The following is a 56,660-nucleotide window of genomic DNA, read 5'->3' as shown; positions in this document are numbered from 1 at the left end:
GGTGCACGAGACGATTTGCCCGTTGAACCGGCCAAATAATGGATAACCGTCTGGCCACGCTGTTAACGCGCGGGGCGTCACTGACCCGCGCGGAATATCGCGTGCTGGCCCACCTCACAGAGCATCCTCTGCTGGTGGGCAATATTACGGTGCGCGAACTGGCGCAGGCGACGTTCGTCTCAACCGCTACCATTATGCGTCTGTGTCAGAAATTAGGCTTCAGCGGTTTTAGCGAATTTATCTGGCACTGCAAACAGCTGTTAACCGAGACGCCGTATATCGCCGCGCAGGCACAACAGTGCCCGGAACTGCCGGCGCTTTTCAGTCAATTTATCGCGAACTATCAGCAAACCTTTCAGTGGGTAACGCGGGAGAAGCGCGCGCAATTTTCGACGTTACTGCGCCAGAAAGAGAGCTTCTTTCTTTATGGCGCCGGCTTCTCTTATCTCTTCGCCGAGTACCTTACCAAGAAATTGCAGGTGCTGGGCAAAACGGCGTTTATTTCCGGGCCGGGCGATAGCCGAAACATTTTCCTCAGCAACGCTGCGCGGTATCAGGTGTTTATCGCCGTCTCACGCAGCGGTGAAACCGAACAGGTGCTGGATAAAGCACGGATCGCTAAAAACGTGGGTATGACGGTCGTGGCTTTTACGCGCGCTTCGGCCAATACGCTGGCGGGAATGGCAGATTTACACTTTGCCTTATATGACGAGGCGGTACATTACGCCGCAGAAGCCGCTGGCGTGACGTCGTTTGAGTCGAATCTGGTCCTGCTGATGGATTTACTGCTGCTGGAAGCGACGGGGTGAAAAATCACCCCGCGTAATCAGATAATGCGGGTGGTTTTGAGATCGCGCAGGAATCCGCCCCAGCGACGCTCGTAAAACGGCGTGATGTGCTCGGTAATAAAGTGGCTGATGCCCTTCTCATCCTTCTTCACCTGACAGATATCGATCGGCTCATCACCCGGCAGCGTATCGGTGGCAACACTGCCCGCAGCCTGAATAATCTCCTCGATATCGCCGTCTGCTTCAATGCCAATCAGCAGCACCGGCTGTTCATCCGTGCTCTCTTTAACAGAGCAGAGGAACGCGCGCCTCACGGGTTTGAGGGTTTTGAACAGCGTGGTCAGCGAATCAATCATCTGCGCAGGGGGTTCGGCTACTTCAGACAACAGCAGCGTTTCGCCCCCTTCCAGCACTTCCTGCGTACTGAGCGGGTTGCCCTCCTCGCCAATCAGATGGTTGATTTCACGCGGGGTAAACTCTTTCCCGGTTGGCAGTTTGGCGTTGAGGAACAAGGTCTGGCCCAGCGTCATTTCGAACAGAGTGCGCACCGGCATCACCACGAACGCCTGCTCGTCTTCAACAGCCTGCTGCAGCGCTTCCAGCGAAGTGAAGAACGGGATCACCGACGTGCCGTCGTCTTTCTCCCAGTGGAGCAGGTCCAGCGCGCTGTCTTCAACAACCTGTTCGCCTTCCGCTGCGGTACCCGGAACCCAGACGGTGGACTCCAGCAACGTGCGGAAAAATGCCGGACGGTGGGCAGGTTCGGTCGCCGCCTGTTCCAGCAGAGTTTCTAATTCGTTTTTCGTTTCAGACATAGTTTGGCTACTTCAACATAATGTCGGCTGGCGCAAGGCTAACAGGCCTACAAAACCGTAGGCCCGGACAAGCACAGCGCCGCCGGACAAAGACAATTACTCGGCAGTCAACAGGTTCGCGATAGTACGCACGCCCAGTCCCGTTGCCCCTGCAGACCACTGCTCAACGGCCGCTTTACGGTAGGTTGCGGAGCAGTCGATGTGCAGCCAGCCTTCGTGATAGTTCTCAACGAAGTGAGACAGGAAGCCGGCCGCCGTGCTCGCACCCGCCGGATAGGCTGCGCTCGCGGTGTTGTTCAGTTCGGCGAAGTTAGACGGCAGCTGGCTGCGGTGGAATTCGGCCAGCGGCAGACGCCAGAACGGTTCGTTCTCCGCGGCCGCGCTTGCCAGCAGGCGAGCTGCCAGTTTGTCGTCAAAGCTGAACAGCGCATGGTAGTCGTTGCCCAGCGCGGTTTTCGCCGCACCGGTCAGGGTCGCCATGTCGATAATCAGCTCTGGCTTCTGCGCAGACGCGTCGATGAGACCATCGGCCAGCACCAGACGACCTTCCGCATCGGTGTTCATCACTTCCACGTTTTTACCGTTACGGTAGCGAATGATGTCGCCGAGCTTAAAGGCATTACCGCTCACCATGTTGTCCGCACAGCACAGGTAAAGCTTCACGCGCTTGTTCAGACCGCGCGTAATGGCAAACGCCAGCGCGCCGGTGATGGTTGCCGCGCCACCCATATCGGACTTCATGGAGTCCATGAACGCGCTCTGCTTCAGGCTGTAACCGCCGGTATCGAACGTGATGCCTTTCCCGACCAGGCAGGCAAATACCGGTGCTGCTTTATCACCGGTTGGGTTGTAATCCAGCGCCAGCAATACCGGAGGACGCTCGGAACCGCGACCCACGGTGTGGATCCCCATATAGTTCTGCTCGCGCAGGTCTTCACCTTTGGTGATGCGGTAAGACATTTTGTCGCCGGCCACGCCGCACAGCAGGTCAACGGCGCGCTGCGCAAGTTGTTCAGGACCCAGCTCTTCTGCCGGGGCGTTAATGGTATCGCGCACCCAGTCGATAATGGTCAGACGGCTTTCCAGCTCTTTCTGACCCGCTTCGTCGAGCGTCGCCCACTCGATTTTACGGCTGCCTTTCGGTCCTTTGTAACCCGCCCAGAATGCCCAGCTGCGGTCGATATCCCAGCCTTCGCCGTCCAGGGTGACATGTTTAATGCCCAGACCATCAATTTTGCGCGCCGCGCGCTGGATCAGACCCAAATCATCGTTGCCAGTCAGGTGCAGGGTAATACCGTCGTTGTTGATACTGTAGGTGGCTTTCTCGCCCCAGCGCGCGTCAGCAGGCTGATTCGAGATCGTAATCTTCATCGCTTCGGTCATTTTATTTATCCTTATTAGCAAACGGGCCGCCTGAAGGCAGCCCGTAAGGTGATTTATTCTGCTTCATCTAACCAGACTAACAGAATCGCCTCCAGAATTTTTTCATTGGATGCGTTTGGATCGTCGTCAAAATCGTCTAAATCGCAGATCCACTGATGCATATCGGTGAAGCGTACGGTTTTAGGATCGAGATCCGGGTTAGCGTCGTAGAGCGCTTCGCCGATTTCACGGCTGTCAGTCCACTTCAGTCCCATATCAGTGCTCGCGTGCGTGGTTGATGGTGTAGCGTGGGAATTCCACGACCAGATCTTCATCGGTCACCAGAGCCTGGCAGCTCAAACGGCTGTCTGGCTCCAGACCCCATGCTTTATCCAGCATGTCGTCTTCATCTTCGGTGCTCTCGGCCAGAGAGTCAAAACCTTCACGCACGATGCAGTGGCAGGTTGTGCAGGCACAGGATTTTTCACAGGCGTGTTCCACTTCGATACCGTTACGCAGGGCAACATCGAGAATGGTCTCACCGGTCTTCGCTTCCAGAACAGCACCATCCGGACAGAGGTCCGCATGAGGCAAAATAACAATCTTTGGCATATTAAACCTCGTCCACGGACTGGCCTTTCAGCGCGACGCGGACAGATTTGTCCATGCGGCGAGCAGCAAAGTCCTGGGTTTGTTTATCAACGTTTTTAATGGCTTCTTCTATTGCATCAGCATCATTGCCTTCGGCCACTGCGCTTAAGCGCGCGGCAGCCTCGTCAATCACCTGACGCTCAGCGGCGCTTAACAGCGCGGCGTCGGCAGCGAGCGCACCGTTTAGACTTTCCAGCACGCGTGCGGCTTCAACTTTCTGTTCTGCCAGCATACGCGCCTTCACATCCTGTTCGGCGTAGCTCATTGAATCCTGAATCATGGAGGCGATCTCACCATCGGTCAGGCCGTAGGACGGCTTCACCTGGATAGACGACTCAACGCCGGTGGATTTCTCCATCGCCGTGACGCTCAGCAGGCCGTCCGCATCCACCTGGAAGGTAACGCGAATATGCGCACCGCCCGCAGGCAGCGCAGGAATACCGCGCAGCGCAAAGCGCGCCAGTGAACGACAGTCCTGCACCAGCTCGCGCTCGCCCTGCATCACATGGATGGACATCGCGGTCTGGCCGTCTTTGAAGGTGGTGAATTCCTGCGCGCGCGCCACCGGAATGGTGGTGTTACGCGGAATGACTTTCTCCACCAGTCCCCCCATGGTTTCTAAACCCAGGGAGAGCGGAATAACATCCAGCAGCAACATCTCGCTGTCCGGCTTGTTGCCGACCAGAATATCCGCCTGGATAGCCGCGCCCACGGCAACCACTTTATCCGGGTCGATGGACGTCAGCGGCGTGCGGCCAAAGAATTCACCCACCCGTTCACGCACCAGTGGTACGCGCGTGGAGCCGCCAACCATGACCACTTCCAGCACCTCGTCAGCCTCAACGCCCGCATCTTTCAGTGCGCGACGGCAGGCCAGCAGAGTGCGTTTCACCAAAGGCGCGATCAGGTCGTTAAACTGTTCCCGGGTGATTTCCCCCTGCCAGCCCGCCACGTTGACGGTGACAGACTGCGCATCGCTCAGCGCGATTTTCGCGTCGATGGCCACGTCCAGCAGTTCACGCTGCACGCGTGCATCGCTGCGATCGGGAATACCCGCCTGCTCGCGAATGAAATCAGCCAGCAGATGGTCAAAGTCATCGCCACCCAGCGCAGAATCACCGCCGGTAGCCAGCACTTCAAACACCCCACGGCTTAAGCGCAGGATAGAGATATCAAAGGTCCCGCCACCCAGATCGTAAACCGCAATCACCCCTTCCTGACCGGAGTCCAGGCCGTAGGCAATGGCGGCCGCCGTCGGTTCGTTCAGCAGGCGCAGAACGTGCAGTCCCGCCAGACGCGCCGCGTCTTTGGTGCCCTGACGCTGTGCATCATCAAAGTAGGCCGGAACGGTAATGACCACGCCATCGAGATCGCCGCCGAGCGTTGCCGTAGCACGCGCCGCCAGCGCTTTGAGGATATCAGCAGAAACGCGGATCGGGTTCAGCAGCCCCGCTGTCGTGGCAATCATTGGCAGGCCGTTTTCACTGGCCTGCAGCTGATACGGCAGATGCGGATAACGGGTCTGAATATCGGCGAGGGAGCGGCCCATCATGCGTTTTACGGAACTGATGGTGTTCGCCGGATCGCGCGCGGCGTTCGCGCGTGCGTCGTAGCCAACCGCGTGGCCCTGCTGTTGGTAGTGGACCACGGAAGGCAGCAGATGACGGCCCTGCTCGTCAGCCAGCGTTTCCGCCTGGCCGCTTCGCACGGTCGCCACGAGAGAATTGGTGGTGCCCAGATCAATACCTACCGCCAGACGACGCTGGTGCGGTGCGGCACTTAAGCCAGGCTCACTAATTTGTAATAAGGCCATAATTGCTTCCGAAATTAAAAATCGAGCAGCTTTTCTTCGAGTTGTTCAGCACTGCTTCGCAGTTTATCGAGAAAACGGAGTTTGCGCACAGTGTCTGCCGCCACATCCCAGGTCTCGTTGTTCAGTTGCTCCACCATCAGTTGATGGCGGGTATCGAACATGCCTTTTACGCGCTTGATGAAGCTTTCCAGACGCGCTTCATCTTTGGCCTGTTCAATCTCATCCAGCTCTTCACGCAGTTCCAGCTGTTCCATCAAAAACGCCGTATCACGCACGGTGTGCTGTTCACTCGCCAGATCAAAGCCATGAAGCGAGAGCAGATACTCAGCGCGAGACAGTGGATGGCGCAGCGTCTGCCAGGCCTGATTGATGGTCGCAGATTGCGATACCGCAGCCAATTGCTCTGACTGAGTACCACTGGCGAATTTATCCGGATGATACTGACGCTGCAGATCCTGGAAGCGGATCGTCAGCGCCTGCAGATCAATCGGGTATTGAGCGGGTAGTCCGAAGAGAGTGAAGTAATCCATAACAATCTCAGGGGTAGCCTGTTAGAACAAACCCCACGCGCAGGAGTCCTGCGGTGGGGTTTCGGATGACGCGCGGTTAAACGTGGAAGCTTTCGCCGCAACCACACTCGTCTTTGACGTTCGGGTTCGTGAATTTGAACCCTTCGTTCAGGCCTTCTTTTACAAAGTCCAGCTGAGTGCCATTGAGGAATTGCAGGCTTTTGCCATCGACCACCACCTTCACGCCCTTGTCTTCAAACACGGTGTCATCAGACGCCGGTTCGTCAACAAACTCCAGTACGTAAGCCATACCAGAACAGCCGGAGGTACGTACGCCCAGTCGCAGGCCAAAGCCTTTACCACGGTTCGCCAGAAAAGAGCTTACTCGCGCGGCAGCGCTGTCGCTAAGGGTAATCGACATACTCAAACCTCAATTATTTTGCTTCACGTTTGCTTTTGTAATCCGCAATGGCGGCTTTGATCGCGTCTTCTGCCAGGATAGAACAGTGAATTTTCACGGGTGGCAGTTCGAGTTCTTCAGCAATATCCGTGTTCTTGATTGCCTGTGCTTCGTCCAGAGACTTGCCCTTCACCCATTCGGTGACCAGGGAGCTGGAGGCGATAGCAGAACCGCAGCCGTAGGTCTTGAAGCGCGCGTCTTCAATGATACCTTCATTGTTGACTTTAATCTGCAGCTTCATCACGTCGCCACACGCTGGCGCACCGACCATACCGCTACCTACGCTTTCGTCGCTGTTGTCAAAAGAGCCAACGTTGCGCGGGTTCTCGTAATGATCAATAACTTTTTCGCTGTATGCCATGTTGAATTCTCCTTATGTACCGATTAGTGATGTGACCATTCAATGCTGTTCAGATCCACGCCCTGCTTGAACATTTCCCACAGTGGAGAAAGGTCACGCAGACGACCGATGGAGTTGCGAACCAGCTTGATGGTATAGTCAATCTCTTCTTCGGTAGTGAAACGACCTAAAGAGAAACGGATAGAGCTGTGTGCCAGCTCGTCAGTCATGCCCAGTGCGCGCAGCACGTAGGATGGCTCCAGGCTTGCAGACGTACAGGCAGAACCGGAAGAAACCGCCAGGTCTTTCAGCGCCATAATCAGCGATTCACCTTCAACATAGTTGAAGCTGACGTTGAGAATGTTTGGTGCGCCCTGTTCGAGATCGCCGTTCAGATACACTTCTTCCATATCTTTCACGCCATCCCACAGACGGTTACGCAGCGTGCGCAGGCGCGCCATCTCGGTTTCCATCTCTTCTTTCGCAATACGGTAAGCTTCGCCCATACCCACGATCTGGTGAACAGGCAGCGTACCGGAACGCATACCGCGCTCGTGACCGCCACCGTGCATCTGTGCTTCGATGCGGATACGCGGTTTACGACGAACGTACAGTGCACCAATACCTTTCGGGCCATAGATTTTGTGGCCGGAGAAGGACATCAGGTCCACTTTCAGCTGGCTCAGATCGATAGGCAGTTTGCCCACGCTCTGGGTGGCGTCTACGTGGTAGATGATGCCGCGCGCACGGCACATTTCGCCGATGGTCGCGATATCTTGCACAACGCCAATTTCGTTGTTTACGTGCATGATGGAAACCAGAATGGTGTCATCACGCATGGCCGCTTCGAGCTCTTTCAGGTCGATGATACCGTTGCTCTGTGGTGCCAGGTAAGTCACGTCGAAACCTTCACGCTCGAGCTGACGGCAGGTGTCCAGCACGGCTTTGTGTTCGGTTTTGCTGGTGATGATGTGCTTGCCTTTTTTCTGATAAAAGTTGGCCGCACCTTTGATCGCCAGGTTATCGGATTCGGTCGCACCGGAGGTGAATACAATCTCACGCGGGTCGGCACCCACCAGGTCAGCAATCTGATTACGGGCGATATCTACCGCCTCTTCAGCATGCCAGCCAAAACGGTGTGAACGGGAAGCTGGGTTACCAAAGTTTCCGTCCAGGGTCAGACACTGCATCATTTTCTCGGCAACACGCGGGTCCACCGGCGTGGTTGCGGAGTAGTCGAGATAAATCGGTAATTTCATTGCTCTATAAACTCCGTACATCGCTTCAATGCAAGGAATCAGGCAACCGGCTGGATGTACGACCGAGTACACGGAGCGAGCGAACGCTCCGGCCTGATTCTGAAATACTTATCTTTTTATTACGCGCGTAATTTGACGTCGATCGCGTCCTGCCCGCGGGTGCTGCGTTGGGAGTCCTGGCTGTGCTGACGGCCAGAGACATCCAGAACTTCCTGGTTATTTACCAGCTCACCTAAGGTGATGTTGTTCAGGAAGCCGGTCAGACGATCGCTCAGGTCGCGCCACAGCGCGTGGGTCAGGCACTTATCGCCGCCCTGGCAGCCGCCTTTACCCTGGCAACGGGTCGCATCAACGGATTCGTCAACGGCACTGATCACTTCGCCAACTGCAATACTGCCCGCGTCTTTACCCAGCAGATAACCGCCTCCTGGGCCACGAACGCTGGAAACCAGTCCATTTTTACGCAGTCTGGAGAACAGCTGCTCCAGATAGGAGAGGGAGATCCCTTGTCGTTCAGAAATATCAGCCAACGGAACCGGGCCCGCTTCGGAGTTGAGCGCAACGTCCAGCATCGCGGTCACGGCATAACGCCCTTTAGATGTCAGTCTCATGTCTTACTTAACCTCAAACTCGCCCCTGCCCGGGGTTTTTTATAGTAAAATGGGGGTATTGCATAGCAGGGCCAAGTCTGACATTCCTGACTAAAATGGTCAACTATTTACTTGACTGTTTTAGTCAGGTATTTAACCTTCCGTGCCGTATCACCAGGATGGGCACTACTCTTTATTCTTTTGCTCAATCGACGCCAGAATCCCGCGCAGAATGTTCAGTTCCTGGCTTTCCGGACGCGCACGGGTAAACAGGCGACGCAGCTTGTTCATTACCTGCCCCGGGTGACCTTCACGGATGAAACCGGTAGAGAGCAGGGTCTGCTCCAGGTGACCATAGAAGCGCTCCAGATCGTCCACCAGCGGGTAGACGGCCTCTTCCTGCGGCTCTGCCGTTGCTTTTTCCTGCGTCGCCAGCCACGCCATACGCACTTCATAGGCAATCACCTGAACGGCCATTGCCAGGTTCAGGGAGCTGTATTCCGGGTTAGCAGCAATGGCCACGTGGTAATGGCACTTCTGCAGTTCATCGTTGGTCAGGCCCACGCGTTCACGGCCAAACACCAGCGCTACAGGAGCCTGTTCGGCTTCAGAGACGCTTTTCAGACCGCATTCACGCGGATCCAGCATCGGCCACGGCAGTGTACGGGAGCGGGCGCTGGTCCCGACCACCAGACTGCACCCTGCCAGGGCTTCGTCCAGGGTATCCACGATCTGCGCGTTACCAATGACATCGCTGGCGCCCGCAGCCAGAGCGATAGCCTGTGAGTCGGGTTTCACCAGTGGGTTAACCAGCCACAGGTTCGTTAAACCCATGGTTTTCATAGCGCGGGCTACGGAGCCCATATTGCCAGTGTGCGATGTTTCGACCAGCACGATTCGAATGTTTTGCAGCATAGTTTTAATGTCTGGATTCTGTGTCTGAAGAATATTCGGCCATATTATCATAAACGAGAGACATATTCCGATCTCGCTGCTATACTCTGCGCCGATTTTCCCGTTCTTTAACATCCAGTGAGAGAGACCGATGCATCCGATGCTGACCATCGCCGTGCGCGCAGCGCGCAAGGCGGGTAATGTAATTGCCAAACACTACGAAACGCCAGATTCTGTTGAAACCAGCCAGAAAGGCAGCAATGATTTCGTAACCAACGTCGATAAAGCCGCTGAAGCGATTATTATCGATACCATCCGCAAATCTTACCCGCAGCACACCATCATCACCGAAGAAAGCGGTGAACTTGAAGGTACCGATCAGGATGTTCAATGGGTTATCGATCCACTGGATGGCACCACCAACTTCGTCAAACGTCTGCCACACTTCTCCGTGTCTATCGCAGTACGCATTAAAGGCCGTACTGAAGTCGCCGTGGTTTACGATCCAATGCGTAACGAACTGTTCACCGCAACCCGCGGTCAGGGCGCGCAGCTGAACGGCTACCGTCTGCGCTGCAGCAATGCACGCGACCTCGACGGTACCATTCTGGCGACCGGCTTCCCGTTCAAGGCGAAGCAGCACGCAACCACTTACATGAATATTCTGGGCAAACTGTTCACCGAATGCGCGGACTTCCGTCGCACCGGTTCTGCCGCGCTGGACCTGGCCTATGTGGCTACCGGTCGCGTTGACGGTTACTTTGAGCTGTCACTGAAGCCGTGGGATTTTGCAGCGGGCGAGCTGATCGCGCGTGAATCAGGCGCCATTGTTTGCGATTTCACCGGCGGACACAACCATCTGACGACCGGCAACATCGTTGCAGGTAACCCACGTGTTGTTAAAGCCATGCTGGCAAACATGCGTGATGAGCTGAGCGACGCGCTGAAGCGTTAATCCAGCCTGCGGTGCCCTCTCCCGACGGGAAAGGGCACCATGCTGTACCTGACTAAAACGGCCTTAATCCCCTTCCCACCGGCACCGCGCTCATCCACATCGTTACCGCAGCCACCAGCAGAATCATCCCGCCCGCCAGCGCGAGCGTTGTCCATCCGACCTGCCGCCACAGCACCGGCGTTTTATTGCCGCTGAGTTTGACCGCCAGTTGACGGAAACTGTGCACCAGCAGTGCCAGTGACGAAATCGTGAGTGACGTCCCGGCCGCCATGGCCAATGCCGAGAGCATTCCCCAGCCAAATACACCCATCACCTTACTGAACAGCAGCACCATGATTGCCCCTGAACACGGACGCATGCCCATTGAGAGCACAACCATCAGCCGCGCTCGCCAGTCATCACCGTTCTGTAGCTGCGCCTGCGTCGGCAGATGCTGATGCCCACAGCCGCAGTTCGCAGTGTGTTCATGGTGCGGCGTAAAAGCCCTGAACTGGGGTTTGTGCAGTAAAGCCCGCAGTTTTTTCAGTGCCCGCCAGCACAGGAGCAAGCCCAGCACACCGACCAGCGCGTAACTGCCCTTCTCCAGCCAGAAACTGCTGATATGCAGCTGACGAGCAGGAAGGCGTAATAACGACAGGACGACCACCACCAGCGCAATCGCCACGCCGCCCTGAAGCAGCGAAGATGCGAGGGTCAACCCAATGCTTGATTTGAGCCTGGACGGATGGGTCGCAAGCCAGGTCGCGATCACGATTTTGCCGTGTCCCGGCCCCAGCGCATGCAGGACACCGTGGAGAAAACTGAAGGCCAGAAGAGAACCGCCTGCCTTCGTCGGGTTTTCCGCCACCGCCTTCAGTAAGCCACTCATCTGCGGGTTGACCTCGCGCTGCCAGACAATGCTTTTCATCATCACCTGCGGCCAGGCGTGCCATAGCCACAACGCGCCGCACACGGCCAGCAGCAAAAAGAGCGCCAGCGGCCAGAGATGAAGCCAGCGGCGTGATTTTCGTGCCGGAGACGCGATCACTGACATTGCAACGTCACCTGCTGTGCGAACTGTTTACCCAGCTCCATGTCTTCGGGTGGTGCATCTTCTTTATCGAGAGAGACCGCAAAATTGAGCGTCTCTTCGCTCGGTTTTGGCGTGTGCATTGCCATCGTGCAGGTTTTTTGCAGGGCTGCCGGTAGCGTCACATCACTCTCCTCTGCGTAATGCATATCGACATAGTAAGTGGGATCAAAGGTGGAAAACGTATAGGTCTGCCCAGCCAGCGGCTGCGGATGCGCCAGCGGCAGGACAAACGTCAGTACCGCCTGATGTCCGTCGCGGGTCATGCCATATTCCGTCGGCCGATTCATAAATTTCACTTTTTGTCCGTTGTGCCAGAACTCGGTGAAATAGTGCTGACCAAGCACGTTGGCCATCACTTCCGCCGCCAGCTTTTTCCAGATTTCATCCCCGGGTTTTGCATTCCCGGCATCGTACAGCAGGTCAGCCGAGGTGATTTCATCCATCGTCCAGCGCATTTTCAGGCCACTGAGCTGCGTTCCGTCCGTTACCAGCTCGGTTTTCAGGCTGATAAAACTGTGAGGATGCGCGACGACAGCAAAGGGGATCACCGTCAAAAATAACGCCATTGCGCTTTGTTTAACTGTTTGCATCAATTCCTCACGTCATAAATTCTGTGATGTTCGCCAGCAATCCTGAGTGAAAGGCCTGCCGGCGCGCTTTTCAGCGCCCATCCTTTAGCTATTCTTATCAAACATTCCCACTGGATACCCGACAGATGATGACGACGCTTGAAATTCCATCTGTGCTTTCCAGTTCGCAGCGCCGCTGCCAGGTGCTTTTAATGCTTTACCTGCCCGATGCTGCCGTTACCGCACAGAGCATTATCGCTGCCAATGGCGTGGACGACGCTATGGCACGGCAAGATATAGCCGAGACGCGCGATGAAATCCAGCGCTATCACCGGCTCGACATCGTCACGTACCATGACGGCAGCTACCGGATTGAAGGCTCAGCCCTGAATCAACGTTTATGCCTGTTGCACTGGCTGCGCAGGGCTATGCGGCTGTGTCCGGAATTCGTTTCGCATCAGTTTACCCCCGCGCTGAAAACCGCGCTTAAACAGCAGGGCATTGCCCGTCCTCTCTATGACGATACCAACCTGCGGGCGTTGATCAGCTTCTGCTCGCGCAAGCTTCAGCGCCCGTTTGATTGCCGGGACGTAAAGTTTTTGCAACTCTATCTGCAGTATTGCCTGATGCAGCATCATCTGGGGAATACCCCGCAGTTTTCATCGGTGCAGCGTAACTGGACGCAATCAAGAGGGGAATATTTCACCGCTCAGGAGATTGTTCGTCACTGGAAACGCCGTGTGCCACAAGGGACCCACAGCGATGAACAACTGTTTCTTGCACTGCTGTTTATGATGCTGCGCACCCCTGACCCTGTGCTTGATAAGCATCAGCAGGATCAGCGCCTGCGTCGGGCGATTGTGCGCATGGTCGCCCGTTTTCGGGCGCAAACCGGGATGAACTTCAGCGATGAACAGGGGCTGACCGATCAGCTTTATATTCATCTGGCCCAGGCGCTGGACCGTTCGCTGTTTGAGATAGGCATCGACAATAGCCTGCCGGAAGAGATCCATCGTCTCTACCCCCGCCTGTTACGCACCACCAAAGAGGCGTTGTTTGAGCTGGAAGCGGAATTCGGGCTGCGTTTTTCTGATGAAGAGATGAGCCTGGTGGCGGTCATTTTCGGCGCCTGGCTGATGCAGGAGACCGATCTGCATGAGAAGCAGGTGGTGTTATTGACGGGAGAGGATAAATCCTGTGAGGACGTGATAGAGCAGCAACTGCGCGAATTGACGTTGCTGCCGCTCAACATTCGATATCAGACGCTGCAGGCCTATCAGAAAGAGGGGGCACCGCGCGAAGCGGCGCTGGTCATCACCCCTTATCCGACCGCCCTGCCCCTGTTCTCACCACCGCTGATCCACGCCGTTGAGACGCTGAACACGCAGCAGCAAGAACATATTCGCGCCATGCTGGAATCGTAGCTACGCGCGCGCGGCGACTTTAGGACGAACGAACATCGCCGGTAGGGCGACAAGCGCCATGACCCAGAAGACCCCGTGTCCCAGATGCTGGTAAAGGAAGCCCGCAAAGACCGTCATCACCGCAATGCTGCCGCCCATCGCCACTGCCGAATAAACCGACTGCAACCGAATGACATCCCCGCCTTCACGCGCGGCGATATAGCGCATGGCCGCCAGGTGACATACCGTGAAGGTGCCGCAGTGCAGAATTTGCGCCACGATCAGCCACGGCAGTTCCGTCGTCCAGCCCATAATGCCCCACCGTACGACGCCACAGACTGCAGAAAGCAGGAGCAGATCGCGCGCGCCGAAGCGCCGGAACAGCTTTTTGCTCAGCGCGAAGATAATCACTTCAGCGACCACACCGAGCGACCACAGGTAACCCACTGCAGATGCGGAGTATCCTGCCCCCTGCCAGTAGATGGCGCTGAAACCATAGTACGCCGCGTGCGCGCCCTGCAGCAGACAGACGCAGGCCAGGAAACGCCAGCTTTGTGCCACCAGGCTTCGCCAGGCCGGCCAGCCGGCGCTTTCCTGATGACGGCTCTCACCTTGCGGCATTACCGATGGACGCAACAGCATCCCCAGCAGCATGGAGGCAATACCGATACTCAGCAGCGCAAGGATCGCACGGTAATCGTAAAGGCTAACCAGTTTACCCACCAGTGCAGAGCCGATGACAAAGGCAATTGAGCCCCACAGCCGCACGCGGCCATAATCCATCGTTATCTGTTTTTGCCAGGTGTTTGCCAGGGCATCCGTCAGCGGAACCAGCGGCGAGAAAAAGAGGTTAAAACCGACCATCACCACCATCAGCCATGCAAACTGGTGGCTCACCCAGAAACAGGCGACAAAGACCAGCGTCAACAGCGCCAGAATGCGTACCGCCTTAATCAGCAAGGAGGGATCGCTGACGCGCGGTGCGATCAGCAGGCTTCCCAGGAAACGTGCCACCAGACCAGCGCCAAGCAGGATACCTATGGTCTCGGGCGTCAGGCCGATCCCCTTGAGCCAGACGCTCCAGAAAGGCAGAAAAATACCGTAGCTAAAGAAATAGGTGAAATAACTGAGCGCCAGCCAGCGCGTGGAATGCAAGACCATGAATCCCTCCCGAAATGGAGGCCATAGTCTGGCGAGAATACAAAAATTAAGCAAGTCGATAGCCTGCTATAAATTAACGAAAATTTAACATATTGTGCAGTCATCTGACTTATGGCAGGGAATGAAAATGTGTATTACGTTTAAATTACTCCACTTGCAGAGGTATTTCTGCCATGAACTCACTTCGCTATTTAGATTTCGGCCAGGCACGTCACCTGTTGCTGTTAATAGGTCGTATCGCGCTTGTCGTACTGTTTATTATCTTCGGCTATCCAAAACTGACGGGGTTTAGCGGGACCGTACAATATATGACGTCGCTGGGTACACCCATGCCTATGCTGGCGGCCATTATTGCGGTGGTAATGGAGGTGCCCGCCGCCATTCTGATCGTGCTGGGCTTTTTCACCCGCCCTGTTGCCGTACTCTTTGTATTTTACACGCTGGGTACCGCGATTATCGGCCACCACTACTGGGATATGACCGGTGATGCCGTCATGCCGAATATGATTAACTTCTACAAGAATATCAGTATTGCCGGAGCGTTTATTTTACTGGCGATAGTGGGACCGGGAGCCCTCTCCCTTGACCGGCGTTAACCCATAAAAAAAGGCCGCGATTGCGGCCTTTTTTATTTCTGCAAAACAGAAAGATTATGCGTATACCGGGAAGCGTGCGCAGATTTCCAGAACTTTACCTTTAACGCGCTCGATAACCGCTTCGTCATTGATATTGTCCAGAACGTCACACATCCAGCCTGCCAGCTCTTTCACTTCCGCTTCTTTAAAGCCGCGGCGAGTAACAGCCGGAGAACCGATACGGATACCGGAGGTCACGAACGGGCTCTTCGGATCGTTTGGCACGCTGTTTTTGTTCACGGTGATGTTGGCACGGCCAAGGGCAGCGTCAGCTTCTTTACCGGTCAGGTTTTTATCAACCAGGTCCAGCAGGAACAGGTGGTTCTCAGTACCACCAGAAACCACTTTGTAACCGCGGTTCAGGAAGACTTCAACCATCGCTTTGGCGTTTTTAGCAACCTGCTGCTGGTAAACTTTAAACTCTGGCTCCATCGCTTCTTTCAGCGCCACCGCTTTCGCCGCGATAACGTGCATCAGTGGGCCGCCCTGCGCGCTTGGGAATACGGCAGAGTTCAGCTTTTTGTACAGCTCTTCGTCGCCACCTTTTGCCAGAATCAAACCACCGCGTGGGCCCGCCAGGGTTTTGTGCGTGGTGGTGGTCACAACGTGAGCATGCGGAACCGGGTTCGGATAAACGCCTGCAGCAATCAGGCCGGCAACGTGCGCCATGTCAACGAACAGGTAAGCACCGATGCTGTCTGCGATTTCACGCATTTTTGCCCAGTCAACGATACCGGAGTAAGCAGAGAAACCGCCGATAATCATCTTCGGTTTGTGGGTCTGCGCCTGCTTCGCCATGTCTTCGTAGTCAATTTTACCGGACTCATCAATGCCGTAAGGAATGATGTTGTACAGTTTGCCAGAGAAGTTAACCGGAGAGCCGTGAGTCAGGTGGCCGCCTTGCGCCAGGTTCATACCCAGAACGGTATCGCCCGGTTGCAGCAGCGCGGTGTAGACCGCGAAGTTAGCCTGAGAGCCAGAGTGCGGCTGTACGTTAGCGTAGTCGGCGCCAAACAGTTCTTTAGCGCGATCGATGGCCAGTTGCTCAACGATATCAACGTACTCGCAACCGCCGTAGTAGCGTTTGCCCGGGTAACCTTCAGCGTATTTGTTGGTCAGCTGAGAACCCTGCGCCTGCATTACGCGCGGGCTGGTGTAGTTTTCGGAGGCGATCAGTTCGATGTGCTCTTCCTGACGTACTTTTTCCTGCTCCATAGCCTGCCACAGTTCGGCATCATAATCGGCAATGTTCATTTCACGCTTTAACATCCGCATCTCCTGACTCAGCTAACAATAAAATTTTGGCCTGAAAAGGCAGTCCTGTTGGACGACGGGCAACAGTATAACTGATTAGTTCTGTGATAACAGGTCTTGACAAACGATTTTACGCAAACGTTTTCCTACCCGCCACGCAAGGGTTTGAGGAATAAAGCCCTCATCATTTTCAACGGATTTCTTTTCAGGTTTGTGATGCATATTTTTCACGTTGCAAAGAACCATTTACAACGCAGGGGTATTTTTTATAAGATGCATTTAAAATACATCATTAAAAACACCACTGAAGGACGCTGCTATGCTCGACGCTCAAACCATCGCCACAGTTAAAGCCACTATTCCCCTGCTGGTCGAAACCGGCCCGAAACTCACCGCCCATTTCTATGATCGTATGTTTACGCATAACCCGGAGTTGAAAGAGATTTTCAACATGAGCAACCAGCGTAACGGCGATCAGCGCGAAGCCCTGTTCAACGCCATCGCAGCCTACGCCAGTAATATCGAAAATCTGGCGGCGTTGCTGCCTGCCGTGGAAAAAATTGCGCAGAAGCACACCAGCTTCCAGATCAAACCGGAGCAGTACAACATCGTCGGCGGCCATCTGCTGGCCACACTGGATGAGATGTTTAGCCCGGGTCAGGAGGTGCTGGACGCGTGGGGAAAAGCCTACGGCGTGCTGGCAAACGTGTTCATTAACCGTGAAGCACAGATCTACAGCGAAAACGCCAGTAAGGCTGGCGGCTGGGAAGGTACCCGCGCTTTCCGCATCGTCGAGAAAACGCCGCGCAGCCAGCTCATCACCAGTTTTGAGTTCGAGCCGGTGGATGGCAAGCCGGTCGCTGATTATCAGCCGGGGCAGTATCTGGGCGTGTGGCTGAAGCCTGAAGGTTTTCCGCACCAGGAGATTCGCCAGTACTCCCTGACCCGCAAACCAGACGGTAAACGTTATCGCATTGCCGTAAAACGCGAAGATGGCGGCCAGGTATCAAACTGGCTGCATAACGAGGCTAACGTGGGTGATGTGGTTCATCTGGCCGCGCCTGCGGGCGACTTCTTTATGGCGGTTGAGGCGAATACGCCGGTTACCCTGATCTCAGCCGGGGTGGGTCAGACGCCAATGCTGGCGATGCTCGATACCCTCGCTAAATCAAACCACAGCGCGCAGGTAAACTGGTTCCACGCCGCCGAGAACGGTGAAGTGCACGCGTTTGCCGATGAAGTGAATGCGCTGGCTTCCGGTCTGCCACGCTTTACCGCCCATACCTGGTATCGTCTGCCGACGGATGCCGACCGTGCAGCCGCACGCTTTGACAGCGAAGGTCTGATGAATTTGAGTCAGCACGAAGGGGCATTCAGCGCGCCGGAGATGCAGTTTTACGTCTGCGGACCGGTAGCGTTTATGCAGTATGCCGCGAAGCAGCTGGTGGAGTTGGGTGTGAATAAAGACAACATTCATTACGAATGTTTCGGGCCGCATAAAGTACTGTAATCGCCCGATGGCGCTACACTTTCCCGGCCGGTGAGGTTTTGCAGGCCGGGTAAGCATAGCGCCACCCGGCTGAATCAGGAATCAGGTACTGACGATTAAATCGCGGCGTCGTCTTCTTCACCGGTACGGATACGGATCACGCGTGCCACATCAAAGACGAAGATTTTACCGTCGCCAATTTTGCCGGTCTGCGCCGTACGGATAATGGTATCCACACAGGTATCCACGATATCGTCGCTCACCACGATTTCAATTTTCACTTTTGGCAGAAAGTCCACCATGTACTCTGCGCCACGGTAAAGTTCGGTGTGGCCCTTCTGGCGACCAAAACCTTTCACTTCCGTCACTGTCATCCCGGTGATGCCCACTTCCGCCAGCGCTTCACGCACATCATCCAGTTTGAAAGGTTTAATAATCGCATCAATCTTTTTCATGGTGGGTCCTTAAACTCTTGCCTGTAAGCTGCTTCGTAATCGGTTGCTCACAGTATCATACTCATTCAGATTTTGCGGTACTACTCTTTAAAATCGTTTGCTTCCAGCTCATGGCGGGAGAGCAGCTTGTAGAACTCGGTACGGTTGCGCCCGGCCATACGCGCCGCATGGGTTACGTTGCCTTTGGTTATCTGCAGGAGCTTGCGCAGATAGTTCAGTTCGAACTGATTACGCGCTTCTGCAAACGTCGGCAGCGCGGTGTTTTCCCCTTCCAGCGCCTGCTCCACCAGTGCGTCGCTAATGACGGGTGACGAGGTCAGCGCCACGCACTGTTCAATAACGTTCACCAGCTGGCGCACGTTGCCCGGCCAGCTTGCGGCCATCAGCCGTTTCATCGCATCGGTGGAAAACGCCCGGACAAAAGGCTTATGCCGATCGGCCGCCTGGCGCAAAAGATGGTTTGCCAGCAGCGGAATATCTTCCGCCCGCTCGGCCAGTGCCGGAATTTTCAGGTTCACCACGTTCAGACGGTAGTAGAGATCTTCACGAAACTCGTTGCGCGCCATGACTTTTGGTAAATCGCGGTGCGTGGCCGAAATGATACGCACGTTAATATCGATATCGCGGTTACTGCCGAGGGGGCGCACTTTTCGCTCCTGCAAAACACGCAGCAATTTGACCTGCAGCGGTGCCGGCATATCGCCAATCTCGTCCAGGAAAAGTGTGCCGCCTTCTGCCGCCTGGAAAAGCCCTTCCCGGCTGCTCACCGCCCCGGTGAACGCCCCGCGGGCATGACCAAACAGTTCAGACTCAAGCAGTTGTTCAGGAAGCGCACCACAGTTAATCGCGATAAAGGCGTTTTTGCTGCGCGGGCTGGCGTTATGGATAGCCTGGGCAAGGATCTCTTTCCCGGTACCGCTCTGGCCGTTAATCAGCACGCTAACGTCTGACTGTGCCACCATCCGGGCCTGTTCGAGCAGACGCAGCATAATCGGGCTGCGGGTGACGATAGACTCCCGCCACGCTTCATCATTCGACGGAGCCGCGTGCTCAAGCGCGCTGTCGATAGCCTTATAGAGGGCATCTTTATCTACCGGCTTGGTCAGGAAGCTGAATACCCCCTGCTGCGTCGCGGCAACGGCATCCGGAATCGATCCATGCGCCGTCAGGATGATCACCGGCATGCCAGGCTGCTGCTTCTGGATCTCCGCGAACAGCTGCAGGCCATCCATTTCATCCATTCGCAGGTCGCTAATCACCAGATCAACCTTCTCGTGGCTCAGGACTTTCAGCCCCTCCTGCCCGCTTTCCGCCGTCACCACGCTGTAGCCTTCACTGACCAGACGCATCCCCAGCAGCTTTAACAGCCCCGGATCGTCATCCACCAGTAAGAGATGGGCAGGTTTTCGGCTTGTCATGGCTTCACATCCTCTTGTTTCTGCGCATCACCGTCTGGCGTCGCGGCTGACCCTTTTGGCGCGTCAGGCAGATAATTTCCGGCCGGTTTACGCGTCGAGAGCTGTCTTTCGATGTCGGTCAGGTTTTCAAGCTTGCGCGTTGTGGTATCCAGTTGAGCACGCAAGTGCTGCTCCTGCTGGCGCAGCGTATCAAGCTCGCTGTCGGTGGATTGCTGTAATTTGCTGTAGCGAAAACGCTCTTCAGATAACTGCAGTTGTAACGCCTGACCATCACGCCAGAGCTGATACACCGGGCGCACCTGCGCCGGAAGATTTCCGACAAACGTGTCCAGCCGCGTGACGTTGGTGCGACGCTCGACGGGGGTGATTTTCGCATCCGCGAGTAAAATCCCACGCTTGAACGCGTCCTGCCAGGTATCGTCACTGAGCATCGCCGCTTGCGAGCGCGCCTCAACCGGCGCCAGACGCTGGGCGCAATCTATTCCACGTAGCCAGAACAGCGGATTGCTCTCAACGTCATGCCCCGACAGGTTCCAGATGTCGTCACAGCGGGTCGACAGAAAATCTGCCAGCTGATTATCTGGCCATTTATCTTGTTGTTTATCGCTAATCGCACTTTGCGGCACATGGGAAACACAGCCCGCCAGAAATAAACAGGGCAGGCTCAGGCGAAACATATTGCTGGAAAACACCGCGCGCACGGCGCGGGAAAAGACGTGTGACATACTCACCAGGCATAGATTCATTTCATTGATTTTTCCGGCTCAGGGGCAGTTCAATACGGAAGCAAACATCTGACCGTTCGTCCGTGGCAATTTTCAGCTCACCCTGCATGCGTCGTATGCAGTCCCGGGCAATACTCAGGCCCAGCCCACTTCCTTTTACCGCCCCTTTCCGCTGATGACTTCCCTGGAAAAAGGGTTCAAAGATCATGGTTTTTTCGTCATCAGGGATTGGAGTGCCGGTGTTAGCGACGTCAATAAACACCCGTGAACCATTCGTATAACTTCGGATATAAATGTTACCGGATTCAGTACCATAGTGCACCGCATTGGAGTAAAGATTATCCAGAACGCTCATCAACAGCATCGGTTCCGCGAGGCAGGCTGGCTCACTGAGCTCCACCCCGGTATGCATCATTTTAGCTCTTGCTGGCAAGCTATGGGCGGAGATCACCATATCCACCAGCGGCGCAATATCGACGTTTTCCAGCACCACCGCGCCATCCGCCAGCTTGCGGTTGTAGTCCAGCAGTTGCTCAATCAGCTTTTGCAGATTGCGGCTGCTGGCATCCAGGATGTCGACAATCTCTTTTTGTTCGGGCGTAAGCGGCCCCGCCACTTCATCTGCCAGCAGTTCCGTTCCTTCGCGCATGCTGGCAAGCGGCGTTTTAAGCTCATGGGAAATATGGCGCAAGAACTGATGGCGCTGGGATTCCAGCCATGCCAGACGTTCAGAAAGCCAGATAATGCGCTGGCCAACGGAGCGCAACTCGCGAGGACCTTTAAAGGCGACCGTATCCCCGAGAGACTTCCCCTCGCCCAGGCGGTTAATCATGCGCTGGATACCCTTCACCGGGCCGATGATCATGCGGGTAAAGAGCAGAACAAGACCGAGGCTGACGAGGAACAGCACCAGCGCCTGCCAGCCAAAGAACTGGCCACGTTCCGCAATCTCCTGCTGCAGCTGTTGCCCGCGCGAGAAGATAACCGTGCGGGTAGACTGCACCATCTCGGTATTGGCATTCGCAAAGGCTTCAAGACGGGCAGCCGCTGCGGCATCCGGGCCGCTGTTCTTACACTGCAGTTGCGCCAGATCGTTCAAATCCTGACGTAACGCCTGATAAAGCTTATCGTCCGGCAGCACCCCTGCATGGGCGTCCAGCATTTCACTGTAGCGTTTACGTTGATTCTGATAGACCTTTTCCAGAGTAGGATCGTCAAGCACGCAGTACTGGCGATAGCTGCGTTCCATCTCCAGCGCGGCGTTAGTCATCGCTTCACTGCGTCGGGCGTCGATCAGCGTCGTGCGGTTAGTCAGTGCCGCCTGCGCACTCAACGCGTTGAGACTCTGCCACGCCTGCCATGCCAGGATCAGCAAAGGCAGCAGGATCAGCAGAAAGGCCATCATGACAAGCTGTCGCAGGGAACGAGGAAAAACGGGCCAGCGTTTCAACGCATTACTCTCTTTATCGGGGTTTGAGGAGAGCGTAACTGAGTCTGCCCTTCAGATACAACAAAGCCGGGTAAAAACCCGGCTTTGTCATGGAATGAGGCGGTGCCTAACTCGACGTTTCGCCCTGGCCTGATAAAGCAACGCTATGATCAGTAGTTGGACGGCAGGCACCTTTTTGTGCGTCATTCGAAGTTTATGTAGCACGTCCCGAAGGGGCTGACATAAGAAGGTGAATGAGCCACTGATTAATATTATGCAACACTCGTGCCATAATGCAAAACAATAAATTATCTTGTTGATATTTATGTATTTTATGCAACTATGCCGTTAATTGCCCGCTGAATGATTTCCAGGCTAAGTGTCGCTAAAAAGCAACACCTTAACGACAACCCACCACACCCTATACAATTCAATGAGTTAAATGTCTCCTTTTGGAGACACCACGAATAGCGGATTGTCGCGGTTTTGCGACAGGCACAAAAAAGCCCGGTGGCGTTTTCGCGCACCGGGCCTGCTGTGGGAGTAGCGGTACGCTTAACCTAGCTGTTTACGCGCATTACGGAAGATACGCATCCACGGGCTGTCCTCGCCCCAGTTTTCCGGGTGCCAGGAGTTGCTCACGGTACGGAACACTCGTTCCGGGTGCGGCATCATAATGGTCGCACGACCGCTTTCGCTGGTCACCGCAGTGATACCGTTCACCGAACCGTTCGGGTTAGCCGGGTAGGATTCTGTCACCTTGCCGAAGTTATCGACAAAGCGCAGCGCCACCAGGCCTTTGCTTTCAAGCTGAGCCAGATGAGCTGCATCGCGCACTTCAACCTGGCCTTCGCCATGGGAAACGGCGATTGGCATCTGCGACCCTACCATGCCCTGCAGCAGCAGAGACGGGCTTTGGGTCACTTCCACGAGGCTGAAACGCGCTTCAAAGCGGTCAGACTGGTTACGCACAAAGCGCGGCCAGGCTTCGCTACCGGGGATCAGCTCGCGCAGGTTGGACATCATCTGGCAACCATTACATACGCCCAGCGCCAGCGTTTGCGGACGGTGGAAGAAGGTTTCAAACTCGTCGCGGACACGGCTGTTGAAGAGGATGGACTTCGCCCAACCCTCACCTGCCCCCAGCACATCGCCGTAAGAGAAACCACCGCAGGCGACCAGCGCCTGGAAATCTTCCAGACCGGTACGCCCGGCCAGCAGGTCGCTCATGTGAACGTCGATGGCATCAAAGCCCGCACGGTAGAAGGCAGCAGCCATCTCAACGTGGGAGTTGACGCCCTGCTCACGCAGTACGGCCACTTTCGGACGCGCGCCGGTCGCAATGTACGGCGCGGCGATATCTTCGTTGATGTCGAAGGAGAGCTTCACGTTCAGGCCAGGATCGTTGTCGTTAGCCTTCGCATTGTGTTCCTGATCGGCACACTCCGGGTTGTCACGCAGGCGCTGCATCTGCCAGGTGGTTTCAGCCCACCACATACGCAGGGTAGAACGGCTCTCGCTGAACACCGCGTGGCCATCCGCTTCAATGACAAAGCGGTCGCCCTGCACAGCTTTACCCAGATAATGCACGCAATCTGCCAGGCCGTGCTGAGCCAGTACGCTTTCAACCGCGTCACGATCTGCGGCACGCACCTGAATCACCGCGCCCAGCTCTTCGTTAAACAGCGCCGCCAGACGATCCTCGCCCAGCGTCGCGATGTTCGCTTCAACGCCGCAGTGCCCGGTGAAGGCCATCTCAGCCAGAGTAACCAGCAGGCCGCCGTCGGAACGGTCGTGGTAGGCCAGCAGTTTACGCTGTGCCACCAGGGCCTGGATGGCGTCGTAGAAACCTTTTAACTGCGCCACATCACGTACATCTGCCGGCTTATCACCCAGCTGACGATAAACCTGCGCCAGTGCGGTCGCTCCCAGTGCGTTATGGCCTTTACCCAGGTCAATCAGCAGCAGGGCGTTATCTTCAGTCACCAGCTGTGGCATCACGGTATGGCGCACGTCTTCTACGCGGGCAAACGCGGAGATGATCAGCGACAGCGGAGAGGTCATCTCGCGCTGCTCGTTACCCTCCTGCCAGCGGGTCTTCATCGACATGGAGTCTTTACCCACCGGAATGGTCAGGCCAAGTGCCGGGCAGAGCTCTTCACCCACCGCCTTCACGGCTTCATACAGGCCCGCATCTTCGCCCGGGTGGCCCGCTGCGGCCATCCAGTTCGCGGAAAGTTTGATACGTTTAATGTCGCCAATCTGCGTTGCGGCAATGTTGGTCAGTGCTTCACCAACGGCCAGGCGAGCAGACGCGGCGAAGTCCAGCAGAGCGACCGGGGTACGTTCGCCCAGCGCCATCGCTTCACCGTAGTAGCTGTCGAGACTCGCGGTGGTGACGGCACAGTTAGCCACCGGGATCTGCCACGGGCCAACCATCTGATCGCGCGACACCATACCGGTCACGGTACGGTCGCCGATGGTGACCAGGAAGGTTTTCTCCGCCACGGCCGGCAGGTGCAGAACGCGATTGACCGCGTCAGCCACGGTAATGCCCTGACGATCCAGCGCTTTGCCAGCTGCTTTACGGGTCTCAACGTCGCGGGTCATCTTCGGCGTTTTACCGAGCAGCACGTCCAGCGGCAGATCGATCGGCTGGTTGTCGAAATGGGTGTCGCTCAGGGACAGGTGCAGCGCTTCGGTCGCTTCACCGATGACGGCATACGGGGCACGCTCGCGGCGGCACAGCTCGTCAAATAGCGGCAGCTGATCGGCAGCGACGGCCAGAACATAACGTTCCTGGGATTCGTTACACCAGATTTCCAGCGGGCTCATGCCTGGCTCATCACTCAGGATGTCCCGCAGGTTGAAGCGACCGCCACGACCACCGTCACTGACCAGCTCCGGCATGGCGTTGGACAGACCGCCCGCGCCTACGTCATGAATAAAGAGGATGGGGTTGGCATCACCCAGCTGCCAGCAGCGGTCAATGACCTCCTGGCAACGGCGTTCCATCTCCGGGTTATCACGCTGTACGGATGCAAAATCGAGATCCGCATCAGACTGACCGGAGGTCATAGAGGAGGCAGCCCCGCCGCCCAGGCCGATGTTCATTGCCGGGCCACCCAGAACGATCAGCTTCGCACCGACTACGATCTCGCCTTTTTGCACGTGATCGGCGCGAATGTTACCGATCCCGCCAGCCAGCATGATCGGTTTGTGATAGCCGCGCAGCTCTTCGCCGTTGTGGCTCTCCACTTTCTCTTCGTAGGTACGGAAGTAACCGTTCAGCGCAGGACGTCCAAATTCATTGTTGAACGCCGCCCCGCCCAGTGGGCCTTCGGTCATGATATCCAGCGCGGTCACAATACGTTCCGGCTTGCCGAAATCTTCTTCCCACGGCTGTTCAAAGCCCGGGATGCGCAGGTTGGAGACGGAGAAACCGACCAGACCGGCTTTTGGTTTAGCACCCCGTCCGGTTGCGCCTTCGTCGCGGATTTCCCCGCCAGACCCGGTCGCCGCACCCGGCCACGGCGAGATCGCCGTCGGGTGGTTATGCGTTTCGACTTTCATCAGGATATGCGCCGGCTCCTGATGGAAATCATAGCGCCCTGCTTCGCGATCGGCGAAGAAGCGGCCCACGTCAGAACCTTCCATCACCGCGGCGTTGTCTTTGTAGGCAGACAGCACGTGGTCAGGCGTTTTTTCCATGGTGTTTTTGATCATTTTGAACAGCGACTTCGGCTGCTCTTCACCGTCGATAATCCAGTCGGCGTTGAAAATCTTGTGACGGCAGTGCTCAGAGTTTGCCTGAGCGAACATGTAAAGTTCGATGTCGTTCGGGTTGCGGTTCAGCTTAACAAACGCATCCTGCAGGTAGTCAATTTCGTCTTCTGCCAGTGCCAGACCGAGACGCAGGTTGGCGTCAATCAGCGCCTGACGGCCCTGCCCCAGCAAATCGACGCTCTGTACCGGCGCAGGCTGATGGTGGGAGAAGAGTTTCTGCGCATCGTCCAGAGAGGCAAAGACACTCTCCATCATGCGGTCGTGCAGCTCAGCGGCAACGGTTTGCCACTGCGCATCGGTCAGGGTAGAGGCTTCAACGTAGTACGCCACGCCGCGCTCCAGACGGTTAATCTGGTTCAAACCACAGTTGTGGGCGATGTCGGTGGCTTTGGAAGACCAGGGGGAGATGGTGCCTGGACGAGGCGTCGCAAGGATCAGTTTGCCGGTTGGCGTATGGCTGCTCAGGCTTGGACCATATTTGAGCAGGCGTTCCAGCTGTACTCGCTCCTCTGCATTCAGGGGTGCATTCAGGTCAGCAAAATGGACATACTCAGCGTAAATATTGCTTACCGGAAGGTCGGCTGCCTGAAAACGTGCCAGCAGTTTATTGATACGGAAGGCAGACAGTGCAGGCGAACCACGCAGAATTTCCATCATAAGTCTCTCGTCTTCGAAGCGCCGGGGCGCTTACAGTGTGCGCAAGGGGGGAAAACGGGCGTCATTATAGAGAATCCTGAGCGTCGACGAAACCGTTTGCGTCGAAATAAAATCAACGTTTACGTTTAACAATAGATGTGACCTCTCTCTCTAATTTGTTGCCAAGTGGCGTAACTTTACGCAAAATGCCGCTCATTCAATGGCAAACCTTATTCTTAACATGGCTACAGCATACTGAGGCACCCGGCGTCGCAGAGAATTAACTAATTGAAAAAATTAAAGATTAATTATCTGCTCATCGGCATTGTAACGTTGCTGCTGGCAGTGGCCCTCTGGCCTTCCATCCCCTGGTTCGGTAAAGCCGAAAACCGTATCGCCGCCATACAGGAGCGGGGGGAATTGCGCGTCAGTACCCTCAACTCGCCGCTGATTTACAGCGACATTAACGGCAAAACGATTGGCCTGGATTATGAACTGGCGCAGCAGTTTGCCGACTATCTTGGCGTGAAGCTCAAAATTACCGTCCGTCAGAATATCAGCCAGCTGTTTGATGACCTGGATAACAACGATGCCGATATCCTTGCGGCTGGGCTGGTGTACAACAGCGAGCGCAGCAAGAACTATCAGCCAGGCCCGACCTACTACTCCGTTTCGCAACAGCTGGTCTACCGGGTCGGGAGCCTGCGCCCGCGAACGCTGGCGGCGATTAATGCACAACAGTTGACTATCGCCCCGGGTCATGTCGTGATTGACGATCTGCGTGAGCTCAAGGAGAAGAAATTCCCGGACCTGAGCTGGACCGTTGATCCTAAGCTCGGCACGACTGAGCTGCTGGACCAGGTAAAAGATAAAAAACTGCCCTATACCATCGCTGATTCGGTCGCGATCAGCCTTTTCCAGCGCGTGCACCCCGAAATCGCGGTGGCGCTGGACGTGACAGACGAACAGCCGGTGACCTGGTTTAGCCAGCTTGATGACGATCAGACCCTCTCTGCGGCGATGCTCGATTTCTTCAACACCATCAATGAAGACGGTACGCTGGCGCGTCTGGAAGAGAAATACCTCGGCCACGGTGACGATTTTGATTACGTCGACACCCGAAGCTTCTTGCGCGCGGTCGATAGCGTGCTGCCAGACCTGCAGCCGTTATTTGAGAAGTATGCCCAGGAGATCGACTGGCGATTACTGGCAGCGATCTCTTATCAGGAATCCCACTGGGATACTCAGGCCACCTCGCCCACTGGCGTTCGCGGCTTAATGATGCTCACTAAAAATACCGCTCAGAGCCTTGGGCTGACCGACCGTACCGATGCAGAACAGAGCATCAGCGGCGGCGCACGGTATCTGCAGGATATGATGGGCAAAGTGCCGGAGACGGTGCCTGAAGAGGAACGGATCTGGTTTGCGCTGGCAGCCTACAACATGGGTTACGCGCACATGCTTGACGCGCGCGCGCTGACGGCGAAAACGAAAGGTAATCCGGACAGCTGGTCAGACGTAAAACAACGCCTGCCGCTGTTGAGCCAGAAGCCGTGGTACAACAAGCTGACCTACGGTTACGCGCGCGGGCATGAAGCCTACGCCTACGTGGAAAATATCCGTAAATATCAGATTAGCCTGGTGGGTTATCTGCTGGAGAAGGAAAAAGAGGCGGCAGAAGCAAATCAGCTGGCCCAGAGTTATCCGGTGGTGGCACCGGACGAACTTACTCGCCCGACAACTTCAATTCTGCCTTTTGTTGCTTTTTCTGCTGACGGCGCATTCGAAAGAAATCACTTAATAGCCCCGCACACTCTGGTGCAAGTACCCCACCGATAGTCTGCACCTGGTGGTTCATCCCCGGGTGTCCCAGTACGTCCATCAGCGAACCGGCCGCTCCGGTTTTTTCATCCCGCGCGCCAAAGACCAGCGTGCCGATACGGCTATGCACCATCGCGCCGGAACACATAACGCACGGCTCAAGCGTGACATACAGTGTGGTATCAAGCAGACGATAGTTTTGCAGCACCATTCCGCCCTGACGAAGGGCCATGATTTCAGCGTGCGCAGTCGGATCGTGACGGCCAATCGGGCGGTTCCACCCTTCCCCTATCACCTGGTTATTGTGGACAAGCACAGCACCCACGGGCACTTCCCCCTCGTCCCAGGCGCGCTGGGCAAGCGTAAGCGCATGGCGCATCCAGTATTCATGATCGCGTTCAGGGTTGCACAACGGTTGATACTCCAGTCTAAAAGCGGGCGGCATTATACACACCCGCTATAGATAAGACTATTCGAGTTGCTGAAGTTCGCCTGCGGGCGTGACGCGCCAGCGATGCTGGCAAAAATAGAGCAGCGGGTTGTCCTGCTTGCTGTCGCTGTAGCCGCTGTAAAGACGCAGTGGCGTACCGATTCGCTTCTCCAGTTGCACCACCTTTTCATGTCCCAGGCAGCGCATGGTCAGTACCCATCCGCCGTACCCGCGGGTAATTTGCGTGGCGATAAGATTCACCCGCGGCAGCCACGGGGTATCATAATAGACCTGTTCCACCAGCGCTTGCGGGGATCCGGTAATCAACCAGATGTCGGCATCGTTCGCGTCGAGATAGCTGGTGAGCCTTACCTGAACAACCGGAAACGCGGTCACATGCCCGCGAAACCAGTGCACAAAATCCTGCTGAAGCTGTTTAAGCCGCGCTTCGCTGCGTCCAAAGGTACAGCCCCAGAGCAACAGGCTCATTGGCCAGCGCGCTGCCCGGCCTTTTAGCAGCAGCGCAATGCCAATTACGGGTAAGAGAGGTAATACGAGCAGCGCATTCAAAGGCTGACGCCGCAGCAGGTAGCGCATAAACGTACCAAACATATCCTGCTGATGCAGCGTACCGTCCAGGTCGAAAAAAACAACGCGACGCTCGTGATTTGCCAAACCTTACTCCTCTGGATCGTTGAATCCTAACAGCCAGGTAAACAGGAACCCGGCGATCACCGCTACCAGATAGCCTAACAGATAGAGCATAACTTTTCCGGTCACGATGGTTAGCGCCAGCGGCAGCCCGGAGATCCCGAAGGTGATCACCGTTGCCACTTTCCAGTAGCTGATCAGCGCTCCGCCTACCGCCCCTCCCAGGCAAGCACCGAGGAACGGTTTCCCCAGCGGCAGCGTGACGCCGAAAATCAGCGGCTCGCCAATTCCGAGTAATCCGACCGGCAACGCACCTTTGATCACTTTTTTCAGCCGCGCGTTGCGGGTTTTCATCAGTACGGCAATCGCCGCCCCGACCTGCCCCACGCCAGCCATCGACAGGATGGGCAGCAGCGCGTTGTAACCGTGCGCCTGCACCAGCTCGACGTGGATCGGCACCAGCCCCTGATGCAGACCGGTCAGTACCAGCGGCAAGAAGGTGCCTGACAGCACGGCACCCACTAACAGACCGCCGCGATCGATAGCCAGCGATGCGCCATGGGCGATGGCCTCAGAGATCCAGCCACCCAGCGGTTGCAACGCCACAATAGCCACGCTACCGGTGATCAATGTCGTTAACAGTGGATTGAGGATCAGCTCAATTGATCCAGGCAGGAGGGTGCGCAGTTTCTTCTCGATCCAGCACATCAGGATGACCACCAGCAGCACGGCAATCACCCCGCCGCGGCCAGGCTGGAGCACCTCACCAAACAGGGTTATCTGCGCCAGTTGTGGGCTGGACAGAATACCTGCCATCACCCCGCCCATGGCCAGCGAGCCGCCAAAGACCTTCGCGGTGTTGACCCCCACCAGAATGTTCATGATGGCAAACACGGCGCTGCCGAAAATACCGAGAATGCCTAATAAATTAGGGTAGTGGGTCGCGAAGTCCCCTACGATATCCGGACGCTTAAGAATATTGATGATCCCGGTGATTAAGCCAGAGGCAATAAACGCCGGGATCAGCGGAATAAAGACGTTGGCCAGTTGTCGCAGCGCATCGCTCATGGGGGCTTTGTATCGGGCCTTTGCCTGCGCCTTCGTACGTTCGACGTCATCGATCGCCACGCTCTCGCCGCCGACCATCAGCGCACGCATGGCATCCACAACCTGCGCCGCCTTTCCCGGCCCGACAATCAGCTGGTGCTGTTGCCCCTGTTTAACGTAACCACTCACGCCGGAAAGCTGCTTCAGACGCGGCACATCAAGCTGCTCGTCGTTATGCACCTCGACGCGCACGCGCGTCATGCAGTTTTCCAGACGCTGAATATTTTTTTCCCCACCGATCCCCTGCAGGATATCGCTGGCGAGCGCTGCTGTTTTGTCCATACACGCCTCTGTTAGTTTTCTAATGCCGCCCGTAAGAACCCGTTATGGGCATTGAGCCTTGCTCTGGCGGCCGCAGCGTCCAGTCCGCTCAGGATCATCAGAATGGCCGGTTTAACATCGTGATCGGTTTGTTTCAGTACCGCTTCCGCCTCTTCGCGGCTTGCTCCCGTCGCCTCCATGACCATACGGCAGGCTCTGTCCACCAGCTTGACGTTGGTCGCTTGCATATCCACCATCAGGTTCTGATAAACCTTGCCAAACTTCACCATCGCGCCAGTGGAGATCATGTTGAGCACCAGCTTTTGCGCGGTGCCGGATTTCAGACGCGTAGAACCGGTTAACGCTTCCGGGCCGACAACCGGAGAGATAGCGATAGCAGCGACCTGCGCAATCGGCGAGCCAGGATTACAGGAAATCGCCACCGTGGTACAGCCCGTCTTGTTGGCATACTCCAGACCGCCGATAACGTACGGCGTACGCCCGGAGGCCGCCAGCCCAACAACCAGATCCTGAGCGGTCAGATTTAGCCCCTTCAGGTCATCCTCGCCGAGCTGTTTGTTATCTTCCGCCCCTTCCACGGCTTTCAGCAGCGCGCCAGGGCCGCCAGCAATCAACCCGACCACCAGACCGTGCGGCACACCAAACGTTGGCGGGCATTCAGAGGCATCCAGCACACCAAGACGCCCGCTGGTTCCGGCGCCCATGTAGATAATGCGACCACCGGCCTTCAGTGCTTCCGCCGCCGCATCGACAGCTTTCGCCACCTCGGGTAATGTCTCTTTCACTGCCTGCGCGACCAGCGTATCCTGTTGATTAAAACGGTTAACCAGCTCCAGGGTGCTGAGCGCATCCAGATCCATGGTTTGTGGGTTACGCGTTTCAGAAACAAGTGAGCCAAGATTCATCTTTTGTACCTCAAGAATTTTTAATTCATAATAATCTCACTATAATGGAATATAAAATTCATTCAGGCGAGCAAAATTCGTATTTGCGCAGACAATCACAATTTCGCCAGGAGAACCTATGAACTGTTTAATTCGCATTCGCCAGCGTTATGCAGGCTTTGCTCAAAGCGATAAAAAGCTGGCGGATTTTCTGCTCTCTCAGCCCGACCATGCCCGCCATCTCAGCTCGCAGCAGCTGGCGAGTGAGGCCGGAGTGAGTCAGTCGAGCGTGGTGAAATTTGCCCAGAAGATTGGCTTTAAAGGCTTCCCGGCTCTCAAGCTGGCGATTAGCGAAGCGCTGGTGAGTAACCCCAATCCGCAGTCGATGCCGGTGCATAATCAGATTCGTGGCGATGACCCGATGCGTCTGGTGGGAGAGAAGCTCATCAAAGAGAATGTCGCGGCCATGCATGCCACCCTTGATGTGAATACCGAAGAAAAATTACTGGAAAGCGTGGCGATGCTGCGTGCAGCGCGACGTATTATTTTGACCGGGATAGGCGCGTCCGGACTGGTGGCACGTAACTTTGGCTGGAAGCTGACAAAAATAGGTTACAACGCCATTGTCGAGCAGGATATGCACGCCCTGCTGGCGACCGTGCAGGCGATGGATGCTAACGATCTGCTGCTGGCGATCTCCTATTCCGGCGAACGCCGCGAGATCAATATGGCTACCGATGAAGCCTTACGCGTAGGCGGTAAGATTCTGGCCATCACCGGGTTTACTCCCAACGCGCTGCAGCAGCGGGCTACGCGCTGTTTATATACTATCGCGGAAGAGCAGGCCACGCGCAGCGCGGCGATCTCCTCGACAAGTGCGCAGATGATGTTGACCGACCTGCTGTTTATGGCCCTGGTGCAACAGGATCTGGAGCACGCGCCAGAGCGTATCCGGCACAGTGAAGAGCTGGTAAAAAAACTGGTTTGAACAGGTAATGAGCGTATAATGCCCGCCCTGTTTGTGTTGTTTCTGAGAATTTCCTGATGGCGCTGTTAATCACCAAAAAATGCATCAATTGCGATATGTGCGAACCGGAATGCCCGAACCAGGCGATTTCGATGGGCGAGAGCATTTATGAGATTAACAGCGACCGCTGCACTGAATGCATCGGCCACTACGAAACGCCGACCTGTCAGAAAGTGTGCCCAATCCCCAATACCATCCTGAAGGATCCGGCACACGTCGAGAGCGAAGAGCAGCTTTGGGATAAGTTTGTCCTGCTGCATCACGCGGACAAACTTTAACTTTCGATAATTACCGTCGCGCAGGCGTAGTGGCGTTCATCGGCGAGCGTCACATGCATGTGATTTACGCCGAGTTTCTCTGCCAGCGTTTGCGCCTCACCCCATAAACGCAGGCGTGGTTTACCCAGCTCATCGTTAAACACTTCAAACTGATTAAACGCCAGACCATTACGAATACCGGTGCCGAAGGCTTTCGCTGCCGCCTCTTTGACGGCAAAGCGCTTGGCCAGAAAACGTACCGGCTGCTGATGCGTCTCCCAGATGGCCCATTCGTTATCGCTCAGCACGCGTCGTGCCAGGCGATCGCCGCTACGGGCGATCACCGCTTCAATGCGGGCTATTTCAACGATATCGGTGCCTAAGCCCAGAATAGCCATTACTGACGCGCTTCCAGCATCAGGCGTTTCATTTCTGAGACCGCCTCTTTCAGGCCACTCATTACCGCACGGCCAATAATAGCGTGGCCGATATTCAGCTCATGCATTTCTGGCAGGGCTGCAATGGCCTTGACGTTATGGTAGGTCAGGCCATGCCCGGCGTTAACTTTCAGCCCCAGGCTCGCGGCATAGGTGGCCGCATTGGCGATACGCTCCAGCTCTTTGGCCTGCGTAGTTTCGTCTTTCGCATCAGCGTAACAGCCGGTATGAATTTCAATATAGGGCGCGCCCACTTCGGCAGCCGCTTTGATCTGTGCTACATCGGCGTCGATGAACAGAGAGACCAGGATACCTGCCTCAGCCAGACGCTTGCAGGCATCACGCATTTTGTCGCGTTGACCCGCCACGTCCAGGCCCCCTTCGGTGGTCACTTCCTGACGTTTTTCCGGTACCAGGCAGCAGAAATGCGGCTTCGTCTCGCAGGCAATCGTCAGCATCTCTTCCGTGACCGCCATCTCCAGGTTCATGCGGGTGTCCAGCGTCTGACGCAAAATGCGCACATCGCGGTCGGTAATATGACGGCGGTCTTCACGCAGGTGAACGGTAATGCCATCGGCGCCAGCCTGCTCAGCGATGAACGCCGCCTGAACCGGATCGGGATAAGCCGTGCCGCGTGCATTACGCAGCGTGGCGATGTGATCAATGTTGACGCCTAACAGTAATTCAGCCATGACAATCCTCGGTATTTTAGTTCGTGTCCCTGCCTCCCTCTCCCTCAATAAGAGGGCTGGAGCGAGGGTCTGATACGTTAACGTTTCGGCATAAACTGCCTGAACAATTCGCGGCTCTTTAAGGGCTTGCCGCCAAGATACGGCTTGAGCGCAATCCGGGTAAAGCGTTTTGCTGCGCGAAGGGTATCCTGATCGGGAAACTCACGCGCATACAGCGCTCTAAGCTGTCGCCCGGTAAAGGTGCTGTTATCTATCACGACGCTGGCGATAAAGCCTTTTTCTTCACGGTAGCGATAGGTCATCGCATCCTCTACCTCGTCTCCGCTCCCTGCACAATGCAAAAAATCGACCCCATAGCCCAGGTGTCCAAGCAGCGCCAGCTCAAAACGACGCAGGGCAGGTTCGGGCGTACCGGTAGCGCCGGCCAGCGCCTGGATACAGTGCAGGTAATCAAAGAAAAGTTCAGAGAAGCGAGTCTCATGCTCCAGAACACGTGAGATGAGTTCGTTGACATAGAGACCGCTGTACAGCGTGATACCAGAAAGGGGGAGCGCCAGAGAGACGGCTTCGGCACTGCGCAGGGTTTTGACTTCCCCACGCCCGCCGAAACGTACCAGCAGCGGAGTGAAAGGCTGTAAGGCGCCCTTCAGGCCGGAGCGTTTGGAACGTGCGCCTTTAGCAACAAGGCGCACACGGCCCGACTCTTCCGTGAAAACGTCCAGCATAAGGCTGGTCTCGCTCCACGGACGGCTATGGAGGACAAAGGCACGCTGCCATCCATCCACGATGTTCAGTCTTAGACGTCGTCGCCGTAACCGAGGCTGCGCAATGCACGCTCATCATCGGCCCAGCCTGATTTCACCTTCACCCACAGTTCAAGGTGAACCGGGGCTTCAAACATGTCCTGCATGTCTCTGCGCGCTTCAATGCCGATGGTTTTGATCTTGGCACCTTTGTTGCCGATCACCATCTTCTTCTGCCCTTCACGCTCAACGAGGATCAGGCCGTTGATGTCATAGCCGCCGCGTTCGTTGGTCTGAAAACGTTCAATCTCAACCGTTACGGAGTACGGCAGTTCCGCGCCGAGGAAACGCATCAGTTTTTCACGGATGATCTCAGAGGCCATAAAGCGCTGAGAACGATCGGTGATGTAATCTTCCGGGAAGTGATGAATCGCTTCCGGCAGATGTTTGCGCACGATGCCTGCGATGGTATCGACGTTCAGACCGGTCTCGGCAGACAGCGGGACGATATCAAGGAAGTTCATCTGGCTTCCCAGCCACTGCAGATGCGGCAGCAGATCGGCTTTTTCCTGCACGTTGTCCACTTTGTTGACCGCAAGGATCACCGGCGTTTTACCGTCGCGCAGTTTGTTCAGCACCATTTCGTCGTCAGGCGTCCAGCGGGTGCCTTCCACCACGAAAATCACCAGCTCTACGTCGCCAATCGAGCTGCTCGCCGCCTTGTTCATCAGGCGGTTGATGGCGCGCTTCTCTTCCATGTGCAGGCCCGGGGTATCAACGTAGATCGCCTGATAGGCGCCTTCCGTGTGGATACCGACGATGCGGTGACGCGTGGTCTGCGCCTTACGGGAAGTAATGGAAATTTTCTGCCCAAGCAGATTATTCAACAGGGTAGATTTGCCAACGTTCGGACGTCCGACGATGGCAATAAACCCGCAATACGTTTTTTCTTCGCTCATTCCAGCTCCAGCATTTTTAACGCCTGTTCGGCGGCAGCCTGTTCAGCCTTACGACGACTAGAACCTGTGCCGACCACCGGTTCACTCAGGCCACTGACCTGGCAATGGATGGTAAATTCCTGATCGTGCGCTTCGCCCCGCACCTGCACCACCAGATAGGATGGCAGCGGGAGGTGGCGACCCTGCAAATATTCCTGCAGACGCGTTTTCGGATCTTTTTGTTTATCGCCCGGACTGATTTCGTCCAGACGGGTTTGATACCAGTTAAGGATCAGCTTTTCTACGGTCTGAATATCGCTGTCCAGGAACACACCACCAATTAATGCTTCGACCGTGTCGGCAAGAATAGATTCACGACGGAAGCCGCCGCTTTTCAGTTCACCCGGCCCAAGTCGCAGACATTCGCCCAGTTCAAATTCACGAGCGATTTCCGCCAGGGTATTACCCCGAACCAGCGTCGCGCGCATGCGGCTCATATCACCTTCGTCCACACGTGGGAAACGATGATAAAGCGCATTCGCGATCACGAAACTTAAAATAGAGTCACCCAGGAACTCGAGGCGCTCATTATGCTTGCTGCTGGCACTGCGGTGGGTTAATGCCTGTTGCAACAACTCCTGATGATGAAAAGTGTAGCCCAGCTTCCGTTGAAGCCGATTAATTACGATGGGGTTCATGCGATACCAGTAAATGAATGCGTCAAAAATGCAGCACACGAAACCGACCTGAGAAGACCAACGCGGTTTCGTGTGCCGTGGCACCCTTGCAGGGCCAACCTTAAACTTCGGGGGAATATTCTATACACAACGACAGGGGATGTCGTTAGTCCAAAGAGATTTATCGCTGAAATAATTCACGTAGCCGCTAATTAACGCGGCTACGCGTTCATTTAATGAGAATTAATGGATCCCGCCGATACGATTCAGGCGAACGCCGGTCGGCCATTCGCCTTCCTGCTTCTCAAAACTCATCCAGATAGCGGTCGCTTTACCTACCAGATTCGCTTCCGGCACAAAGCCCCAGTAACGGCTGTCCGCGGAATTATCGCGGTTATCACCCATCATGAAGTAGTGTCCCGGTGGTACGATCCAACTGGCCAGCTGTTGGCCTGGCTGCCGGTAGTACATCCCCACTTGATCCTGCGCGATTGGCACGGTGAGGATACGGTGGGTCACATCACCCAGCGTCTCTTTACGTTCAACCAGGCGAATACCGTCCTCTTTGGTCTCGCCTTTAGGCACCTGGAAGAAACCGCTGGTCGCTTCACCGCCGTTACGGCGAGCAAAGGTCTGCACAAAATCACTTGGCTCAACGTTTGAGTAAGTGATTGGCAGCGCGTTTTCACACGCGGTACCGGAGCTGCAGCCAGGCTGAACGGTAACTTCTTTCGCCACCGGATCGTAGGTGACTTTATCACCCGGCAGACCCACTGCACGCTTGATGTAATCCAGACGCGGATCTTCCGGGTATTTAAACACCACGATGTCGCCACGTTTTGGATGACCGGTTTCGATCAGCGTTTTCTGGTAGATCGGATCTTTAATCCCGTAGGCAAACTTCTCAACCAGAATAAAATCGCCAATCAGCAGCGTTGGCATCATTGAACCAGACGGGATCTGGAACGGCTCGTAAATAAACGAGCGGACAACCAGCACAATCGCCAGCACCGGAAATACCGATGCCCCGGTTTCCAGCCAGCCCGGTTTCGGGCCGACTTTCTTCAGGGTTTTCGCGTCCAGCCCATCGCCAGTGGCTGCCTGTGCGGCAGCCTGACGTTCATGGCGTTTTGGGGCGAAAATAAACTTATCCAGACACCACAACAAACCTGTCACCAGGGTAGCAATGACCAGAATCAGGGCAAACATGTTCGCCATGCCAACTCCTTAGGGTTATTTGCCGTCTTTACCAACATGAAGGATGGCAAGGAATGCTTCCTGCGGCAGTTCGACGTTACCGACCTGCTTCATACGCTTCTTACCTTCTTTCTGTTTCTGCAGCAGCTTTTTCTTACGGCTGACGTCACCGCCGTAGCATTTCGCCAGAACGTTTTTACGCAGCTGTTTCACAGTAGAACGGGCAATAATGTGGTTACCGATGGCGGCCTGAATCGCGATATCAAACTGCTGACGCGGGATCAGCTCTTTCATCTTCTCAACCAGCTCACGGCCACGGTATGGCGCATTGTCGTTGTGAGTGATCAGTGCCAGCGCATCCACACGCTCGCCGTTGATCAGCACGTCCACACGCACCATGTTAGACGCCTGGAAGCGTTTGAAGTTGTAATCCAGTGACGCATAGCCACGAGAGGTAGACTTCAGACGATCGAAGAAGTCGAGGACCACTTCCGCCATAGGGATTTCGTACGTCAGCGCAACCTGATTACCGTGGTAAACCATGTTGGTCTGTACGCCACGCTTCTCAATACACAGCGTAATAACGTTACCCAGGAACTCCTGCGGCAGCAGCATATGACACTCTGCAATGGGCTCGCGCAGTTCTTCGATATTGTTCAGCGGCGGCAGCTTGGACGGGCTATCGACGTAGACGATCTCTTTGTTGGTGGTCTGCACTTCGTACACAACGGTCGGTGCCGTGGTGATCAGATCCAGATCGTATTCACGCTCCAGACGCTCCTGGATGATCTCCATGTGCAGCAGACCAAGGAAGCCGCAGCGGAAGCCGAAGCCCAGCGCCGTGGAGCTTTCTGGTTCATAGAACAGGGAAGCATCGTTGAGGCTCAGCTTGCCGAGCGCATCACGGAAGTTTTCATAGTCGTCAGAGCTGACCGGGAACAGACCCGCGTAAACCTGCGGTTTAACCTTTTTAAAGCCTGGCAGCGCTTTGTCTGCCGGGTTACGTGCACCGGTCAGGGTATCGCCCACTGGCGCACCGAGGATGTCTTTAATGGCGCAGACCAGCCAGCCTACTTCGCCACATTTCAGCTCGGTACGGTCAACCTGTTTTGGTGTGAAAATACCCAGACGGTCAGCGTTGTAAACCTGGCCAGTACTCATTACCTTGATTTTGTCGCCTTTACGCATGGTGCCGTTTTTAATACGCACCAGCGAGACAACGCCCAGGTAGTTATCAAACCAGGAGTCGATGATCAGCGCCTGCAGCGGGGCATCCGGGTCACCTTCTGGTGCCGGGATATCACGCACCAGGCGTTCCAGCACGTCGGTCACGCCCACGCCCGTTTTAGCGGAGCAGCGCACCGCATCGGTCGCGTCGATGCCGACAATATCTTCAATCTCTTCCGCTACGCGCTCAGGATCGGCAGCTGGCAGGTCAATTTTGTTCAGAACCGGCACAACCTCGAGATCCATTTCCATCGCGGTGTAGCAGTTTGCCAGGGTCTGGGCTTCAACGCCCTGCCCGGCATCCACAACCAGCAGCGCGCCTTCACAGGCCGCCAGCGAGCGTGAAACTTCATAGGAGAAGTCAACGTGGCCTGGGGTGTCGATAAAGTTCAGCTGATAGATTTCGCCATCAGCCGCTTTGTAATCAAGCGTAACGCTCTGCGCTTTGATGGTGATACCGCGTTCGCGTTCCAGGTCCATGGAGTCCAGAACCTGGGCTTCCATTTCACGATCAGACAGGCCACCGCAAATCTGGATAATACGGTCAGACAGCGTCGACTTACCGTGGTCAATGTGAGCAATGATCGAAAAGTTACGTATGTTCTTCATATAGTTAAATAATTATGCCTTACGAATTCCTGGAGGCCGCTGTTCTTAGCCTGACGTTTTTCAGTGCGAAAACGCCGCATTCTACACTACATCCCCGTTACCTGGAAATGTACTTAGCGCCAGGTATAGCGTGAAGAAATGACGTTTTCTGTTTTAGGACGTAAAAAAGGACAAAGCCCGATGGATCACCGGGCCTCAGAAGAGAGCGTCTCAACACGAAGCTGGTCGGGTGCCAGCCCAACGCTGAGAATAACAGGCTGCCACTCTTCGCGTGCGGCAAGCTTCGGGGAGAGAGCTTTGGCCAGCCAGAATCCCCCTACGCCGCCCAATGCCGCACCACACATGACGGCCACATCGGTACCAAACAGCATCTGGAATACGCCGCCCATAACAAACAGCCCCACCAGCGGAGAGAGATAAACCAGCATGGCGGACGTGAGCAGGCTACCTTCTGCAATTCCCAGCTCCACCTTTTGCCCCACCATCAGCGGCCGATCGCTTGGCACGGAAATGGTATGCGAGGTTTGCGGCCCGAGCTTATTCAGCACGCGGCTACCGCAACCGGCTCTGGAAGCACAGCTATTGCATGAGGCCTTAACATCACAGCTCACCAGCGCAATGCCATTCTGCCACGATACGACCGTAGCCCACTCTTTAATCATTGTGCAGCCCTGAATTTAATGCTGTCGGAAATACGCTTCGCCGTTTGTGGCGGTAATTCACCCACAATGGTGATCTCTGCGTTATCGCGAACCGTGGTGCTGACCGTCCTGCGTCCGGTACGCAGCATTTGTTCAGAACTGTTTGCCGATGCGCGGTTAATGTTCACCGAGAAACTGAACAAACCATCGGAATAAAGACGCGATTCAACCGGTGTTTCAATGGTTGGCAGTTGTCGACGGCTGCTGGAGACTTCGCTAAACCCTTGCGGGATCCAGGAAGGAACCCAGTTGAAGTTGACGGAATCACCCGCCGGTACCGAAAGCAGCGGCGGCAGGCTGGCTTTCGCCAGATTCTGCATGCTATTACCCACCTGATTGTTCACGCTAAAGGAGATAACGCGGAACTGTTCCAGCGTTTCACCATCACGGTCAAGCAGGTCTACACGCATTGGCAGCTTGGTTTCGGCGTCAATCCAGACGATATAGCTGTAGCGCGTTCCGTCACGGGCAACAACGCGGATCACCTCACACAGTCTGTCCGCAATGCGCGTACGCCCTACTGAAATGAAATCATAGTAAGGCGCAAGACGTTTGAAGTCGGTGTAGATAAGCGATGGCAGAGAATCGACGATATAATCGCCATTCAGCGTGAAAGGCTCCAGACCGGGTTCGAAATAACTGATTTCGTTACCACGCTGGACAACTTCCCGACGCGGGCCATCCATCTGTAAAAGCTGGGCGAGCGGCTGGTTATCAAGACGGGCATGGCGGTATCGTAACGACTCGACGCCCTGCTTATTGATACTGATAAATGCCAACTCGTAATTGAGTGACTGGCTGGCCAGATTCATTTGCTGCAACAACGCCCCGGATGAAACATCAGCCGAGGCGTTGGCAGAGAAGAACAGGCTACCCGCCATCAGAGACATGGCGAACCAAAGTTGCTTCATTACTGCGATTGCGTTCCTAAAGTTTGGTTTCCGGGCACCTGCACAGCCGCTTGCTGGGTTTGTGCCTGCTCAAACTGAAGCTGTTCAGAGTGCAGACGACGCTGCAACTCGTAATCCTGCAACATCGCATTAATGCGACGGCGTTGCTCCTGAACCTGCTGTTGCTGGCCGCCGCTGGCGGATGCATCAGCCGGAACACCCAAACTTACCGGGCTGGCTTTGCCCATCATCGGCAGTGTGTTGAACACTGGCGCTTCTGGCTGCTGATTAGTTTCAGACTGAGTATTATAGTGCTGGACGCCAACGATAACTGCAAGCGATACGCATGCAGCCACACCCATTTGGGTGAGCTGGCTGGCCCACGGACGCACCTTGTGCCAGAACGGCATTTTCTGCCACTGGTGAGGCGCAGGTTGAGCTTCAGGAATCAGCGGAGTGGTCTGACGGACAGGCTCATTTTCAATGGCCGCCATCACGCGAGCTGAGATATCGAAATGGAGAACCTCGCCGGTGTCACCGCGAAGGGTGTCACGAATGAGATGGTAACTCTCCCAGGTCTCTTGCATTTCGGGAGAATGAGACAGCTCGTTGAGCAGCTCACTATCCAGCGTTTCACCATCCATTAAAGCGGAAAGTTTTTCTTTCTGCATGCCTAATACCTTTTCCAGTATCCCGCTATCGTCAACGCCTGATAAGCGGTTGAACTTTATTATCAATTGCTTCTCGCGCACGGAAAATACGTGAACGTACCGTGCCGACCGGACAATCCATGATGGCGGCTATCTCTTCATAGCTCAAACCATCCAACTCCCGTAACGTAATTGCCATGCGTAAATCTTCCGGGAGCGACTCGATCGTGCGAAAAACGATTTGTCTCAGTTCTTCTGACAACATTAAGTTCTCAGGGTTCGAAATTTCTTTCAGCGCACCGCCACTTTCGAAGTTTTCGGCGTCGATTGCGTCCACATCACTTGAAGGCGGACGGCGGCCCTGAGCGACCAGATAATTCTTTGCCGTATTGACCGCAATACGGTACAGCCAGGTATAAAAAGCACTATCTCCCCGGAATGAATCCAGCGCGCGATAGGCCTTAATAAAAGACTCTTGTACTACATCAGGCACATCGCCTGACGGTACATAGCGGGAAACCAGGCTCGCCACCTTATGCTGGTAGCGCACCACCAGTAAGTTAAAGGCTTTCTGATCTCCCTTCTGGACCCGTTCAACCAGGACCTGGTCCGTTAACTGCTCGCTCATCCGAGGTAATGTCTCCCCAAACCTAAATTCCACGCGTTATCGAAACGCCACTCTTAAAAAACCGCACTTTGAGCAAGCACCGAATTAGAGTGTCTGATCTTCAATAAGTTCCGTAACGCCTTTGTTTTTGTTCATCGCGCCGCAGACTGTTCATTTTCTCTCATTATAAGTCTGTTCACGATACGCACCACTTTATGACAAGAAACATCTCTTTTCCCGCCAGAAGAGTAACGCAACCCAGTCTTTATTTCACCACAAAATCTGACGCTAACGATCTGCTTCGCAAAATATTTTCTTTCTTTTACGTGGTTTTAATCCTCCGCCTCGAGTTTAGCGGTTACAACTCACATCAAAAAAAACGTGCGATATCTCGCATTCGGATGCTATTCTGACCAAACACTGTTTAGTAAATTAAACAAAAATCATGAACACAACACCTGAACTGCATTGTGATGTACTGATCATCGGTAGCGGCGCTGCCGGTCTCTCCCTGGCACTGCGTCTGGCCGAACATCAGAGCGTAATCGTTCTGAGCAAAGGGCCGATAAGTGAAGGTTCTACGTTTTATGCCCAGGGCGGTATTGCCGCCGTGTTTGATGAGACAGACAGCATTGCGTCGCATGTCGACGATACGCTGATTGCCGGGGCCGGGATCGTGGATGCACATGCCGCAGAGTTTGTGGCCAGTAATGCCCGTCATTGCGTGCAGTGGTTGATCGATCAGGGCGTATTATTTGATACACAGGTGCAGCCAAACGGTGAAGAGAGTTACCACCTGACCCGCGAAGGCGGGCATAGCCACCGCCGTATCCTGCATGCCGCAGACGCTACCGGTAAAGAAGTCGAAACCACACTGGTCAGCAAAGCCCTCAGCCATCCTAACATTCGGGTCCTTGAGCGCAGCAATGCCGTTGACCTGATTATTTCCGACAAGATTGGCCTTCCGGGTACGCGTCGTGTCGTGGGTGCCTGGGTCTGGAATCGCAATAAAGAGAAGGTTGAGACCTGTCAGGCGAAGGCCGTAGTGCTGGCGACTGGCGGTGCATCCAAAGTGTATCAGTATACCACCAACCCCGATATTGCCTCCGGAGACGGGATCGCCATGGCCTGGCGCGCCGGTTGTCGCGTGGCAAACCTTGAATTCAACCAGTTTCACCCGACCGCCCTGTTCCATCCTCAGGCGCGTAATTTCCTGTTGACGGAAGCCCTGCGCGGTGAAGGCGCATACCTGAAACGTCCTGACGGCTCCCGCTTTATGCCGGACTTTGACCCCAGGGGCGAGCTGGCACCGCGCGATATCGTTGCCCGCGCCATCGACCATGAAATGAAGCGTCTTGGCGTGGACTGCATGTATCTGGACATCAGCCATAAGCCGGCAGAGTTTATCCGCCAGCATTTCCCGATGATCTACGAAAAGCTGCTGGGTCTGGGGATTGATTTAACCCGCGATTCGGTGCCCATCGTGCCTGCCGCTCACTATACCTGCGGGGGCGTAATGGTTGACGATCACGGTCGCACCGATGTGGATGGCCTGTATGCTATCGGTGAAGTAAGTTATACCGGGCTTCATGGCGCGAATCGGATGGCGTCGAACTCACTGCTGGAGTGTCTGGTTTACGGCTGGTCTGCCGCGGAAGATATCACGAAGCGCATGCCTTACGCCCGTCAGACTGAAAACCTGCCTGCCTGGGATGAAAGCCGCGTGGAGAACCCGGATGAACTGGTCGTTATTCAGCATAACTGGCACGAACTGCGGCTGTTTATGTGGGACTACGTCGGGATTGTGCGGACCACGAAACGTCTTGAACGCGCATTACGCCGTATCACGATGCTGCAGCAGGAAATCGATGAATATTATGCCAATTTCCGCGTATCCAATAATCTGCTGGAGCTGCGCAATCTGGTTCAGGTTGCCGAATTGATTGTTCGCTGCGCGATGATGCGCAAAGAGAGCCGCGGTTTGCACTATACCCTCGACTACCCCGATCAACTGGCCGAGTCCGGCCCGTCGATCCTCTCCCCGCAGGTTCACATAAACAGATAAAACGCCTGGGTCAGAGCGGTGTAATCTTCGGAATAACGCTGGTCTGGCCCACGGATCACCATTCGGTCGTTAAAGCATTCACCTTCTTTGGGTGAGAGCGCCAGCAGCACACGGTGCGGCAATCGCCCTTCGGTATCTGCAATATCGGTGCGTAAACGTAATTTCCAGCCAATCTCTTGCGCTATGCCAATAAACGCATTGCCGGTGCTTTCTGGCAGAACCACGCAGAAAAAACCCTCTTCTGAAATAAGTTCTGCGGCACTGATCAGCAGCGCCTTATGGTCGAGGGAGCCGGTATAACGGGCCTGTTCACGCTCAGGCGTTCCGCACTCAACTCCGGGCGCGTAGTAGGGAGGATTGCTGACAATCAGGTCGTAACGCGCGGTTTGCTCCGGCGTCCAGTCGAGCACATCTGCACATTCAACGTTAATCCGGGCGGCCCACGGAGATTCAGCCGCATTTTCACTCGCCTGCTCTGCCGCCTGCGCATCCAGCTCCACCGCATCTATGGTGACATGCGCTTCGGTACGTTGCGCCAGCATCAGCGCCAACAGCCCGCTGCCCGTCCCAATATCCAGAATACGCTTTACACCTGCGACAGGTGCCCAGGCACCCAGTAAAATACCGTCTGTACCGACTTTCATGGCACAGCGATCGTGAGCGACAAAAAATTGTTTAAACGTAAAACCATCGCGGCGCAACTGCGCTTTGAGTTGAGACATGTCAGGGCAACCTTCTAAGTGAAACTGGAGTAGCATAGGGGAAAGCGAAGTGGCCGCAAAGCGATATCCATACAAACAGATGAAGATTACAGCCGTAACGTCTATAATCAGCGCCCCACACAGAGGTAGAACATGACTGTAACGACTTTTTCCGAACTTGAACTCGATGAAAGCCTGCTCAATGCACTTGAGAGCAAAGGCTTTACACGCCCGACCGCCATTCAGGCAGCGGCCATTCCGCCTGCGCTTGAGGGCCGCGATGTGCTCGGTTCTGCGCCAACCGGCACGGGGAAGACAGCAGCTTACTTGCTGCCTGTGTTGCAGCATCTGCTCGATTTTCCACGTAAAAAATCAGGCCCGCCGCGTATTTTGATCCTGACGCCGACGCGCGAGCTGGCGATGCAGGTTGCCGATCACGCCCGCGAGCTGGCGGCCAATACCCATCTGGATATCGCCACGATCACTGGCGGCGTTGCGTATATGAACCACGCCGAAGTGTTCAGCGAAAATCAGGACATCGTCGTTGCGACGACCGGTCGCCTGCTGCAGTACATTAAAGAAGAGAACTTCGACTGCCGCGCGGTAGAAACACTGATTCTGGATGAAGCTGACCGCATGCTGGACATGGGCTTCGCGCAGGATATCGAACATATCGCGGGTGAGACACGCTGGCGTAACCAGACGATGCTGTTCTCTGCCACCCTTGAAGGTGACGCGATCAAAGACTTCGCAGAGCGCCTGCTGGAAGATCCGGTGGAAGTTTCCGCGACACCGTCCACGCGCGAACGCAAGAAGATCCACCAGTGGTATTACCGTGCAGATAACCTTGAACATAAGGTTGAGTTACTTAAGCACCTGCTGAAGCAGGACGATGCCACCCGTACCATCGTCTTTGTGCGTAAGCGCGAGCGTGTGCATGAACTGGCTGAAATGCTGCGTAATGCCGGGATCAATAACTGCTATCTCGAAGGCGAGATGGCGCAGGTTAAGCGTACCGAAGGGATTAAACGTCTGACTGATGGTCGCGTGAACGTGCTGGTCGCAACAGACGTTGCTGCACGCGGGATCGACATTCCGGACGTCAGTCACGTCATTAACTTCGATATGCCACGCAGCGGCGACACCTATCTGCACCGCATTGGCCGTACCGGCCGTGCCGGACGCAAAGGTATCGCGATCTCTCTGGTCGAAGCGCATGACTACCTGCTGCTGCAGAAAATTGGCCGCTACGTCGATGAGCCACTGAAAGCACGCGTTATTGATGAGCTTCGCCCGACCACACGTGCACCGAGTGAAAAAATGACGGGCAAACCGTCTAAAAAAGCGCTCGCAAAACGTGCTGAGAAAAAAGAGAAAGAAAAAGAGAAGCCGCGCGTGAAGCAGCGCCACCGCGATACCAAGAATATTGGTAAGCGCCGTAAACCAAGCTCTGCCGCACCAGAGACGAAAACTGAAGAGTAAAAAAAAGCCGGGGAAAACCCCGGCTTTTTTATTCCACCCCCGAGACTGAAACCTTACAGGCTTTCAGTAAAGGTACGCGCAATAACGTCGCGCTGCTGTTCCGGGGTCAGAGAGTTAAAACGTACTGCATAACCTGATACACGAATTGTCAGCTGTGGGTATTTTTCCGGGTGCTTAACCGCATCTTCCAGCGTTTCACGGCGCAGCACGTTCACGTTCAGGTGCTGACCACCTTCAACGCGCACTTCCGGTTTTACTTCCATTGGGATTTCACGGTATTCGATTTCGCCCAGTTTGTTCACCGGAACGATTTCATCTTCAGCAAAACCCGCTTTCGCTACTACACAGCGCGCTTCATTTTTCTCGCTGTCCAGCAGCCAGAAAGAGTTGAGCAGGTCGTCATTTGCAGCTTTAGTAATCTGGATACCTGTAATCATGTGTTGCCTCCCTTAGGCTACATTAACTGGTGTCGGCCTTGCGCGGCCAATTGGTAAAACCATTGTTTCTTGTGTGTATATATATCACTCGCACCCCGGTCATTTATTGATTTAAATCAACAAAAACACCAACCACACAAAGAGTGTGGTTTGATTTTATTGTTCCAGATCAATTTCATTGCTTTACCAGCTCAACTCCTTTCGCATCCATTCAAAATAAATTGAATGACTTACGGTGATTTTATGCCTGGGATTTTGCACCCCGGGTTTTAGCGGTTAAGCTAGGCGCAGAATGTGATTCGCAGGAGAGCGAGATGACGACACTGTTGACCTGGCACGATGTGCTGGCAGAAGAGAAACAGCAGCCCTATTTTATTAACACCCTCAGCACCGTTGCGGCAGAGCGGCAGTCTGGCCAGACGATTTATCCACTACAAAAAGATGTTTTCAACGCGTTTCGCTATACCGAGCTCAGCGATGTGAAAGTGGTTATCCTCGGCCAGGATCCTTACCACGGACCGGGACAGGCTCACGGGCTTGCTTTCTCTGTACGTCCTGGGGTTGCTATCCCCCCTTCGCTTCTGAACATGTACAAAGAACTCGAAAAGACCGTGCCCGGCTTTACCCGGCCCACGCATGGTTATCTGGAAAGCTGGGCGCGCCAGGGCGTGCTGTTACTGAATACGGTACTCACCGTACGTGCCGGTCAGGCACATTCTCACGCCAGCCTGGGCTGGGAAACCTTAACCGATAAAGTCATCAGCCTTATCAACGAGCATCGTGAAGGGGTGGTGTTTTTACTGTGGGGTTCCCACGCGCAGAAGAAAGGGGCGATTATCGACAGGCAGCGTCATCATGTCCTGAAGGCACCGCATCCGTCACCGCTGTCAGCGCATCGTGGTTTCTTTGGTTGTAATCATTTTGTTCTGGCGAACGAGTGGCTGGAAAAACGTGACGAAACGCCAATTGACTGGATGCCAGTGTTACCGGCTGAGAGTGAGTAACGCATCGGATGTGCCCGTTTTAGCGGGCACATCCGACGCACAGTATTATGCTTTATTCTGACGCCACCATTCCGCCAGCAGTACGCCAGTCGCAACGGAAACGTTCAGACTTTCAACATTGCCTGTACCGTCGATAGAGACGCTCAGATCCGCGCTGGAAAGCACAGCATCCGACAGGCCATCACGCTCCTGACCCAGCACCAGCACCATTTTACGCGGCAGTGTCGCTTTAAACAGCGGCGTAGCGGCATGGCTGGAGGTCGTGACGATGGCATATCCCGCATTACGGAACTGCTCAATGGCATCCAGAACGCTGTCGCCGGTGATCGGCTGAACATGCTCTGCCCCGCCCTCTGCAGTACGGATCGCGGCACCCGATTCCAGCAGCGCGGCATCCTGTAACAGCACGCCTTTCACGCCAAAGTGCGCGCAGCTACGCATCATTGCACCCAGATTATGTGGGTTGCCCACATCTTCAAGTGCCAGCACGCAGTCATCGGCTTCCGCCTGGCTAACCCACTGCTGTACGGTAGTCCCGTTACGTTTTTTGATCAGGAAGCACACGCCACCGTGGTGTTCAGTGCCTGATGCTTTCGTCAGCTCAGCGTCATCCACCACATGGTAGGCTTTACGGTTTGCCGCCATCCAGCGCAGCGCTTCTTTAAAGCGCGGGGTTACGCTCTGGATAAACCATGCGCGAACGATGCACTCAGGACGGCTCTGGAACAGCGCCTGGCAGGCGTTCTCGCCATAGACTCGGGTCTCTTCTGCACGCTGACGGCGCAGCACTTCCGGGTCAATAAAGCTTTTCCCGCTGATGCCGCCGTGATCGGCTTTTTCAGGCGCCTCATCACCAGGGGCGCGAGAAACGGTACGCCAGGGGGATGAACCCTCGCGCGAGAAATCATCGCGTTTGCGATCGTCACGCTTGCGGTCATCACGTTTGCGGTCATCACCGCGGTTATTTCTGTCATCGCGGGCGGGGCGACGGCCACCGTCTGCACGAGAAGACGCCGGACGCCCGCCACCTTTTCCGGTACGCGGATTTTGGGTGCGTTTATCAGAGTCATCATCACTGCGGACATACATCACTTTGACCTTGCCGCTTTTGTTTTTCATTTCGTCGTTCATGCTTTTCTCCACCAGCGCTGCGCGAAGCGCGCAGATTACCCGATGTGCAAGCTCATAGCCATAAATTCGTACAAAAGCCTGTGACTATTGTTCTCATTGAATAAAACGCATTGTCGTTTCAAACAGGCTGAATGATAATATGTAACATATTAGAAACATTATCGGCATTCTGCCGCTGTCCCACGGCTCTATCAGAGGTTAGTTATGAATACCGTATGTGCCAACTGTCAGGCTCTTAATCGCATTCCGGACGATCGGATTGAAGATGGTGCGAAATGCGGGCGTTGTGGCCATGAACTGTTTGATGGCGATGTTATCAACGCTACGGGTGCTACGCTGGACAAACTCCTCAAGGACGATCTTCCGGTGGTTGTCGATTTTTGGGCACCGTGGTGTGGTCCGTGCCGTAGCTTCGCGCCTGTCTTCGAGGATGTTGCCGAAGAACGCAGCGGCAAAATGCGTTTTGTTAAGGTCAATACCGAAGCAGAACGTGAGCTGAGTGCACGCTTTCGCATTCGCAGCATCCCAACCATCATGATTTTCAAAAATGGTGAAGTGATCGACATGCTTAACGGTGCTGTTCCTAAAGCACCGTTTGATAGCTGGTTAAACGAATCGCTGTAACATTAACGGGGCGCATCTTGTGCCCCGTTCCTTCCTCTGCGAAAATAGGGTTTTTCCTGCACTTCGCCCATGACTGATAACGCTGTTCTTCAACTGCGCGCCGCACGCCTGGCCCGCGCGACTCGCCCTTTTCTTGCCCGCGGCAATCGTGTTCGCCGCTGTCAGCGTTGTCTGCTGCCGCTAAAAGTTTGTCTGTGCGAGACCCTTGCGCCGAGCACGGCGAAGAGTCGTTTTTGCCTGGTCATGTTCGATACCGAACCAATGAAACCCAGCAATACCGGACGCCTTATTGCCGACATTCTGCCGGATACCGCGGCATTTCAGTGGTCACGCACGGAACCGCCTCAAGCCCTGCTCGACTTAGTAGCAAACCCGGACTATCAGCCAATGGTCGTATTTCCGGCCTCGTATGCTGGCGAAGATCGCCAGGTGCTTTCGGCACCGCCATCAGGTAAACCGCCGCTGTTTATTATGCTGGACGGAACCTGGACCGAAGCGCGAAAAATGTTCCGCAAAAGTCCTTATCTCGATTCATTGCCGGTGATTTCGGTCGACCTTTCACGCGTCTCGGCCTACCGCCTGCGAGAAGCGCATGCTGACGGGCAATACTGTACCGCTGAAGTGGCGATTGCCCTTCTGGATTTAGCGGGAGATACCGTCGCGGCAGGTGCGCTGGGGAGCCATTTCTCCTGCTTTCGTGAACGTTACCTGGCAGGAAAAACCGTTCATAAGGGCAGCGTCACAGCAACTGAGACAGAAAACGTTTAAAATCATCAGGTCGCTTGCATTCACAGGAGGCCTGCATGAGCCAGCGAGGGTTAGAAGCGCTACTTCGTCCTAAATCCATTGCCGTTATCGGCGCATCAATGAAACCGGATCGCGCAGGCTATCTGATGATGCGTAACCTGCTGGCCGGCGGATTTAATGGCCCCGTCATGCCCGTGACGCCTGCCTATAAGGCTGTTCAGGGGGTGCTGGCATGGCCGGACGTGCAGAGCCTGCCTTTCATACCGGACCTTGCCATCCTGTGTACAAATGCGAAACGTAATCCAGCCCTGCTGGAGTCGCTCGGCAGGAAAGGATGTAAAACCTGCATTATTCTCTCGTCTCCGCCCGAACAGCAGCCGGAGCTTCTGGCATGCGCCAGTCGCTACCAGATGCGCATTCTTGGGCCAAACAGTCTGGGCCTGCTCGCCCCGTGGCAAGGGCTGAATGCCAGCTTCTCCCCGGTCCCTATCCGCCAAGGCAAACTCGCATTTATTTCGCAATCGGCTGCGGTATCGAACACGATCCTCGACTGGGCGCAACAGCGTGAGATGGGGTTTTCCTACTTCATTGCTCTGGGTGACAGCCTGGACATCGACGTTGATGAACTGCTCGATTTTCTGGCTCGCGACAGCAAAACCAGCGCCATTCTTCTTTATCTTGAGCACCTGAGCGACGCCCGTCGTTTTGTATCAGCTTCCCGTAGCGCGTCCCGTAACAAACCGATTCTGGTGATCAAAAGCGGGCGTAGCCCCGCCGCCCAGCGTCTGCTGCAGTCGCATTCCGGCATGGATCCCGCCTGGGATGCCGCGATTCAACGCGCAGGTTTGCTACGGGTTCAGGATACACACGAGCTTTTTTCCGCCGTCGAGACGTTAAGCCATATGCGTCCGTTACGCGGTGAGAAGTTAATGATTGTCAGTAATGGCGCGGCTCCTGCCGCACTTGCACTGGATGAACTGTGGCTGCGCAATGGCAAGCTGGCCACCCTGGGTGAGGAGACGCTACAACGCCTGAAAGAGGCGCTGCCGGCAAGCGTTAGCCCAGGCAATCCCCTCGATTTGCGCGATGACGCCAGTAGCGATCACTATATCAGGGCGATCTCCCTTTTACTGGATAGCCAGGATTTCGACGCGCTGATGATTATTCACTCCCCCAGCGCGGTCGCTCCCGGGAGTGAAAGCGCGCGCGCACTGATTGACGCCGTCCGGAACCATCCGCGTGGTAAATATGTCACTCTGCTGACCAACTGGTGCGGTGAGTTCTCTTCCCAGGAGGCACGACGCCTGTTCAGTGAAGCCGGTCTGCCCACCTACCGCACTCCGGAAGGCACGATTACGGCGTTTATGCATATGGTGGAGTATCGCCGCAACCAGAAGCAGCTCCGTGAAACCCCGGCTTTACCGGGTAACCTGACGGCGAACACCGCCGATGTTCACCGGCTTTTACAGCAGGCTATCGAAGAGGGAGCCACCTCGCTTGATACGCACGAAGTGCAGCCGATTCTGGGCAGTTACGGGATGCAAACCCTGCCCACCTGGATTGCCGGCGACAGCGCCGAAGCCGTGCATATTGCCGAACAAATTGGCTATCCCGTTGCCCTCAAGCTTCGCTCACCGGATATCCCGCATAAGTCTGATGTCCAGGGGGTGATGTTATACCTGCGGACTGCGACCGAGGTACAGCAAGCCGCTGATGCCATATTCGACCGGGTCAAAATGGCCTGGCCTCAGGCGCGGATCCACGGACTGCTGGTGCAAAGCATGGCTAATCGCGCTGGCGCTCAGGAGTTGCGCGTGGTGGTTGAATACGATCCTGTCTTTGGCCCGCTTATCATGCTGGGGGAAGGCGGCGTCGAGTGGCGTCCTGAGGAGCAGGCGGTCGTGGCTTTGCCACCACTGAACATGAACCTGGCGCGTTATCTGATCATTCAGGCCATCAAAAGCAAAAAAATCCGGGGCCGAAGCGCGCTGCGCCCTCTTGATATTGCCGGGTTGAGTCAGTTCCTGGTGCAGGTGTCTAATCTGATTGTTGATTGCGCGGAGATCCAGCGGCTGGACATCCACCCGCTGCTCGCCTCCGGCAGTGAGTTTACGGCTCTGGACGTCACGCTGGATATCGCGCCTTTCGAGGGTGACAGAGAGAGCCGCCTTGCGATCCGCCCGTATCCTCTGCAGCTGGAGGAGTGGGTGGAGATGAAAAACGGGGAGCGCGCGTTGTTCCGCCCTATCCTGCCGGAAGATGAACCGCAGCTGCGCACGTTCATCTCTCAGGTAACGAAAGAGGATCTTTACTATCGCTATTTTAGCGAAATCAACGAATTTACCCACGATGATTTAGCCAATATGACCCAGATCGACTACGATCGAGAAATGGCATTTGTCGCCGTCCGTCGTTCCGATAAGGGCGATGAGATCCTCGGCGTTACGCGTGCTATTTCCGACCCGGATAATGTTGATGCGGAGTTTGCTGTGCTGGTGCGCTCCGATCTGAAAGGGTTGGGTCTGGGGCGACGGCTGCTGGAAAAACTCATCAGTTATACGCGAGATCACGGATTGTTACGCCTCAATGGCATTACTATGCCTAACAATCGCGGTATGGTGACCCTGGCGCGAAAACTTGGATTTGACGTTGATATTCAGCTGGACGAAGGTATTGTGGCCTTATCCCTGAGCCTGATATCAGCGGATAAAGCCGAGTAAGCTACTGGAAATGTTACCCACTTTGGACGGGACTGGTGGTATCATTGTCCGCTTATGTTGTTTGCATGGTACAGACAACCCTTCAATGAACAGAGAAGAAACGCACTGTGATGTTGTCAAAATTTAAGCGTAATAAACATCAACAACACCTTGCTCAACTACCGAAGATTTCTCAGTCAGTTGATGATGTAGAGTTCTTTTACGCTCCCGCCCATTTTCGGGAGACGCTTCTGGAAAAGATTGCCGGCGCTACGCGTCGCATTTGCATTGTGGCCCTGTATCTTGAACAAGATGAAGGTGGGCGCGCGATCTTAAATGCGCTCTATGAAGCCAAGCGTCAACGTCCGGAACTGGATATTCGCGTGCTGGTCGACTGGCACCGCGCTCAGCGTGGCCGTATAGGCGCTGCTGCTTCAAACACCAATGCTGACTGGTATTGCCGCACGGCGCAGGAAAATCCTGGCGTCGATGTGCCCGTTTACGGCGTACCTGTAAATACCCGAGAAGCGCTCGGCGTCCTTCATTTCAAAGGGTTCATCATTGATGATAGCGTGCTGTACAGCGGCGCGAGCCTGAATGATGTTTACCTTCATCAGCTCGATAAATATCGATATGACCGTTACCATCTGGTTCGTAATCCGCAGATGGCGGATATCATGTTTAATTGGGTTGATAAGAACTTAGTACAGGGTCGCGGCGTAAATCGTCTTGACGATCCACACCGTCCTAAAAGCCCGGAAATTAAAAATGATATCCGCGCGTTCCGCCAGGAACTGCGTGATGCGGTCTACCATTTCCAGGGCGATGCCAATAACGAAGAGCTATCCGTTACACCGCTGGTGGGGTTAGGCAAATCAAGCCTGCTGAACAAAACGATTTTCCACCTGATGCCGTGTGCGGAGCAGAAACTCATCATCTGCACCCCTTACTTCAACCTTCCCGCCGTGCTGGTGCGTAATATCATTCAGCTGCTGCGTGATGGTAAAAAAGTTGAAATTATCGTCGGTGACAAAACGGCTAACGACTTCTTTATTCCTGAAGATCAACCGTTCAAGATTATCGGTGCCCTCCCTTATCTCTATGAGATTAACCTGCGCCGTTTCCTGAGCCGTTTACAGTATTACGTTAACACTGACCAGCTGGTCGTGCGTCTGTGGAAAGATGAAGACAACAGTTATCATCTGAAAGGGATGTGGGTCGACGATGAATGGATGCTGCTTACGGGCAATAACCTCAACCCTCGCGCCTGGCGTCTGGATCTCGAAAATGCCATCCTGATCCATGACCCGAAACATGAGTTAGCGACCAGTCGTGAACGTGAGCTCGAGCTTATTCGCACGCATACCACTGTGGTTCAGCATTACCGTGAACTGCAGAGCATTGCCGATTACCCGGTGAAAGTCCGCAAGCTTATTCGTCGCCTGCGTCGAATCCGTATTGACAGACTTATCAGCCGTATTCTGTGATGTCCAGGCCCTGTCAGCGACAGGGCTTTTTTTTGGAGTCCGCTAATGCGTATTCTTCTCTTGCTGAGTGCTCTCTTTCTCAGTGGCTGTAGCCATATGGCTAACGATAGCTGGTCCGGGCAGGATAAAGCGCAACACTTTCTCGCCTCCGCGATATTGTCCGCTGCCGGTAATGAGTATGCACAACATCAGGGGTACAGTCGGGATCGTAGTGCGGCAATCGGCCTGATGTTCTCTGTAAGCCTTGGGGCTTCAAAAGAGCTGTGGGATAGCCGCTCCGCGGGGAGCGGCTGGAGCTGGAAAGACTTTGCCTGGGACGTAGCCGGCGCCACGACCGGCTATGCCGTATGGCAGATGGCACGCTATTAGAGACGAATACCTTTACCCTTTCGATGCAGCATCAGGGAGACAATAAAGGCCAGTGCCCCCATCACCGTCACGTACCAGAAGAAGGTTGTTTCCGTACCCCATGATTTAAGCGACAGCGCGACGTACTCCGCAGAGCCACCGAACAGCGCATTGGCGACCGCATAAGAAAGCCCTACCCCCAAAGCGCGTACCTGTGCCGGGAACATCTCAGCCTTCAGGATCCCACTGATCGATGTGTAAAAACTGACAATGACCATCGCCAGCATGACCAGACCAAAGGCGGCATACGGTGAGGAAACGTGCTGAAGCGCAGTTAAAATGGGAACAGTACATAACGCGGACATGCCGCCAAAGATCAGCATTGACGTGCGACGCCCTATTTTATCGGAGAGCGCGCCAATAAGTGGCTGAATCAGCATAAAGACGAACAACGCGACGGTCATGATAGCGCTGGCGACGTTGGCGTGCATGCCCGTGGTGTTCACCAGATATTTTTGCATGTAGGTGGTGAAGGTGTAAAAGCTGAGAGAACCGCCCGCGGTGAACCCGAGAACCATCAGGAAAGCTTTGCGGTTACGCCACAGCCCTTTAAACGACCCCGCCTCCTTCAGCGCCCGGACCTCTTTTTGCGAGGTTTCATCCAACTGACGACGCAACCAGAGTGCGACGACCGCCAGTACAGCGCCCATCGCGAAAGGAATTCGCCATCCCCACTCATGAAGCTGGCTGTCGGTAAGCACCTGCTGCAGAATAACCACCACCAGAATGGCCAGAAGCTGGCCACCAATAAGCGTGACGTACTGGAAAGAGGCGTAAAACCCTTTCCGGCCCTCAAGGGCAATTTCACTCATGTAAGTGGCGCTGGTACCGTATTCTCCTCCAACAGAAAGCCCCTGGAACAGACGAGCCAGTAGCAAAAGAGCCGGCGCCCATGTCCCGATAGCGTCATAACCGGGAAGACAGGCGATCACCAGCGAGCCAAAACACATCATGCAGACCGAAATCAGCATGGATGCCTTACGTCCTCGACGGTCTGCGATCCGTCCAAACAACCATCCACCAATGGGGCGCATTAAGAAGCCCGCAGCAAATACGCCAGCCGTTTGCAGAAGCTGTGTGGTGGTGTTGCCGGACGGGAAGAAGATATGTGCGAAGTAAAGTGAACAGAATGAGTAGACGTAAAAGTCGAACCATTCCACCAGGTTCCCTGAAGAGGCACTGACGATTGCCCATACCCTTCTACGGGAATCACTGGCAGCCAGCGTCCCGTTCGATGTTATGCTTTCTGTCATTGTGATTATGCTCCTGCCATAAAAACGGCATGCTGAGTCCTGCGAACTCACGATCTTGTAAAGCAAATGTTATTATTTTGTTATAAATAACATTGAGAGTAAGATCACATTTTCTGTTAGCAAGGTAAGTTATAGGATAAAGACTAAGGGTCGTGGGCTGGTATGGCGGTGTGCAGTCTGATGCCGTCTCCGGCGACGGGAAAAACCCAAAGCAAAAAACCCCGCACCATACGGTACGGGGTTCTTTTAATTGATGCCTGGCAGTTCCCTACTCTCACATGGGGAGACCCCACACTACCATCGGCGCTACGGCGTTTCACTTCTGAG

The 56,660-nt window shown here is 55.1% G+C and carries 56 protein-coding genes (1 of these 56 running past the window's edge); 17 read left to right on the top strand and 39 right to left on the bottom strand.

Annotation, left to right across the window (positions count from 1 at the left end; genetic code table 11):
- A protein-coding gene (sseA, locus tag QMG44_RS20105) for a 3-mercaptopyruvate sulfurtransferase (RefSeq protein WP_086532215.1) crosses the window boundary here: on the top strand, positions 1–39 show its final stretch. 810 nt of this gene lie to the left of the window's left edge; only the last 39 of its 849 coding nucleotides appear in the window; its start codon lies beyond the left edge, outside the window; its stop codon occupies positions 37–39.
- Positions 39–809, top strand: a complete 771-nt coding sequence (locus tag QMG44_RS20100; RefSeq protein WP_086532214.1) for a MurR/RpiR family transcriptional regulator — start codon at positions 39–41, stop codon at positions 807–809. The genes sseA and QMG44_RS20100 overlap by 1 nt, the downstream gene beginning before the upstream one ends.
- 17 nt (positions 810–826) lie before the next feature.
- Here the strand turns inward: QMG44_RS20100 and sseB are convergent, their stop codons facing one another.
- From sseB to trmJ, 11 genes are all read right to left on the bottom strand, one after another.
- The gene (gene sseB, locus QMG44_RS20095; protein WP_020883025.1) at positions 827–1,603 is read right to left on the bottom strand and encodes an enhanced serine sensitivity protein SseB; all 777 of its coding nucleotides are present in this window, start codon (positions 1,601–1,603) and stop codon (positions 827–829) included.
- 96 nt (positions 1,604–1,699) lie between these two features.
- Positions 1,700–2,986, bottom strand: a complete 1,287-nt coding sequence (gene pepB / locus QMG44_RS20090) for an aminopeptidase PepB (protein WP_020883024.1) — start codon at positions 2,984–2,986, stop codon at positions 1,700–1,702.
- Positions 2,987–3,039: 53 nt separating this feature from the next.
- A complete protein-coding gene (iscX, locus tag QMG44_RS20085; protein ID WP_014171178.1) occupies positions 3,040–3,240 on the bottom strand; it encodes a Fe-S cluster assembly protein IscX in 201 nt (66 codons plus the stop codon).
- A 1-nt stretch (position 3,241) separates the two neighbouring features.
- Positions 3,242–3,577 (bottom strand): ISC system 2Fe-2S type ferredoxin, encoded by a 336-nt coding sequence (fdx, locus tag QMG44_RS20080; protein WP_014171179.1) that lies wholly within the window; start codon positions 3,575–3,577, stop codon positions 3,242–3,244.
- A 1-nt stretch (position 3,578) separates the two neighbouring features.
- Positions 3,579–5,429 (bottom strand): Fe-S protein assembly chaperone HscA, encoded by a 1,851-nt coding sequence (hscA, locus tag QMG44_RS20075; protein WP_025203461.1) that lies wholly within the window; start codon positions 5,427–5,429, stop codon positions 3,579–3,581.
- A gap of 14 nt (positions 5,430–5,443) precedes the next feature.
- Positions 5,444–5,959, bottom strand: a complete 516-nt coding sequence (gene hscB, locus QMG44_RS20070; protein WP_014171181.1) for a co-chaperone HscB — start codon at positions 5,957–5,959, stop codon at positions 5,444–5,446.
- A 76-nt stretch (positions 5,960–6,035) separates the two neighbouring features.
- Positions 6,036–6,359 (bottom strand): iron-sulfur cluster assembly protein IscA, encoded by a 324-nt coding sequence (gene iscA / locus QMG44_RS20065; RefSeq protein ID WP_003860659.1) that lies wholly within the window; start codon positions 6,357–6,359, stop codon positions 6,036–6,038.
- A 13-nt stretch (positions 6,360–6,372) separates the two neighbouring features.
- On the bottom strand, positions 6,373–6,759 hold the full coding sequence (gene iscU / locus QMG44_RS20060; RefSeq protein ID WP_003860661.1) for a Fe-S cluster assembly scaffold IscU: 387 nt from the start codon (positions 6,757–6,759) through the stop codon (positions 6,373–6,375).
- 23 nt (positions 6,760–6,782) lie between these two features.
- The gene (gene iscS, locus QMG44_RS20055; RefSeq protein WP_020883022.1) at positions 6,783–7,997 is read right to left on the bottom strand and encodes a cysteine desulfurase; all 1,215 of its coding nucleotides are present in this window, start codon (positions 7,995–7,997) and stop codon (positions 6,783–6,785) included.
- Between the two features lie 119 nt (positions 7,998–8,116).
- Positions 8,117–8,608 carry a Fe-S cluster assembly transcriptional regulator IscR gene (gene iscR, locus QMG44_RS20050; RefSeq protein ID WP_020883021.1) on the bottom strand — a complete coding sequence of 164 codons (492 nt, stop codon included), beginning with the start codon at positions 8,606–8,608 and terminating at the stop codon, positions 8,117–8,119.
- A gap of 165 nt (positions 8,609–8,773) precedes the next feature.
- On the bottom strand, positions 8,774–9,502 hold the full coding sequence (trmJ, locus tag QMG44_RS20045) for a tRNA (cytosine(32)/uridine(32)-2'-O)-methyltransferase TrmJ (RefSeq protein ID WP_032669904.1): 729 nt from the start codon (positions 9,500–9,502) through the stop codon (positions 8,774–8,776).
- A 130-nt stretch (positions 9,503–9,632) separates the two neighbouring features.
- On the opposite strand from trmJ, the gene suhB reads away from it, so the two are divergent.
- Positions 9,633–10,436, top strand: coding sequence for an inositol-1-monophosphatase (gene suhB, locus QMG44_RS20040; protein ID WP_020883019.1), 804 nt, complete (start codon positions 9,633–9,635; stop codon positions 10,434–10,436).
- A gap of 52 nt (positions 10,437–10,488) precedes the next feature.
- On the opposite strand, the gene QMG44_RS20035 is transcribed toward suhB, so the two are convergent.
- Together QMG44_RS20035 and QMG44_RS20030 are read right to left on the bottom strand one after the other, a co-directional pair.
- Positions 10,489–11,469: a nickel/cobalt transporter gene (locus QMG44_RS20035; protein ID WP_281853262.1), complete on the bottom strand. Its 981-nt coding sequence runs from the start codon at positions 11,467–11,469 to the stop codon at positions 10,489–10,491.
- Complete coding sequence (locus QMG44_RS20030) at positions 11,460–12,098, bottom strand: DUF1007 family protein (RefSeq protein WP_020883017.1); 639 nt, start codon at positions 12,096–12,098, stop codon at positions 11,460–11,462. Before QMG44_RS20030 ends, QMG44_RS20035 begins: the two co-directional genes overlap by 10 nt.
- Positions 12,099–12,223: 125 nt before the next feature.
- Between QMG44_RS20030 and csiE the strand changes: the two genes are divergently transcribed.
- A complete protein-coding gene (csiE, locus tag QMG44_RS20025) occupies positions 12,224–13,501 on the top strand; it encodes a stationary phase inducible protein CsiE (protein ID WP_086532211.1) in 1,278 nt (425 codons plus the stop codon).
- On the opposite strand, the gene QMG44_RS20020 is transcribed toward csiE, so the two are convergent.
- The gene (locus QMG44_RS20020) at positions 13,502–14,641 is read right to left on the bottom strand and encodes a 3-phenylpropionate MFS transporter (protein WP_032678696.1); all 1,140 of its coding nucleotides are present in this window, start codon (positions 14,639–14,641) and stop codon (positions 13,502–13,504) included.
- A 173-nt stretch (positions 14,642–14,814) separates the two neighbouring features.
- On the opposite strand from QMG44_RS20020, the gene QMG44_RS20015 reads away from it, so the two are divergent.
- A complete protein-coding gene (locus QMG44_RS20015) occupies positions 14,815–15,237 on the top strand; it encodes a DoxX family protein (protein WP_014171191.1) in 423 nt (140 codons plus the stop codon).
- A gap of 54 nt (positions 15,238–15,291) precedes the next feature.
- Here the strand turns inward: QMG44_RS20015 and glyA are convergent, their stop codons facing one another.
- Positions 15,292–16,545, bottom strand: a complete 1,254-nt coding sequence (gene glyA / locus QMG44_RS20010) for a serine hydroxymethyltransferase (protein WP_020883014.1) — start codon at positions 16,543–16,545, stop codon at positions 15,292–15,294.
- Between the two features lie 304 nt (positions 16,546–16,849).
- Between glyA and hmpA the strand changes: the two genes are divergently transcribed.
- A complete protein-coding gene (hmpA, locus tag QMG44_RS20005) occupies positions 16,850–18,040 on the top strand; it encodes an NO-inducible flavohemoprotein (RefSeq protein WP_025203455.1) in 1,191 nt (396 codons plus the stop codon).
- Positions 18,041–18,135: 95 nt separating this feature from the next.
- Here the strand turns inward: hmpA and glnB are convergent, their stop codons facing one another.
- The 5 genes from glnB to purL all read right to left on the bottom strand — a co-directional run bounded on the left by glnB (position 18,136) and on the right by purL (position 26,489).
- Positions 18,136–18,474, bottom strand: a complete 339-nt coding sequence (gene glnB, locus QMG44_RS20000) for a nitrogen regulatory protein P-II (protein WP_003860685.1) — start codon at positions 18,472–18,474, stop codon at positions 18,136–18,138.
- A gap of 80 nt (positions 18,475–18,554) precedes the next feature.
- A complete protein-coding gene (gene glrR / locus QMG44_RS19995) occupies positions 18,555–19,892 on the bottom strand; it encodes a two-component system response regulator GlrR (RefSeq protein WP_281853261.1) in 1,338 nt (445 codons plus the stop codon).
- Positions 19,889–20,638, bottom strand: coding sequence for a two-component system QseEF-associated lipoprotein QseG (gene qseG, locus QMG44_RS19990; RefSeq protein ID WP_014171197.1), 750 nt, complete (start codon positions 20,636–20,638; stop codon positions 19,889–19,891). The genes glrR and qseG overlap by 4 nt, the downstream gene beginning before the upstream one ends.
- A 1-nt stretch (position 20,639) precedes the next feature.
- Positions 20,640–22,067 (bottom strand): two component system sensor histidine kinase QseE/GlrK, encoded by a 1,428-nt coding sequence (gene qseE / locus QMG44_RS19985; RefSeq protein ID WP_049023206.1) that lies wholly within the window; start codon positions 22,065–22,067, stop codon positions 20,640–20,642.
- Between the two features lie 534 nt (positions 22,068–22,601).
- Positions 22,602–26,489: a phosphoribosylformylglycinamidine synthase gene (purL, locus tag QMG44_RS19980; RefSeq protein ID WP_281853260.1), complete on the bottom strand. Its 3,888-nt coding sequence runs from the start codon at positions 26,487–26,489 to the stop codon at positions 22,602–22,604.
- 267 nt (positions 26,490–26,756) lie between these two features.
- On the opposite strand from purL, the gene mltF reads away from it, so the two are divergent.
- Positions 26,757–28,307 (top strand): membrane-bound lytic murein transglycosylase MltF, encoded by a 1,551-nt coding sequence (mltF, locus tag QMG44_RS19975; RefSeq protein WP_014171200.1) that lies wholly within the window; start codon positions 26,757–26,759, stop codon positions 28,305–28,307.
- On the opposite strand, the gene tadA is transcribed toward mltF, so the two are convergent.
- The 4 genes from tadA to murQ are packed head-to-tail and all read right to left on the bottom strand — an operon-like array spanning position 28,195 to position 31,664.
- The gene (gene tadA / locus QMG44_RS19970; RefSeq protein WP_020883010.1) at positions 28,195–28,734 is read right to left on the bottom strand and encodes a tRNA adenosine(34) deaminase TadA; all 540 of its coding nucleotides are present in this window, start codon (positions 28,732–28,734) and stop codon (positions 28,195–28,197) included. The genes mltF and tadA overlap by 113 nt on opposite strands.
- Before the next feature lie 24 nt (positions 28,735–28,758).
- On the bottom strand, positions 28,759–29,394 hold the full coding sequence (yfhb, locus tag QMG44_RS19965; protein WP_086532210.1) for a phosphatidylglycerophosphatase C: 636 nt from the start codon (positions 29,392–29,394) through the stop codon (positions 28,759–28,761).
- Between the two features lie 3 nt (positions 29,395–29,397).
- Positions 29,398–30,759, bottom strand: a complete 1,362-nt coding sequence (locus tag QMG44_RS19960; RefSeq protein WP_086532209.1) for a PTS transporter subunit EIIC — start codon at positions 30,757–30,759, stop codon at positions 29,398–29,400.
- A gap of 11 nt (positions 30,760–30,770) precedes the next feature.
- The gene (gene murQ, locus QMG44_RS19955) at positions 30,771–31,664 is read right to left on the bottom strand and encodes an N-acetylmuramic acid 6-phosphate etherase (protein WP_014171205.1); all 894 of its coding nucleotides are present in this window, start codon (positions 31,662–31,664) and stop codon (positions 30,771–30,773) included.
- A gap of 118 nt (positions 31,665–31,782) precedes the next feature.
- Here murQ and QMG44_RS19950 point away from each other — a divergent pair, with 118 nt between their 5' ends.
- Entirely contained in the window at positions 31,783–32,631 is an 849-nt protein-coding gene (locus QMG44_RS19950) for a MurR/RpiR family transcriptional regulator (protein ID WP_014171207.1), read from the top strand.
- 56 nt (positions 32,632–32,687) lie between these two features.
- Positions 32,688–32,948, top strand: a complete 261-nt coding sequence (locus tag QMG44_RS19945) for a YfhL family 4Fe-4S dicluster ferredoxin (protein ID WP_020883006.1) — start codon at positions 32,688–32,690, stop codon at positions 32,946–32,948.
- Here QMG44_RS19945 and acpS read toward each other — a convergent pair.
- From acpS to rpoE, 11 genes are all read right to left on the bottom strand, one after another.
- A complete protein-coding gene (gene acpS, locus QMG44_RS19940; protein WP_014171209.1) occupies positions 32,945–33,325 on the bottom strand; it encodes a holo-ACP synthase in 381 nt (126 codons plus the stop codon). The genes QMG44_RS19945 and acpS overlap by 4 nt on opposite strands.
- Positions 33,325–34,056 (bottom strand): pyridoxine 5'-phosphate synthase, encoded by a 732-nt coding sequence (pdxJ, locus tag QMG44_RS19935; RefSeq protein WP_014171210.1) that lies wholly within the window; start codon positions 34,054–34,056, stop codon positions 33,325–33,327. Before pdxJ ends, acpS begins: the two co-directional genes overlap by 1 nt.
- A 77-nt stretch (positions 34,057–34,133) precedes the next feature.
- Complete coding sequence (gene recO, locus QMG44_RS19930; protein WP_014171211.1) at positions 34,134–34,841, bottom strand: DNA repair protein RecO; 708 nt, start codon at positions 34,839–34,841, stop codon at positions 34,134–34,136.
- Between the two features lie 11 nt (positions 34,842–34,852).
- Positions 34,853–35,758, bottom strand: a complete 906-nt coding sequence (era, locus tag QMG44_RS19925) for a GTPase Era (protein WP_014171212.1) — start codon at positions 35,756–35,758, stop codon at positions 34,853–34,855.
- Complete coding sequence (gene rnc / locus QMG44_RS19920) at positions 35,755–36,435, bottom strand: ribonuclease III (RefSeq protein WP_003860711.1); 681 nt, start codon at positions 36,433–36,435, stop codon at positions 35,755–35,757. The genes era and rnc overlap by 4 nt, the downstream gene beginning before the upstream one ends.
- A gap of 222 nt (positions 36,436–36,657) precedes the next feature.
- Entirely contained in the window at positions 36,658–37,632 is a 975-nt protein-coding gene (gene lepB, locus QMG44_RS19915; protein WP_014171215.1) for a signal peptidase I, read from the bottom strand.
- Positions 37,633–37,647: 15 nt separating this feature from the next.
- On the bottom strand, positions 37,648–39,447 hold the full coding sequence (gene lepA / locus QMG44_RS19910; protein WP_014171216.1) for a translation elongation factor 4: 1,800 nt from the start codon (positions 39,445–39,447) through the stop codon (positions 37,648–37,650).
- A 185-nt stretch (positions 39,448–39,632) separates the two neighbouring features.
- Positions 39,633–40,109 carry a SoxR-reducing system protein RseC gene (gene rseC, locus QMG44_RS19905; protein ID WP_281853259.1) on the bottom strand — a complete coding sequence of 159 codons (477 nt, stop codon included), beginning with the start codon at positions 40,107–40,109 and terminating at the stop codon, positions 39,633–39,635.
- Positions 40,106–41,059, bottom strand: a complete 954-nt coding sequence (rseB, locus tag QMG44_RS19900) for a sigma-E factor regulatory protein RseB (protein WP_014171218.1) — start codon at positions 41,057–41,059, stop codon at positions 40,106–40,108. The genes rseC and rseB overlap by 4 nt, the downstream gene beginning before the upstream one ends.
- A complete protein-coding gene (gene rseA, locus QMG44_RS19895) occupies positions 41,059–41,709 on the bottom strand; it encodes an anti-sigma-E factor RseA (protein WP_025203448.1) in 651 nt (216 codons plus the stop codon). Before rseA ends, rseB begins: the two co-directional genes overlap by 1 nt.
- 31 nt (positions 41,710–41,740) lie before the next feature.
- Positions 41,741–42,316 carry an RNA polymerase sigma factor RpoE gene (rpoE, locus tag QMG44_RS19890; protein WP_006176728.1) on the bottom strand — a complete coding sequence of 192 codons (576 nt, stop codon included), beginning with the start codon at positions 42,314–42,316 and terminating at the stop codon, positions 41,741–41,743.
- A gap of 424 nt (positions 42,317–42,740) precedes the next feature.
- Between rpoE and nadB the strand changes: the two genes are divergently transcribed.
- The gene (gene nadB / locus QMG44_RS19885) at positions 42,741–44,360 is read left to right on the top strand and encodes an L-aspartate oxidase (RefSeq protein WP_020883000.1); all 1,620 of its coding nucleotides are present in this window, start codon (positions 42,741–42,743) and stop codon (positions 44,358–44,360) included.
- Here the strand turns inward: nadB and QMG44_RS19880 are convergent.
- Positions 44,345–45,082, bottom strand: a complete 738-nt coding sequence (locus QMG44_RS19880; protein WP_032680478.1) for a tRNA(1)(Val) (adenine(37)-N(6))-methyltransferase TrmN — start codon at positions 45,080–45,082, stop codon at positions 44,345–44,347. The genes nadB and QMG44_RS19880 overlap by 16 nt on opposite strands.
- Before the next feature lie 132 nt (positions 45,083–45,214).
- Between QMG44_RS19880 and srmB the strand changes: the two genes are divergently transcribed.
- Positions 45,215–46,543 carry an ATP-dependent RNA helicase SrmB gene (gene srmB / locus QMG44_RS19875; RefSeq protein WP_020882998.1) on the top strand — a complete coding sequence of 443 codons (1,329 nt, stop codon included), beginning with the start codon at positions 45,215–45,217 and terminating at the stop codon, positions 46,541–46,543.
- A gap of 53 nt (positions 46,544–46,596) precedes the next feature.
- Here the strand turns inward: srmB and grcA are convergent, their stop codons facing one another.
- Positions 46,597–46,980, bottom strand: coding sequence for an autonomous glycyl radical cofactor GrcA (gene grcA / locus QMG44_RS19870; RefSeq protein ID WP_013098327.1), 384 nt, complete (start codon positions 46,978–46,980; stop codon positions 46,597–46,599).
- A 314-nt stretch (positions 46,981–47,294) separates the two neighbouring features.
- On the opposite strand from grcA, the gene ung reads away from it, so the two are divergent.
- On the top strand, positions 47,295–47,984 hold the full coding sequence (gene ung / locus QMG44_RS19865) for a uracil-DNA glycosylase (protein WP_086532208.1): 690 nt from the start codon (positions 47,295–47,297) through the stop codon (positions 47,982–47,984).
- Between the two features lie 45 nt (positions 47,985–48,029).
- On the opposite strand, the gene QMG44_RS19860 is transcribed toward ung, so the two are convergent.
- Positions 48,030–49,115, bottom strand: a complete 1,086-nt coding sequence (locus QMG44_RS19860) for a tRNA/rRNA methyltransferase (RefSeq protein ID WP_063214627.1) — start codon at positions 49,113–49,115, stop codon at positions 48,030–48,032.
- Positions 49,116–49,319: 204 nt separating this feature from the next.
- Between QMG44_RS19860 and trxC the strand changes: the two genes are divergently transcribed.
- The 5 genes from trxC to QMG44_RS19830 all read left to right on the top strand — a co-directional run bounded on the left by trxC (position 49,320) and on the right by QMG44_RS19830 (position 55,041).
- Positions 49,320–49,739 carry a thioredoxin TrxC gene (gene trxC / locus QMG44_RS19855; RefSeq protein WP_014171226.1) on the top strand — a complete coding sequence of 140 codons (420 nt, stop codon included), beginning with the start codon at positions 49,320–49,322 and terminating at the stop codon, positions 49,737–49,739.
- A gap of 69 nt (positions 49,740–49,808) precedes the next feature.
- Entirely contained in the window at positions 49,809–50,507 is a 699-nt protein-coding gene (gene tapT / locus QMG44_RS19850; RefSeq protein WP_047743101.1) for a tRNA-uridine aminocarboxypropyltransferase, read from the top strand.
- 35 nt (positions 50,508–50,542) lie between these two features.
- Positions 50,543–53,206 (top strand): bifunctional acetate--CoA ligase family protein/GNAT family N-acetyltransferase, encoded by a 2,664-nt coding sequence (gene pat / locus QMG44_RS19845; RefSeq protein WP_063924699.1) that lies wholly within the window; start codon positions 50,543–50,545, stop codon positions 53,204–53,206.
- A 110-nt stretch (positions 53,207–53,316) separates the two neighbouring features.
- Positions 53,317–54,672, top strand: a complete 1,356-nt coding sequence (gene pssA, locus QMG44_RS19835) for a CDP-diacylglycerol--serine O-phosphatidyltransferase (protein ID WP_086532207.1) — start codon at positions 53,317–53,319, stop codon at positions 54,670–54,672.
- A 45-nt stretch (positions 54,673–54,717) separates the two neighbouring features.
- Positions 54,718–55,041: a YfiM family lipoprotein gene (locus QMG44_RS19830; RefSeq protein ID WP_086532206.1), complete on the top strand. Its 324-nt coding sequence runs from the start codon at positions 54,718–54,720 to the stop codon at positions 55,039–55,041.
- Here QMG44_RS19830 and QMG44_RS19825 read toward each other — a convergent pair.
- Complete coding sequence (locus tag QMG44_RS19825) at positions 55,038–56,333, bottom strand: MFS transporter (protein ID WP_020882991.1); 1,296 nt, start codon at positions 56,331–56,333, stop codon at positions 55,038–55,040. The two genes, QMG44_RS19830 and QMG44_RS19825, sit on opposite strands and share 4 nt — an antisense overlap.
- Between the last annotated feature and the right edge of the window lie 327 nt (positions 56,334–56,660).

It is taken from the genome of Enterobacter sp. 200527-13 (assembly GCF_027924865.1).
Taxonomy (GTDB): domain Bacteria; phylum Pseudomonadota; class Gammaproteobacteria; order Enterobacterales; family Enterobacteriaceae; genus Enterobacter; species Enterobacter ludwigii.
Note: the sequence above shows the minus strand (reverse complement) of the source record. Positions and strands in the feature narration are given on the sequence as shown.

What these genes read in the sequence shown, in the direction of transcription:
- QMG44_RS20100 (WP_086532214.1), top strand. Translation starts at nt 39, where the DNA reads ATGGATAACCGTCTGGCCACGCTGTTAACGCGCGGGGCGTCACTGACC.
- sseB (WP_020883025.1), bottom strand. Translation starts at nt 1,603, where the DNA reads ATGTCTGAAACGAAAAACGAATTAGAAACTCTGCTGGAACAGGCGGCG.
- pepB (WP_020883024.1), bottom strand. Translation starts at nt 2,986, where the DNA reads ATGACCGAAGCGATGAAGATTACGATCTCGAATCAGCCTGCTGACGCG.
- iscX (WP_014171178.1), bottom strand. Translation starts at nt 3,240, where the DNA reads ATGGGACTGAAGTGGACTGACAGCCGTGAAATCGGCGAAGCGCTCTAC.
- fdx (WP_014171179.1), bottom strand. Translation starts at nt 3,577, where the DNA reads ATGCCAAAGATTGTTATTTTGCCTCATGCGGACCTCTGTCCGGATGGT.
- hscA (WP_025203461.1), bottom strand. Translation starts at nt 5,429, where the DNA reads ATGGCCTTATTACAAATTAGTGAGCCTGGCTTAAGTGCCGCACCGCAC.
- hscB (WP_014171181.1), bottom strand. Translation starts at nt 5,959, where the DNA reads ATGGATTACTTCACTCTCTTCGGACTACCCGCTCAATACCCGATTGAT.
- iscA (WP_003860659.1), bottom strand. Translation starts at nt 6,359, where the DNA reads ATGTCGATTACCCTTAGCGACAGCGCTGCCGCGCGAGTAAGCTCTTTT.
- iscU (WP_003860661.1), bottom strand. Translation starts at nt 6,759, where the DNA reads ATGGCATACAGCGAAAAAGTTATTGATCATTACGAGAACCCGCGCAAC.
- iscS (WP_020883022.1), bottom strand. Translation starts at nt 7,997, where the DNA reads ATGAAATTACCGATTTATCTCGACTACTCCGCAACCACGCCGGTGGAC.
- iscR (WP_020883021.1), bottom strand. Translation starts at nt 8,608, where the DNA reads ATGAGACTGACATCTAAAGGGCGTTATGCCGTGACCGCGATGCTGGAC.
- trmJ (WP_032669904.1), bottom strand. Translation starts at nt 9,502, where the DNA reads ATGCTGCAAAACATTCGAATCGTGCTGGTCGAAACATCGCACACTGGC.
- suhB (WP_020883019.1), top strand. Translation starts at nt 9,633, where the DNA reads ATGCATCCGATGCTGACCATCGCCGTGCGCGCAGCGCGCAAGGCGGGT.
- QMG44_RS20035 (WP_281853262.1), bottom strand. Translation starts at nt 11,469, where the DNA reads ATGTCAGTGATCGCGTCTCCGGCACGAAAATCACGCCGCTGGCTTCAT.
- QMG44_RS20030 (WP_020883017.1), bottom strand. Translation starts at nt 12,098, where the DNA reads ATGCAAACAGTTAAACAAAGCGCAATGGCGTTATTTTTGACGGTGATC.
- csiE (WP_086532211.1), top strand. Translation starts at nt 12,224, where the DNA reads ATGATGACGACGCTTGAAATTCCATCTGTGCTTTCCAGTTCGCAGCGC.
- QMG44_RS20020 (WP_032678696.1), bottom strand. Translation starts at nt 14,641, where the DNA reads ATGGTCTTGCATTCCACGCGCTGGCTGGCGCTCAGTTATTTCACCTAT.
- QMG44_RS20015 (WP_014171191.1), top strand. Translation starts at nt 14,815, where the DNA reads ATGAACTCACTTCGCTATTTAGATTTCGGCCAGGCACGTCACCTGTTG.
- glyA (WP_020883014.1), bottom strand. Translation starts at nt 16,545, where the DNA reads ATGTTAAAGCGTGAAATGAACATTGCCGATTATGATGCCGAACTGTGG.
- hmpA (WP_025203455.1), top strand. Translation starts at nt 16,850, where the DNA reads ATGCTCGACGCTCAAACCATCGCCACAGTTAAAGCCACTATTCCCCTG.
- glnB (WP_003860685.1), bottom strand. Translation starts at nt 18,474, where the DNA reads ATGAAAAAGATTGATGCGATTATTAAACCTTTCAAACTGGATGATGTG.
- glrR (WP_281853261.1), bottom strand. Translation starts at nt 19,892, where the DNA reads ATGACAAGCCGAAAACCTGCCCATCTCTTACTGGTGGATGACGATCCG.
- qseG (WP_014171197.1), bottom strand. Translation starts at nt 20,638, where the DNA reads ATGAATCTATGCCTGGTGAGTATGTCACACGTCTTTTCCCGCGCCGTG.
- purL (WP_281853260.1), bottom strand. Translation starts at nt 26,489, where the DNA reads ATGATGGAAATTCTGCGTGGTTCGCCTGCACTGTCTGCCTTCCGTATC.
- tadA (WP_020883010.1), bottom strand. Translation starts at nt 28,734, where the DNA reads ATGCCGCCCGCTTTTAGACTGGAGTATCAACCGTTGTGCAACCCTGAA.
- QMG44_RS19960 (WP_086532209.1), bottom strand. Translation starts at nt 30,759, where the DNA reads ATGGACAAAACAGCAGCGCTCGCCAGCGATATCCTGCAGGGGATCGGT.
- murQ (WP_014171205.1), bottom strand. Translation starts at nt 31,664, where the DNA reads ATGAATCTTGGCTCACTTGTTTCTGAAACGCGTAACCCACAAACCATG.
- QMG44_RS19950 (WP_014171207.1), top strand. Translation starts at nt 31,783, where the DNA reads ATGAACTGTTTAATTCGCATTCGCCAGCGTTATGCAGGCTTTGCTCAA.
- QMG44_RS19945 (WP_020883006.1), top strand. Translation starts at nt 32,688, where the DNA reads ATGGCGCTGTTAATCACCAAAAAATGCATCAATTGCGATATGTGCGAA.
- acpS (WP_014171209.1), bottom strand. Translation starts at nt 33,325, where the DNA reads ATGGCTATTCTGGGCTTAGGCACCGATATCGTTGAAATAGCCCGCATT.
- pdxJ (WP_014171210.1), bottom strand. Translation starts at nt 34,056, where the DNA reads ATGGCTGAATTACTGTTAGGCGTCAACATTGATCACATCGCCACGCTG.
- era (WP_014171212.1), bottom strand. Translation starts at nt 35,758, where the DNA reads ATGAGCGAAGAAAAAACGTATTGCGGGTTTATTGCCATCGTCGGACGT.
- rnc (WP_003860711.1), bottom strand. Translation starts at nt 36,435, where the DNA reads ATGAACCCCATCGTAATTAATCGGCTTCAACGGAAGCTGGGCTACACT.
- lepB (WP_014171215.1), bottom strand. Translation starts at nt 37,632, where the DNA reads ATGGCGAACATGTTTGCCCTGATTCTGGTCATTGCTACCCTGGTGACA.
- lepA (WP_014171216.1), bottom strand. Translation starts at nt 39,447, where the DNA reads ATGAAGAACATACGTAACTTTTCGATCATTGCTCACATTGACCACGGT.
- rseC (WP_281853259.1), bottom strand. Translation starts at nt 40,109, where the DNA reads ATGATTAAAGAGTGGGCTACGGTCGTATCGTGGCAGAATGGCATTGCG.
- rseB (WP_014171218.1), bottom strand. Translation starts at nt 41,059, where the DNA reads ATGAAGCAACTTTGGTTCGCCATGTCTCTGATGGCGGGTAGCCTGTTC.
- rseA (WP_025203448.1), bottom strand. Translation starts at nt 41,709, where the DNA reads ATGCAGAAAGAAAAACTTTCCGCTTTAATGGATGGTGAAACGCTGGAT.
- rpoE (WP_006176728.1), bottom strand. Translation starts at nt 42,316, where the DNA reads ATGAGCGAGCAGTTAACGGACCAGGTCCTGGTTGAACGGGTCCAGAAG.
- nadB (WP_020883000.1), top strand. Translation starts at nt 42,741, where the DNA reads ATGAACACAACACCTGAACTGCATTGTGATGTACTGATCATCGGTAGC.
- QMG44_RS19880 (WP_032680478.1), bottom strand. Translation starts at nt 45,082, where the DNA reads ATGTCTCAACTCAAAGCGCAGTTGCGCCGCGATGGTTTTACGTTTAAA.
- srmB (WP_020882998.1), top strand. Translation starts at nt 45,215, where the DNA reads ATGACTGTAACGACTTTTTCCGAACTTGAACTCGATGAAAGCCTGCTC.
- grcA (WP_013098327.1), bottom strand. Translation starts at nt 46,980, where the DNA reads ATGATTACAGGTATCCAGATTACTAAAGCTGCAAATGACGACCTGCTC.
- ung (WP_086532208.1), top strand. Translation starts at nt 47,295, where the DNA reads ATGACGACACTGTTGACCTGGCACGATGTGCTGGCAGAAGAGAAACAG.
- QMG44_RS19860 (WP_063214627.1), bottom strand. Translation starts at nt 49,115, where the DNA reads ATGAACGACGAAATGAAAAACAAAAGCGGCAAGGTCAAAGTGATGTAT.
- trxC (WP_014171226.1), top strand. Translation starts at nt 49,320, where the DNA reads ATGAATACCGTATGTGCCAACTGTCAGGCTCTTAATCGCATTCCGGAC.
- tapT (WP_047743101.1), top strand. Translation starts at nt 49,809, where the DNA reads ATGACTGATAACGCTGTTCTTCAACTGCGCGCCGCACGCCTGGCCCGC.
- pat (WP_063924699.1), top strand. Translation starts at nt 50,543, where the DNA reads ATGAGCCAGCGAGGGTTAGAAGCGCTACTTCGTCCTAAATCCATTGCC.
- pssA (WP_086532207.1), top strand. Translation starts at nt 53,317, where the DNA reads ATGTTGTCAAAATTTAAGCGTAATAAACATCAACAACACCTTGCTCAA.
- QMG44_RS19830 (WP_086532206.1), top strand. Translation starts at nt 54,718, where the DNA reads ATGCGTATTCTTCTCTTGCTGAGTGCTCTCTTTCTCAGTGGCTGTAGC.
- QMG44_RS19825 (WP_020882991.1), bottom strand. Translation starts at nt 56,333, where the DNA reads ATGACAGAAAGCATAACATCGAACGGGACGCTGGCTGCCAGTGATTCC.